Here is a 55794-nt window from a genome sequence, read left to right as displayed (position 1 = left end):
CATAGTTTAAAAGAAAGTGAGTACAACGACAGAAGAAAGGAAGTAGAATCTGCGACTTCAAAATGTAATAAACTTTCTCCAGAAGTCAAAACCTTAAGCCAAGCAGACTTCTCTCTAATTGAAAAAGCGGGGCTGACTCCTTCCGAATTTAAGAGAGCTACTCATATTCTTGGAGAAAGATCCAGAGCCCAAAACGTTATCCGCTCCTTAAAGGATAAAAATGCGGAGAAGGTTGGAGAAGAACTCTTCTCTTGCCATGAATCACTTTCGAAAAACTTCCAAGTCTCCTGCGAGGAAACAGATTTTATTGTAGAATGGTTCCGATCTGAAAATGTATTAGGAGCAAGAATGATTGGAGGAGGCTTCGGAGGTTGTGTCCTAGTTTTAGACAAAGAAGGCAGATCTTCTTCCTTATTCTCCAAATTCGAAAAAGAATATCTCCAAAAATTCGGACTAAATGCAAAGATCTATAAATTCTCTATCTCTGAAGGAGTAAGAGAAGACTCTTAAGATCGTTGAAAAACGGGATAAAATCCTTGCAGAAACGGCTAGTAATTCGATAGTCTTCGCATTCGGTAAAAATAAGCGAACCACACTATGGCAGATACTCCTTGGAACCTGGACAGTAAAGATTTCGATCATGATGCGCCCGAATTGGGTGTATTTCTAGATCAGGACAATATTCCTGAGGGTCTTCCTAAAGAAGCAGTGGTTGTGAAAATTTCTGGAGAGATTAATCTGTACTCTGCCCAGATTATGAAAGAAAGATTCTTTCATCTACTCGATCGAGGATTTATCTATCTTCTAGTGAATATGGAAAATGTGAAGTATATAGATTCTTCCGGACTTGGAGTTTTTATGGCGACACATTCCAGACTAGTTAAGAGCGGAAAAGGTGGTATCGCAGTCTTCTCCCCTTCTTCTCAAGTGAATAAAATTTTAGAACTTACCAAATTAAAAAGTTTGATCCGAGTAGGCAGCACTTCGAAAGAGGCTTGGAAACTTTTAGCACCTTGATCCGTTTCGGATGAACGATTCCCAAAAATTCAAAAAACATCTAGAGACATTACTTCATTGTAGGCTTTGTCCAGACATGGTCGGCAACCCTGTGCATGGCGGAATTTCTGGTGCAAAAATTATGAGCATAGGCCAGGCTCCAGGCATCCATGAAGAAAAATTCGGAAGACCATTCGCATACACTGCAGGCAAAACTTTATTCAAATGGTTTTCATCCATAGGGATAGAAGAAGAAGTCTACAGATCCAAAGTAAACATGGCTGCGGTTTGTAGATGTTTTCCGGGCAAAGCAAAAAGTGGAGACAGAAAACCAAATCCTTCCGAAGTAGAAAATTGTTCCAGATTCATACGCTTCGAAGTGGAATTCAATCAACCTGAACTTATCATTCCGATAGGTAAACTCGCGATCGATCAATTGGCAGAGAATAAAAAATACAAACTGGATGAGGTTATAGGTAAGAAGTTTAAGAAAAACTACTACGGTGTGGAGCTAGATTGGATTCCCCTGCCTCATCCTTCCGGGCTGAATGTTTGGAATCATTCCCCAGAAGCTAAGATACTGATCGCAAAATCCTTGGATCTAATTCGAAAACACCCTTCTATCAAAAGAGAATTTTTTTCTAAAAATTAAGATCCAAACCTGACTTTGTATTCTGGCGAAACCATTGTTTCGGACTAAAGCCGGTTTTCTTCTTAAACTCTCGGATAAAATGTGCCTGATCGTAATAACCGGCCTCTAAAGCTAATTCTGTGAGACTGGAAGAAGAATTATAAAATCTGAATATATTCCTGAAACGTACGAGACCAGCGTATTCTTTTGGACTTAAGCCAACTCTAGTCCTAAAACCTCTTTCTAAGCTGCTTTGGCTTACTCCCAAATCAAAAGCCAAACCTTTGATCCCGATTTCCCCGAGTGATGACTTGATCCTAAGGACTGCTTCTGCTACAAATTTTTCCTTTTCTTCTCTCAAGGGGAGAAGTAGCCGGAATTTTTCCAAAATACGATTACCCTCTTCCCCTTTCCAATCTGCTTCTTCGCAATCTGCAATTAGTCCGGAGATCTTCTCTTTGGAAAACAGATCTTCTAATGACAAACTTGAATCACTGATCTGATCCATTGGGACAGAAATCATTCTAGAGAGAACTAAGGGAGAAATATTAACTAAAAGTGATTTTGTATTTTTTTCAGAATGGAAAGTCCTCGGGCCTCTTAAGATCCCAGTGATCCCCGCCTTGGAAAGAGCCTTGGGTTGTTTACCCGAACCTAAAGAAATCCTTCCTGTAGTCTGGATCCCAATTACACATTCTTCTCCCGGAAGAACTGTATACGTCTCGGGAGATTCTTTTTGGCTCCAGGAAATTCGGATCAAATCAGACAAGCTGCCTGTCCTTCCAAAACCACCATTTCATTTTTTCCGGTTCAGGATTGGGAGTCGCGGAAACATATACAGCACAACGGAATACATACAGCATACATAGATCTACTCGAGCACCTTGGTATTCGCAAATTTCTTCGTATAATTTTTCAGGATCTAATTTTGCAAGTTCCGCTTTACTTCGAACTCCTAAGTTCCAGAGATCTTCTGCGATTACTTTACCTACTCCGGGAAGAGTGCGAAATTCTTTTAATACTTCGGATTTATCCGACTTCATAAAGAGATTTTATAAGAAGTCGGTCCAAAAATCAAGTGAGTTAAATCGTTTATAACAAACCAATACCGTAGTTTAAGAGAAGGTTTTTAACATTTCTTCGAATCTATTTTTGATCCGGGTCGGAACGTTCGGGATCAAAAACTTGGCCCAAATTTTAAGCTCATCTCCACCTAAAGAACTCATGATCTCTTTTTGGTGGTCCTCCAATTCTACATCTGAAAAGTATACATGTAATCTAACTTGGGTTTCCTCTTCCTCTCTTGTCATATGAGAGAAATAATCCGTTTGAAAACGAATTAGTTTTGTATAAAATTCTTCGGAAAGAATCTGGGACTGCTCAGTTTCTTCTTTGATCCTATCTAAAAGAGATTTTAGTTCTTCTATTTTTTCTTCCAGATATTTATGTTCTTTTTTGTCTCTTAGAGAAGCCTGCGAATCTTTTTCTTCTAAATATTTTAAGCTCACTGCTTCTTCGTCGCGAGCGTGGATCTCCAACATGCGAAAAACTTCTTTTCCTAATTCGAAAAGTGAGAGAACATCTTTTGAATCCGAATAATCTGTCCTGCCTGCTTCTTGCACTAATTTTGAAATTCCATAACGGATTGCTTTATGAGGGAAATCATATACTTTCTTACGGTTGTTCAACATTTCATTCTCCAGTAATGAAAAATTCTAACCGTAAACTTGGGGGAAAAATTGTATAAAATCGTCAGGATTTGATTTTTCGGGTGAAGATCCGAAAATTTGAAAAGATTGCTGCGAGGTCCTATTTTAGTTGATCACTTCTCCGAATAACCAAGAACTTCCCAACACCAGCGTTTTTCTAAAATTCTATTAGCAAATGTTACAGATTCAGGATCCGCATTTTCTTTTAGGACTTTCCATGCGGCCGAGTTCTCGTTTTTAGAAATGATCCTTGCTCCTGGAAATTCTCCCCCAAGCTCTGCTGATTTTTGGACTGCTTCTTCCCATTCCATTTCTTGGAACACAGGAATATATTCTTTGATCTCGGAAACCCATTCTAATGGAAAGGAAACCCCAAGCGGAAGAACAAGAACGATCCTATGGAGCATATTTTCTCCACGATGAGCAAGTGTACGAGAAAGATAAGATGCCGGGACCTTAGAACATTCTTCCATGATCTCAGTGATCAGTTCAGGATCAAAAGTGGATCGAGGATATAAAACAATATCAGTTACTGCAAAAGGATCTTTGGTAAATCTATAATTCAATCTATCAAAGAATTCTTTTTTAGATTTTTCTAAATTATCTCCTCTCCACCAAATAGAAACATGGCGAGCACCGGAAATGGAAAAATCTTCTATTCCGAATCTTTCTGTGAGTCCAGGTGAAAAAGAAAATGTATCTAAAACTGCTGTATCAGGATCTGATAATAGACTTCGAGGGGTTTCATCCAACCTTCTATCCAATCTATCTTCTGAGCGGAATAATGTGGAACTAAGAGCCTCAGGACTAAAATTAGGAGTTCGGATCACTCTATACGGAGGTTTAGGAAGATAAACCAAACCCTCTGACTCTGCATCTTTTCTCATTGCGGTTCCGGGAAGAATAGACAAAGGAAATACCTGGACCCATTCTCCTAGTCCATGCCCGTAAAAGAATTCTATTCCTTCCATCACATCGTCTGGAGTATCTCCAGGAAGACCTATGATCAAATCCAATAAGAGTTCAATTCCTCGATCGGCCAACATTCTTGCTGCTTCTGCAACCTTTTCAGGACTTCCAAAACGTTTTACTCGTTTTAAAGTTTCCTTATTGATGGATTGCATCCCGAGTTCTATTCGATTAAAACCTGCTAATGCAAGTTTGTCTGCAATCTTCTCTGTAATTCCTTCGGATCTCAATTCTCCGAACATAGTCATGGATCTGTCTGAGTTCACATCTATGATCGCATCTAAAAATTCTTCGAAGCCTGGTCTATGATTGAATGTAGGATCTAAGAATACTAATTCTTTGGCGCCTTTGTCTTTTAGGTTAGAGAGAAGTTTGATCGTCTCAGGTATATCCAAAGTTCTTAATACATTGCTACTCTTCGGATAAAAACAATAAGTGCATTGAGATCTACATCCCCTTACAGTTTCTAAATAAGTAGATCTTGCAGGGTCCACTGGCACAAACCCTTGCAGATAAGGAGAAGGATAACTAGTCAGTGGAAAGGAAGCATTCTCTTCTCTGGAAAACATTCCCATCTTTCCATCGAGTTCTCTAACTGCAATATTCGGTAATTTTCTAGGATCTTCTTTTTTGAGAAGAGTGTCCATGAGAGCAAAAAATGTATGCTCTGCTTCTCCGGAAACTGCTATATCATAACCTGTTTCGGAAAGAACAAATGGATTATCCGGATTTACTTCGGGTCCGCCGATGAGTATCTTAGTAGATGGAGATCTACGTTTGACTTCTTTTGCGAGGTGAAGACTTCTTTCTGTATTCCAAAGATAAAGTGAAAAGCCCAAGAACTCAGGTTCATCTTTCGCGATCCTGTCTGCAAGTTGGCTATCACCTTCTTTATCAGTGATATCAGGATCCAGAACTTCTAACTCCAGACCTTTCTTTTCCAGGCCATTCTCCCTGGCAGAAACTGCTAAACAGCCTGCAGCCAAGGGAACATTCCCTGTAGCGGCAAAGGCTGTAGGAGGTGGAACAGGCAATTGTACTAGCTTTAACTTTGCCATAAAGAAGTCTTGATTACAAAACTTTAGACTTCTCCGGTTTCTACAATCCGGAAATAGGAGAGCAAAAACTAAGCTTAACCTTCAGTCTCTGCCCTTTTAGGAGAGTGTTTTTTACAATCCTGGAGATCAGAAAACTTTTCCTTAGAGAGTTCGCATTGTACTTGGAGTAAACTTTTATTCTCCACACAACTTTTGATAATCGCTTCACTGGTTTCAGGCTTTAGCACCGATCTTAACATCAATGCCTGCACACCCTTCTCCATGGTTTCGTCGTTTGCGATCAATTTGGAAATATGGATCTGAGCATCTGAACATTCTTCCAAATTCGGTTTCGTTCTGCTACAATCTGACAAGAAAAATGTAGCACATAAAAGAAAAGCGGACGTTAACCGCCCGCTTTTCTCGAAACAGAAAGAAAGTTTTACTTTCTTACTTTTCAGTGTCATCAACTGCAGCAGCAGCTTCTACACGTTTACGAAGTTCTCTAACGTAGTTCTTGTCAGCTCCGCTAAGTTTCATTGCTTCTTCGTAAAGTTTGATTGCTTTTTCGAAGTCACCAGCTTGGAAGTAGTAAGTTCCTAGGTTTGTTTTCGCTCCCCAAGACTTTCCACCAGCTTTTTTATCTGCTTTTTCCCAGTTCTCTTTCGCTTTTTTGAAGCTAGGAGTTTCTCCAGTGATCTCTTGGTATCCGTCGTCAAGGTATCCTGCAACTTCAGGATCTTCGTCGTCTTTAAATACTTTGATATACTCGGTTTTAACTTTTGGAGAAAGTCTGTCTTTGATGTAAAGAGCAGCCTCGTCCAAAGCCTTTCCGAAAGAGTCAAGAACAGAAGGACAATCCAAGTTACCAACTCCCCCATCAACTTTTGCAGGGTTAGAAACTACAGCTTTTTTAACTTCTCCAGTTTCTACTTTGATTAGAGTAGCATCTAGAGGAATCAACATATAACGGATACCAGTTTGTTTACTGATTGGACCACTTCCCGTATCAACTTGTTTTCCAGTCGCGATAGAAGCGATTGCTCCTACACCTTTCATTGCAGCCGCGCCGTAATCTACCATCATCTCGCTTCCGCATTCAGTGTATGGTTTTTGATAACCAATATGAAGAATTGCCTCAGCACCTAATTGGTTTCCGAGTTTCACACGGCTTTTAGTAATTCCGGTAAGAGTTAGAGAAGCCTCATTGATAGAGTCAGCTCTTTTGCTTAGGTCGATCAGTTTATAGTAAGTTTCCTTGTCGAAAGCTTCGAAAACTTTAGAAGGCATTTGATCGATAAAGCTGGAACCTGCTCCGAAAACGGTTTCCCAGAGACTTTTTTGAGGTTTTTCGACTGCTAATCCTACATTGCGGATAGAGCCTAGGAATTTTTGAAGCTGGCGTCCCTCTTTTGATTTAGGAAAAACAGGGTATTCGACTTCAACTTTTTCGCCGCAGTTGGAAACCGAAAATGCAATAGCGCCTGCAAGGAGCAGAGCAGAGATTTTTTTCATTGGGTTAATACCAATCCTTTATGGATGATTTTTAGGAATAACTTCGTATTTGTTCCGGCATTTCTTTTTCTGTCAATTTATTTTAAGACAGGGTCGGTCCTCGGCAAAAAACTTGGGACCTGAGGAATGAATGACAGGTTTTGGGCGCTGAACGGATTATAAACACTTGCAAAACCTAGTTCTTTCGGCAATTTTACATTTAGGTTGCCGGACTCCGAAAAATAGGAGTCGAAAATAAAAAGAGATAGAACCGCCTTAAACTGGCAGAGGGCCTAATGAAAACCATAGAGGATATTCGAAAATCTCTGGAATCCACTTACATGGAACATGAAATAGAGGAAAAACTTCCTCTGATCCAGGAGATTAACCGTCTCAAAAAAGAGAAAAACGCAGTACTTTTAGGACATAATTATATGACTCCGGATGTTTTTCACGGAGTTTCAGACATACTTGGAGATTCACTTTATCTGAGTAAGGCAGCCGCCGAAACGGATGCAGACATTATTCTATTTAACGGGGTCCATTTTATGGCGGAGACTGCAAAGCTTATGTCTCCAGAGAAGAAAGTACTCATCGCTGACCTAAAAGCAGGCTGCTCTCTAGCGGAAAGTATTACTAGAGAAGATGTTAAAAAACTAAAAAGCCAATATCCTGGAGTTCCGGTAGTGACTTATGTCAATTGTACTGCCGAAGTGAAAGCTGAAACTGATATTTGCTGCACTTCTGCAAACGCAGTCCAGATCGTAAATTCTTTGGATAGCGATACAGTTATCTTCCTTCCTGATGAATATCTTGCTGGGAATGTGCAGAAACAAACTAATAAAAAGATCATCTCCTTTCCTGGACGTTGTATGGTACATGAGATGTACACTGCAGAAGACATTCTTTCCGTTAGAAGACAATGGCCTGGAGTCACAGTAATCTCCCACCCTGAATGTAACACAGACGTGGTAGAAGTTTCCGACTTCGCAGGATCTACTTCTCAAATGTCCAAGTATATCCGTGATTCGGGAGCTAAAGATGTATTCTTAGTTACAGAATGTTCCATGGGAGACAATCTCAGATCTGAATTCCCTGATAGACAATTTGTTTCTTCTTGCAGGACCTGCCCTCATATGAAACGAATTACATTAGAAAAAATTAAAGATGCTCTTCTATACGAGCAATTCGAGATCAAATTAGATCCTGAAATCGTAGAAAAAGGAAGAATGGCAGTCCAAAGAATGCTGGAAGTGAGTTACAAATAACTTAATGTACCGAATAGGACAAGGCCTAGACTTTCACAGACTGGAGAAAAACGAGACCCGCCCTTTAATTTTGGGCGGAGCTGTCATTGATTCTGAATACGCACTCATCGGTCATTCCGATGCAGATATCGTAATACACGCATTAGCCGATGCGATTTTAGGAGCTATGGGACTGGGAGATATAGGACAATATTTTCCCGACACAGATCCTTCTCTTAAAAACATGGATTCCAAATTGATCTTGCAAAAAACTTTAGATCTTGCAAAAGAGAAAAGTTTCAGCTTAGTAAACATCGATTGCACTTTAATCGGAGAAAGACCTAAGATTGCTCCACATAGAATTAAAATACAATCCTCACTTTCTAACCTTTTAGGACTTCCTGAAGATTGTGTTTCCGTGAAAGCAACGACTACCGAAAAAATGGGAGCCTTGGGAAGGACCGAAGGATTGGGCGCAAGTTGCGTGGTACTTTTGCAGAAAAATTAAAACCTTCTCACAAGATTGCGATCAAATGGACTGCAATTTTGTTCATATTCATTACGATATTCTTATATATTCTTAAAGATCCATATCTGGAAACCTCTGCTTATTTATTAAGGCGGGAAGTAATGGAAGAATTGCCATTAGGAAGTTCTAAACGAAAGGTGATGGATTATATCAAAAGAAAAAAATTAGATTTGGTCGGTTTTCATCAGGGACAATTTCCAGACGATCCGGAATATGTTTCGGATATTATGGTATTCACCAAAAAAGGGACAGTCCAATCCAATGCATTTCACTGGATTCCAACCGAGAGTAGTTATACTGAAGTTAATTTGGGAATGTATGTAAATCTAAAAGAATTTAGATTTTGGAAAAAACCTTTTCCACTAAAAGTGAGGTTATTCTTTTTATTTTCGAATCAAGAATTGATACAGATCAGAGTTATTAAAAAATCGTTTCCTTTTTAGTGAACCTTCTCCATTAAGATCGCGTCTTCTCCCGGGCCATAATAAGATTTCCTTCTCCCTGATTCCACAAAACCTAATTTAGTATACAACAAAATCGCAGAAGAATTCACATTAGATACTTCTAAAATAGTTCTGGGAAATAAATCGCATAGTGTTTTCAGGATGGATCCGGCTTCTCCTCTTTTACGTTTTTCAGGGAGAATTCCTATTCGTAATAATTCCGAAAAATCAATCAGGTCCATATAAAATAGGAAACCTGTATCCTCTTTGATCCAAGCAGGATGATTTTCGATATGGCTTTGGATGGAATAATTGGACCAAGAAGAATTTCCAAATACTGTTTTTTCCATTTGGATCAGAATTTGTAAATCTTCAGGTCGGACCATTCTCCAACCTTGGGGCAGATCAATTTTTTTTCCCAGATCCAATCCATTTTCTCCTTGCGTGAGTCGGGATCTTCCATACTAATTAACGGTCGCTTTGCGAAAGCAATTTTCGATCAAACTCGAGGAGAAAATTTTTATGCAAACAATCGGGAAATATGTGTATGCTGTCCCGTTCCTACTTTTTGGACTTAACCATTTTGTAGCAGGAAGCCAAATGGCTGGAATGGTTCCTGTCCCAGGCGGAGTCATTTGGATCTATGTAACAGGAGCCGCAATGATCGCAGCTTCGGTAAGCATTTTTATAAATAAAAAAACCAAACTCGCTATGATCCTACTAGCTGTACTATTAGGAATTTATATTGTTCTTCTACATTTACCAGGAGCAATCAAAGGAGATATGTCCTCCACTATCAATACCTTAAAAGATTTAGGCCTTTTAGGTGGAGCTTTAGTTATCGCTGGAATTTCCAGAGATAACGGATAATTTAAAAAGGGAGAAGGATCTATACCTTCTCCCTTCCTTCCTGATCTTTTTTCCTTCCAAAAAAATTCCATTTTCAGGATTTTCCGTGGACCATCCGTACACTTATCGGACATGGTATTTCAAATACGATTTCTTCCCGAGGTGGAATCAAATGAGGACCATATCCCTTCTCGTTCTTCTTTTTGTATTTCTGTTGTCCGATTGTAAAAACCTAAGTAAATTTTCAGGAAAGAATACAAAACCTCCAACAGTCGAGGATTTGGATGCTTGGAAACGCCGCTTAAATATGGACGAATCCGAGATCATTGAATTAGAGAAGAAGATCCGAGAAATGGCATCTAAGACCAGATCTGCGGGAGCTCTCAGTTGGAAAATCGCCCAAGGTTATATGAAGATCGGTGATTATGATCTAGCATCCAAATATTATAATAAAGCAATCCAAGAAGAAGGTTCCGGAAAAACAGAAGTGATCGGCGCCGATGTTCATTTTTTCGAATCATCTCTACCTTATTTTGATAAAGCACAACTTTTGATGCCAGTGGACCAACAGCTTCTTTTTGAAACTGCATTGTCTTATGCAAACGCCTCCAAGGACAGAGGTTGGGAACCTAAAAGAAGACAAATCGCAATCGAGATCTTCCAATCCCTTTCGAGACAAGATACAAGAGATTCCAGGTTTCCTTATCAATTAGCTCTGATCTATTTTGACTCCTCTATGGCTGATTCTTCCTGGGAAGGGATCAATGCAGGTTTCCAAGACCAAGAGAAAGCATTTACTCTTTTAGATTCTATCTTAAAAAAAGAGCCTCGTAATGTTCCTGTGTTATTTGCAAAAGGGAACTTTTTATATAGATTTGGAAAAGCTCAAGAAGCAAAAGACATCTATCTACATTTAAAAAATACGATAGAAGGTCTAAAAAAAGACGGATTTATCAAAGAAGATCTGAACGAAAATGAATCTTATAAAAATGTAATTAATAATCTCAACAAAATGGAATCCCCCGAGAATTAATACGGAGATCCATATGGATTTTCTTTCTCTTTCTTCTCCAAGTTTATATAAAATCCTATGTAGATCCAGATTTTTATCCCAGAGTTTCTCTCAATCGGAAGTTCTGGAAAAATTGAATAAAATACTTCCAAAAGATCTGAAAGAAAAAGCGGAGTTTGACTCTAAAAATTATTCTTCTTCCTTAAAGAAATTAGGAGTAGATATTGTTTCTTATTTTGATCCTGAATATCCCTCCCTTTTAAAGGAAATTTATGACCCTCCGCCAAATTTATTCTGCTTCGGCAATGTTTCTCTTTTAAAACTTTCCTACCTTGCGGTTGTGGGAACTAGAAAAGTATCACCAATCACATTATATTATTCTAAATTAATTCCAAATTTTGCGAATTCCCTTGGATTGGATGGTATTATTTCGGGCTTAGCATTAGGACTTGATAAGGCCGCAATGTTACAAGCATTAGACCAAGAAATTCCTGTGATAGGAGTAATGGGCACAGGTCCAGAAAAGGAATATCCTTACGAAAACAAGAATTTATACAAAAGAATGAAATCTTCTACAAATGGTTTAGTGATCACAGAATGCCCTCCAGGTTTCGAAGTCAGAAAATATGCGTTCCCAAAAAGAAATAGGATCATCACTGGGATTTCCCCTTCTCTTTTGGTAATGGAAGCTCCTTCTAAAAGTGGAGCATTGTCATCCGCATCTAACGCGATCTCTCAAGATAGAGATGTTTTTGTTTTTGATCATCCTCTACAAACTCAGAACCATGGTGGAAAACAATTACTCTCCGAAGGTGCAAGTCCTGTCTCGTTTGATAATTATCAAAAAGCAGGAGAAAAAATTTTTCATTTAGAGGAAATTCTCCCTTCTAACTTCGAAGAAGTTCCCGGAATGCTTGCTCAATTGGGAAAAAACAAATTGAATGGTAATTGGATCGATTTAGGAAACGGTTTTATTCGATCTGTTCAATAAATAGAAAAAGGAATCAATCTTGTCTATTTGGAATCGGTACAAGTCCAAACTATCCGAACAATCTCCAGCTTGGTCTTTAGGATTTTTCAGATTTGGATTCGGTATTCTTTTATTTTTTATCTCAGCTCGTTATCTTCAGTATGGTTGGGTGCAAAAATATTTTTTGGAGCCTGATTTTCATTTTAAACATTTCGGATTCTCTTGGGTCGGAGTAATTCCTGGACCACTATTATATTCTGTTTTTATAATCATTTGTATTGCGGCGCTTTTCATCTCTTTTGGTATATTATACCGGACCTCAATTTTAATTTATTGGTTAGGATTTTCTTATTTTAATCTCCTGGATGTTTCCACTTATCTAAATCATTACTATTTAGTTTTTCTTTTACTCTTCCTTTTATTTTGGATCCCGGCAGATCGTTGTTTTTCTTTATCACATTTTTTAGATGCATATCGGAAAGGTAGATGGAGTATTCCTAAAATTCCAAATTGGTCTTTATGGATCCTTCGATTCCAAATCGGTTGTGTATATTTTTTCGGTGGTTTAGCAAAATTAGTTCCGGACTGGTTATTCTCTGCCCAACCTCTTAGAATTTGGTTAGTTCGAAATACAGACTTTCCCGTGATCGGCGGATTTTTCTCTTATCCAATTGCAGGTTATATTTTCAGCTATGCAGGATTATTTTTTGATCTATTCGTTCCATTCTGTCTTCTGAAAAAAAATCTGAGACCTTGGGCCTACACTTTTGTTTTAATCTTTCACATTCTCACCTGGAGACTTTTTCCGATTGGAATGTTTCCTTGGATCATGATCTTTTCTGCTTTAATATTTTTTCCTGCAAGCTGGCCAATTAAAGCCAGGGGATTCTTAAAAAGAAGAGGGATTTTCCCTTACGGAGAATTTAAAAATTTATTCAAAACGGCTTGGAACAAACTTCCAGTCACATTCCGCTTTCTTTCCGCAAAAATTTTACTAATATTTTTTAGTACTTTAGAAAAACCGAATATATGGTGGAGAAGTCTCGAAACCAAGTTGAAAGATTTTGCTTCTTTTTTTGTTTCTAAATTCGGAGTCTGGGCCGCGTCCTTATATATTTTGATCCAGACACTTTTTCCTCTCAGGCATTTTTTATACCCTGGGAATCATTTATGGACCGAACAAGGTTTTAGATTTGCATGGCATATCATGCTCATTCAAAAGAATGGATTTGCCAGCTTCCAAGTAGTCAATTTACGGACTGGTGAGATCCAATACATTTTACCAGAGTCTTATTTAAACGAAGTCCAAAAAACTATGATGAGTACTCAACCGGATCTAATCTTACAATTTGCCCATTTTTTAGGGGAAAAAGAAAAGAAAAGAACAGGCGATGATATTGCAGTCTATGCAGAAGTAAGAGTTTCCCTAAATGGCAAAAAAAGCCTTCCATTCATTGATCCAAATCGAGATCTAATGAAGGTGAAGGATGATTTTTTAAATAAGGACTGGATCCTTCCAGACTTTAAATAATTTCGGTCAGTAGGGACATAAAAAACTAAATTAGTCAATTTCTTACGTTAGTCGAAATCTGTTCTAATATTGAATTCGCTCCAATTGATTACGAATTCGGAAACAATATTTGTAACTGTGTAAAATCTGAGTCAAAGAATTTAGTAAATTAACTTGAAAAAGGTACAAATATGTTCCGTCTTACGTCTCCAAATGTAATCATTCATTTACTTACTTATTTTTGATCTATATTTTAAAGCCGTTAGTCGTATTTTCCGATTTTTCAGAGTAAACATTCATAGAAGCAAATAGCAGGAAATGCTTTCGGAAGATTTCGCCTACTCAAGTGATACTTTTCGACAACTAAAACAAGTTCTGCACATTTCAATATTCCCAAGGCTTCTCCCTCGGTGAATGTAAGTATTTACTTACAAAACTAATCCGTATTATTTATTTTTTCTTGAAATAGTCGTTAGATATGTATCGTCCGATAGAATTAAGTCGATAGTAGAATCAGTAGCCACTGTCGAACTAAAAGAGATATATATGAGTTCCGGAATCAACCCCACCAAAAAATTTTACGCTGCAGTTGCGTGTTCCTTCCTTCTTTTCCAAGGATGTGTTGCCTGGCCTTTGCTAACGGGCGCTGTTGGGCTCGCGGCAGGAAAGAAAGGTGGTGGATTATTCTTTCTTCCTGGCGGAGGAACTCCTACATTAAGCAGAGTAGAGATCTCTTCTCCAAATTCAAGTTTCGCAAAAACTACGAGTATGTCCTTGGTGGCGACTGCTGCGTATTCTAACGGAACTCATAAAGATATTACTGCGGATGCTGTTTGGAGCACCAGCGATTCAAATATTATTTCTATGGCTGCTGGTGGGCAAGCTACAGGAACAGGAGTAGGATCTGCAAATATAGGTATCACCTATGAAAACAAAACTGCACAAATTTCTATTTCAGTGACATCGGCTCCTTTGAGCACAATTTCGATTTCTTGTGTTAACCAGACGGATAATTTACCTAAAGGGATCACAAGACAATGTACTTTAACAGGTAATTTTGCGGATGGTTCTAACCAAGATCTGACAAATGATCCAAATACTACATGGAATATTGGCAATTCTTCTGTAGCTACAATTGATTCTACGGGACTCGTAACTGCAGTAGATGCTGGAACTACTTCTATCCAAGCTTCTTATAATTCATTCAATGCAAGTAATTTATCCTTAACAGTTAGTTCTGCTGCTTTAGTTTCTATTGCAGTAACTCCTACTAACAAATCTTTAGCATTGGGAAAAAACCAACAGTACACTGCGACTGGAACTTACTCAGACAATTCTAACCAAGACATTACCAATTCTGTAACTTGGAATTCTTCTGATACGGCGGTGGCTACTATTAGCAATACTGCAGGGTCTAAAGGACTTTTATCCACAGAAGATATGGGAACTTCTACCATTACTGCTACTCTGAACTCGATCGGAGGAAGCACTGATGTTACAGTTACTGCTGCAGTTCTTGAAAGTATTTCTATCACGCCTCCTAACCCAAGCACTCCTAAGGGAAGAACATTAAATTTAGTCGCTACGGGTATTTTCTCAGACGGTCATAATGAAACCATCACCGATCAAGTAACCTGGTCCAGTGATGATAATTCTATAGCAACTGTGGATAACGGTTTGGGATTTGAAGGTAGAGCTTCAGGGATCGCCGTAGGAACAGTGGATATCACAGCGGAAATAGGAGGGATAGTAGAAACAGTATCCTTCTCAGTAACTGCTGCAGTGTTGGAGTCCATCCAATTGACAGCAGATGATTCCTCTATTGCAAAAGGAACAAGCACTACAATCTTGGCAACTGGAGTTTATTCTGACGGAACCTCTCAAAATATCACCGGTTCTGTTTCTTGGACTAGCTCTTCTACTTCTGTCCTTCAATTGGGAACCTTAACTGCTACTCCTAAAAAGCAGGTGAATTCTCCGAATAACGGATCACTTGGAACTTCTACAATTACTGCTACTTCTGGAAGTATCAGCGGAACTGTGGATATCACTGTCACTGCGGCAAAATTAGTTTCCATTGCAGTTACTCCTACAAATCCAAGTGTTGCAAAAGGATTAACCAAAGACTTTACTGCAACTGGAACTTACACTGATAGTTCTACTCAAAACTTGACTACATCTGTTACCTGGGCTTCTTCCGATACAAGCAAGGCCACTATTAGCAATGCTTCCGGAACAGAAGGTAAGGCAACTGCTGCAGCGATAGGAACTACAAATATTACTGCAACTTTAGGAACGATTACTTCGCCTTCTACAACGTTGACTGTAACCGCGGCGGTTTTACAATCGATTACGATCACTCCTTCTAATCCAAGTGTTGCGAAAGGAAGATCTGAAAATTTGAGTGCAACGGGAACTTACTCTGATAATTCCACTCAGGATCTTACAACTTCAGTTACTTGGTCAAGTTCCAGTAACTCTACCGTAGGTGTTAGTAATGCGAACGGGACCAAAGGAAAGGCAACAGGTGTATCTGTTGGAACAGCAACAATTACTGCCACCTCAGGATCCGTATCTAACTCCATTACGTTTACTGTAACTTCTGCTGTCTTGGATTCTATCGAGGTCAGTTTTACAAGTTCTTCCATCGCAAAAGGGACTTCTACCCTGGCAGAAGCTACAGGAACATATTCAGATGGAACCACTCAGGATATCACAGACCAAGTTGTTTGGGATAGTTCTCAGACTTCTATCATCCAACTGGGAGTGTTGACTGCTGCACCTAAGAAAACATTAACTTCTCCTAATAATGGTTCTTTAGGAACATCTAATATTTCAGCTACTTTAGGAAGTATTAGCGGAAATGCAAATTTAACTGTAACAGCAGCGACTTTAGCCTCAATCCAAGTGGATCCTACAAATCCAAGTGTTGCCAAAGGACTGACTCAGAACTTTACTGCGACTGGAACTTATACAGATGCAAGCACTCAGGATTTGACAACTTCAGTTACCTGGTCTTCTTCCAGCACAAGTAAGGCGACAATCAGTAATGCTGCAGGAAGTAAAGGTCTTGCAACTACTCTTGCAACTGGAACTACAAATATCACAGCAACATTAGGATCAGTAACTTCTCCTGCGAGTGTATTGACTGTGACTGCTGCAGCTCTTACAAGTATCACGATCGCTCCTTCTCCTACTTTAAGTATTGCGAAGGGACGCACTCAAAACTTCACCGCAACGGGACATTATACTGATAGTTCTACGTCGGATTTGACAACTCAGGTGACTTGGAGTTCTTTCGATCAAACTAAAGCAACTGTTAGTAATACTTCTGGAACTAACGGTAAATTGACTGCTCTCCAAGAAGGAAGCACTCAGATCTCTGCAAGTTATAACTCAGTAACCAGCACAGATACTGCAGTTACAGTAACGGCTGCAGTCCTGGATAGTATCTCCATCACCCCAACTAATTCAAGTTTGGCAAAAGGTTATACGACTCCATTTACTGCAAACGGAGTATATTCTGATGCTACTACATTGGATATTACTGCTCAAGTAACCTGGGCTTCTTCCAATACTTCTTCTTCTACGATCAGTAATGCGAGTGGAAATGAAGGGAAGGCGACTGCAGTTGCAGTTGGAACAAGCACTATCTCCGCGACCCTAGGTTCAGTATCTGCCTCTACTAATTTTACGGTAACAGCTGCGGTTCTAGTCTCGATCGCAGTGTCTCCTACAAATAGTAACGTGTATACAACTCAAACTAAAGATTTCACTGCGACTGGAACCTATTCCGACTCTAGCACCCAAAACTTGACAACTTCAGTTACATGGGCTTCTTCCAGCACAAGTAATGCTACAATTAGCAATGCCTCCGGAACAGAAGGTAGGGCAACAGGTATTGCAGCGGGAACTGTTACGATCTCTGCAACCAGCGGTTCAGTGAGTGGAAACACTCAGTTAACTGTAGTTTTCCTGGATACTACAGCACCGACTGTATCTAACGTGGTTTCTTTGAGCCCGACTACAGTAAGAGTAACATTCTCAGAATCTGTGGATACAACTCAGGCAACCACTGCCTCTAATTATAAATTGGCTCTGACCTCTGGGGTGACAGGTTCATGCTCGAATAATAGTAATTTCTCCTCTACTTCTAATATCACTGTTTCTTCGGTTAGTGGAAGTGGAGCGATCTATACTCTGACCCTAGCTTCTTCGCAAACCTCGGGGACAAACTACACTTTGATCGTGAATAAGAGTGGGATCCAAGACCTTTCTGCAAGTCCGAACAATTTAGGTTGCGCAAACTACGGCGACTTTGTAGGACAAGAGCAGTTGAAGGTAAGTTCTGCATCTTGTGCAAGCACTAGCACTGTGATCATCAACTTCTCCAAGCCGATCAAGTCCGGAAACAATGTGAGCAATTCCGCGGAATGTAGCAGCACAGCAGAATGTGGAAACCGCTACGCGTTTGTAGGAACCACAAGCTTAGGAAACATCAGCTCTGCCAAAATTCTGGATGGCGTGGTCTGCGGTGGAGCAACTGCTGATTCAGCAAAAGTTTGTGTGACCCATGGTTTATTACAAACTGGAGCTCAATACACTATTATAGCTGCGAATAATGTGAACGGAGACGGATTCGATAATACTTCTTGGGGTTCTATTCGTGATTCGGGAGATTCTGAAAATATCCAATCTTCGCCGAGAGATAGAGCTTCCTTCTTAGGTTGTGGAACTTCTCCTGTAAACTTTGAAGATGGCCCAATCTCAATCGATCCGAACGGTTCCACGTTCGGTTATTTAGCGGACTTTAACAGCAAGATCTATACAGGTCCGAATAATGCGGGTAACGGAGCATTACGTTTCGCTTATGATGGTTCTAACCCTGAGTCAGTTCAGTTCTCTTTTGCGAAAGATACTAACGGACAAAATTCAGATACTTCTAACGTTAGTTCTAACTCTGCGACCACCAGAGAAAATAGCATTGCAGTTCCACCTTACGTGACCTTAGGGCACTCAGGCTGTACACAAAACGATGCAACTCTTGCAAATGGTTGTGGTCCGGACAATGAAAGTGGAAGAGGAATTTTCACAACGGGTTCTTTAAGTAGCAACCCTTATATCTTCATTGCAGCAGCAAGAACAGTTCCGAGCGGATCTAACTATAATTTCGATTATATTTACTACTCGAACGATACTTCCACCAACCTGAACTATAAATATATTGATATGGGTTCCATCACAGGAACTGTAACTGCAGGTACTTCTTCCATTAGCGTTCTAAATGATAGAGTGTTCCCTGGATTTGCAAAACCAAGTAATGATGGAACTGGAACAGGCGGTGGATTAAACGCTCCTGACTTCGGATTTATCACATTCAATAGTTCCGACTCTGGCGGCACAGGAAACTGTACTGCAGGTTCCAACTGTGATGCGTACGATGGTAGCAATGGTAGAAGGATACGTATCGATTATATGCCTTACTTTGGCGGCCCTTCAAACGGCGGAAACGGGAACGTAAATAGCAGCCCGAACTGGGGATATTATATCGGTGTGGATTCTTCCATAGTATTTAAGAGCAGGATCTATGCCGCAAACGGTGGTTTGCATGCAGTGGGGCATAATGGATCGATTATCCGTTCTAATTCAGCGAATCCGACAACTGCTTGTTCCACCAAGAACACTTGCACCGATTGGACAGAAGTTGGGCCAAGAACCAATACCAAATGGCATAATAGCACTACGAACAATTGGTTCTCTCTGGAACTAGCAAAATTCTATGATCTTATCCCTGCCGACAGAGCTTTTGCTCAGTTTGCAGAATACAATGATAGATTGTATGTGACTCGGACCATTTGTGTCCAAGGAACACAAGCTAGCGGAATTCGCACAACTGCAGGAACAGTATCCGGTTGTACGGACGGAACCGACACAAACCGTAGAGCTCAATTATGGAAATGTGATCCTACTCTTACAGGAGGCAACACGGAATGTGATGCTGGCGACTGGACTGTAGTGGGAGATGATGGAAATGGTATCACTAACTTCGGAGATTCCACCAACAAAACAATTACGATGGTGGCTAAGAACGGAGCTTATCTGTACGTAGGATTCGATAACCCGAACGGTATCAGAATCTATCGCACGAATACCAGTAACCCAGGCTCCGCATCTAACGTATGGACTCAGATTGCCGGTAATGGACTTACAGATTCAAGCAATGTTCAACAGATCTTCTCCGCCGTATCCGTGAGCACTGGCGGTGTTTATTATCTCTATGTGAGTGTTGGTAAAAACAATACTCCAGTAAGAGTATACAGACAACAAAACCTATGAAAAAGAATTTAGGCCTAAGTTTCGTATTCAGCTTATTCTTTCTGATTCTTTTCTATAATTGTAGAGAAGATCAGGGACATGAACCTTTACGTTTCGAAAAAATTACCAAAGCGGAAGCCTCTGCTTTCCAAGCGCAAGTGGATGGAACAATTTTAGAAGGATCTTGGGAATATAGGTTTAGGATCAAACAAGCTGATAGAGTTACTCTTATTATAGAAGTTCTAACGGATAAGCCTGACCTGGGAGTGTCTTTGTCCAGAAAAGGGATCTTATTCGATTCTAAGATCAAATGTGGAGAAAAGATCAGTCAACTTTCTCCTTGCAAACTTGAAATCAACAATCCTGAAAAAGGAGATTATTCCTTGGTTTTAAACCATCTTTCTTCCGATCCAACGGAAGTTCTTTCTTACAGAATATTCGCCGCAGTACATGGCCCAGGTTATGCTTCGGTAATTTGGGAGGAAGAAGTTGCGCGCAGATAAAGTTCTACACATCTTCTTTATATTGCTATTAAGCTTAGGATTCGGGGAATCTTGCAGACATGCAATGGTCCGTTATCCACAAGCTCCTCCTGAAGCATGCAGGATCTATCCTACTTCCAAGGAATGTAAACGTGCTTTGGATATAAGATCTGCTCAGGCGGAACAAGGTGGAGAAGTTCATAAGGTCCAACATACCTATTACTTCTTCGGACTTTATCCAGGTAATTTGGTCTTAGACACTTCTAAGTACTGCGCAGATGGACCTAGATCGGTTCACCAATACACAAGTTTTTGGAATGGATTTTGGGAACAGTTAACTCTTGCGATCTATTCCCCTCAGACAGTGGAGATCGAATGTTACAAATAGTCAAAATTCTAATCTTAGTTTTGACCTTGGGTCTTTCTGTGGGCTGCCATACAACCACTGTGGTCCATAAGGCTGGAGAAACTCCTTATGCATTGGCAAAAGAAACTCCAGGTCCGGATAAAAAAGCAAAACAGGGAAGTACAGTTTTCGGGATCTACTCGACCACCGCGCCTATGGAAGCAAGTTGTGATAGGAACCATCCCGAAGTGATCATTAAGACTGGGTTCGTGGACCTAGTCATTCATACGCTGATCGGTCCCTTCTATACAACCAAAACCGTAGAAGTTTACTGCAAACCGTAAATTGCTGGCCAAGGTCCTAGGATCCTCCAGAATAATCGAATGCCTAACTGGGCCTTCGATTATTTAGTTTTACCCCTCGGAATTTATTTAGCCAGAATGACGGACGTAAGCATAGGCACAGTCCGAATCATTCTAATCTCCAGAGAAAGAAAGATCCTAGCAGCAATGCTTGGCTTTGTAGAAGTACTTCTCTGGCTAATCGTAATCACTCAGATCATGAGAAACTTAAGCAATGTCCTCTGTTACATTGCGTATGCAGGCGGGTTTGCTACAGGGACATTCCTAGGAATGGTGGTAGAAGAAAAACTCGCCCTAGGACATTCACTCATCCGCATTATTGTTCCTGAAAAGGGAGAGGAGATCGTCCAAAATCTGAGCCAAGCTGGCTACCGCACCACCACTCTGGAAGCACAGGGAGCCAGAGGACCGGTTAAAGTCATTCTATCCTTATTAAGAAGAAAGGATATACCCGTTGTGCTTAAAATACTCAAGAATACAGCGCCTGGGGCTTTCTATACGATAGAGAATGCTCGGAAGACAAGCGACCCGGAACTATGGAAAGATTCCGGACAGGAAGGAGAGAGTTTTGCCCGCATCCTTTGGAGAAGGCAATCCAGGATCAGGAAATGATCCTGGGTTTAGAAACTAAAAAGTCCCTTTAAGCAGGGACTTTTACTAAGATCTTCTTAATTTCCTTATGCATGAACGTTGGAAAGTTAAGACTATACTGAGGTAGTAAGAGTTTCCAATCGTCCTTACGGATGAATTTGCGGCAGTTAGAAGAGCCACATGCACATTCAAAGGTCTGGTCGAAGTTCACTACGAAGTTTCCATAGTCAATATTTAGCTCTTCTCCAACTTCTATATCCCTTTTGGCTATAATATTATCCGTTTGATCGTACCACATGTTCGGATCGCAGGAATGGTTCATAAAGTTGGAGTGATTGATAACAAATTCAGGTCCGGAAGGGCCGGTGACTAGGCCGAAGTCTACATCATAGCCGTATTTCATGAAGATTTCCTTCTCCTCTTCTGGAAGCTCATCTGCTTCCGAGACGGAGAGTACTTTCCATCCGAATTCCTCATCTTCGATCCACTCGCTATAGCTGAACAATAAAGTTCCCTTAGCGATTGGTTGAGAGGCGAAGATTCCGTTTTCCCCGAACTTGTTCGTGCGTCTTTCGATCATGCAAGATCAACCTGCTCTTCCCCATTAGGGGCAAAATTTTTATCAGTCAAGACCGAGATCGAAAAAACTTCAATTAAAAATATGAAATCCCCCCTAGCTCGGCCCGTAAAAAAGAAAGACCGGTCCTGAAGGGTCTTATTCATAATTGGAAAAAAATTTCAAACGCCTCGATCGGGAAGAAGATCCGAGATCAGTTCGTAGGTCCAGTCACCGTACGGATCCTCATCCTTCCGCTCACTCTTGAGAGACCTCCAGCCCTTCCCCTTTCTTTCCATGACTAAAGAAGAAATTTTGAATAGAGAAGTACGACCACTTGCCTCTTCCAGTCTGGAACTATCCCTTCCTATTTCTAGGAAACAAGTCAGAGGAAAAATTCTGCTCCAATTTTCCCCCAAATCTAGGATGGCCTCTTCTAGATCTTCTGAGTTTGAACCAAGAGTGAGTCGAGTAGCATCCACAAAGATGGGAAGGTCTCTCCCTGCATGGCCAAGAGTACCGGATCTGATCTCTTCACAGAAGTGAATAGCTTGAGAAAAATTTTCTGCAAAGCCCAGCACCGCTGATGAGCGATGATTGGAAATTCTGGAGATCATTCTTCCGAAACTAAGTCCATCTTCGAGACCTAAACTTCCTTTTGGAAGGATCAAGATAGGTCGAACGTCTTTGCGGACCAAACGAAACAGGTACTTAACTAATGCGAAGGATTTATTTCTAGTCGGTTGGAACAAAGTCAGGAACATGTCTTCTTCTTATGTCGAACCAAACTTATCTTTCGTTTAGTATAATTTTGAATAAAGAAGAAATTCTATGTCGCATAAACGAATGCAATTTTCGTAAAATTCAAGAATCGGAAAAACGCTTGAGTACATTATGCGGATATGTAAGTTTCGGATTGGTTTTAAAGGGGAGGTACTACGTTATGAGTGGTAAAAGATTTCTTTCTAAGAATGATCATCAAAGGATTCTTTCCACCCTTGAGGTTTCCGCCCAAGCAGCAGTAGTTCAACCAAGTATCTTAGAGATTATACGTAAGACGTTATCTAAAGCCAAAAAGATAGATCAAAACCAAGTTCCCCAAGATCTGATCACTATGAATTCCAAATTCGTACTTAAAGACCTTGGCAACGCAGAAGCATTCCAATTTACCTTAGTATATCCTGACGATTATACTGAAAACGCTCCTGCTAACGGCAAACTTTCCTTATTCTCCGAGCACGGTTCCGCAGTATTAGGCGCTAGAGTGGGAGAAGTAGTTCGTTGGGAGATCAACGGAATGGACAAATACCTAAGAGTCCAAGAACTACTCTACCAACCGGCTGCTATTTAGGATAACCGTACAATCCTCCAAGCTCTTTGGAGAGAATGTCCTTATAATCTACCTCACTAATCTGTCCGTTTCGGATATCGTAAACCCAACCGTGTATCTCCGGAAAACCATACTTAGCTAAAGCATTCTGTATCATTCCGGTCTTGTATAAGTTCACTACCTGTTCTGCGACATTCAGATGGATCAGTCTTTCTTCTCGTTTGTCTTCGGGAAGAGCATCCAATTCATCTCTATGTTTTAGATACACATCCTTAATATGAGTGATCCAGTTGTCTATGAGACCGGTAGCCTTTCCCTGCAGAGCCGCTCTAACCCCTCCGCAACCGATATGACCGCAAACGATGATATGTTTTACGTTCAATGCATCGATCGCATATTGAACCACGCTAAACAGAGACATATCATCCACAGATACCACATTGGCAATATTTCTGGTTACGAAAATTTCCCCAGGGTTTGTCTTAGTAATAACATTCACTGGAACTCTAGAGTCGCTACATCCAATGAATAATGTCTGAGGAGCCTGGCCTTCTGCATGTCTTGCAAAAAATTCAGGATCTTCTGCAGTCCTCTCCTCTACCCATTCTTGGTTATTCCTCAATAATTTTTGATAAGACTCGCTCATTTCTTTTTTCAAGGATTCGATATCATTTTCCATATTCGGTATCCCTCCTAGGATCACCGTTATCCCCTTACGGTGGGCATTATTTCTAAATTCGTGGATCAGCTCTCTAATATCCTGATCCATATGAAGTGTTCTAGTCCCGTCAATCTCTAAGGTAATCCCAGAAGGCTGGCTTTCTAAAACCGCCTTGATCTTTGCCTTATGGAAGAAGCCTAAATTTTCCCCTAAAACGATCCTTCTAAACTTACCATGACCTTCTTCCCTATAGATCGCAGTTCTATGATCTTCATACAGAACGAAAACCAAAGATACTAAGATACCACAGAATGTTCCGATCAGAACATTGGAGAAGAATGTAACAACTACAGTTGCCAGGAATGGAAGAAACTGAGAATATCCTTTTTGGAACATCAGCTTGAACATCGCAGGTTTTGCGAGTTTCAGACCGGTAAAAGTTAAGATCGCAGCAAGTGACGCCAATGGTATGGTATTCATAAATTTAGGAAAAAGTAATACACTGATCCCAATCCAAGCGCCATGAAAAATTGCGGAAAATTTTGTTTTCGCACCGGAAGAAGCGTTCACAGAACCTCTAACCACCACACTTGTGATCGGGATCCCACCCGCAAGGCCGCAAGCCATATTCCCTAAACCTTGTGCGATCAATTCCTGGGACATGGGAGTTTTACGATTCTCTTCATCCAATTTATCTACCACTTCAACAGATAGTAAAGATTCTAAAGAAGAAGCAAACGCGATCGTTAATGCCAAAGTCCACACAGGACCTTGGTCCCAATAGGAGAAGTTCGGAAAATCCAAATGAGCAAATAACTCAGAAGGATTTTTAAAAATAGGAAGAGTGACTAAGTGGTCTTGGGTTAAAGTCCCTCCAGGAAGAAGATGACCTAAAAGTAAATTCGAGCCAGTCCCAACAATGATCGCCGCTAAAGAAGCAGGGATATACTTGAATTTTTTAGCGAAATATCTATCCCAAATCCAGAAGGTTAGAAGGGAAATAATCCCGATCACTAATACGTTGCTTTGTAAATTTCGGAACGCATGCACAAGTAGCATGAGAGAGTTTGTCTCTTTTGCTTCGTGAGGATCGTGATAGGATTCGTTCACGTCTTCTTTTGTGATATCGAATTCTTCTACCCCGAATTCCTCTACATCGTAACCGATCAAGTGAGGCAACTGTTTGATTACTAAAAGTAGACCAATCGCAACAGACATTCCGATTACCGTTGCAGAAGGAAGATAGGCGGATAATGCGCCGGTTCTCAAGATCCCAAGCAGAGTTTGGATCATTCCCGCAATGAGAAGTGCGAGAAGGAATGCTTCGAAATTCCCCAGATCTTTTATACCTGAAAGAACAATCGCAGTCAAACTGGCAGTGGGCCCCGAGACACTTAAGGCGGATTTACTAAAGGTTCCTACTACGATTCCACCAATAAATCCGGAGATAATCCCTGAAAATAAGGGAGCACCAGACGCATGGGCAATCCCCAAACAAAGAGGAATAGCTACTAAAAATACTGCGATACTTGAGGAAAGATCGTAAGGAAGGTTGGAAAGAAATTGTTTTGTTTTCAAATTCAATTGATACTCGCACAGCGGGTAAATTCTACATAGAGAATCGGAACCCAGAATTGGAAACGGTTGATAAGTCCGTAACTTTTTCCGACATCAGTCGAAAGTATCTTATAGACTCCATTAAACGAGATTCGTCTCTCGTTACCAGGATTTTTTGAAAAAAATTAAAATACGAACAAGCGATCGGTAAGAATCGAAAAAATAAAAATTCCGTAAAAAAGGAAACTATGAGGAACCTCATGAGAGCAAATTTGTTCAAACTTATAAGATTAGAATCCATACTTATAATATTCGTAATATTTAGTTTTTCGAATATACTATACTCCAAAGAAAATCCAAAAACAGAAACAGCCATTTTTGCAGGAGGATGTTTCTGGTGTATGGAGGGACCTTTCGAAAAACTACCGGGTGTCATATCAGTAATCTCAGGTTATACCGGTGGAAAAGAGAAAAATCCAACGTACGAAGATGTAGGTTATGGAAGAACAGGACATAGGGAATCAGTCCTTATAACTTACGACCCTAAGAAGATAGATTATGCAAAACTTTTGGACACGTATTGGAGACAGATAGATCCAACCGATTCAGGAGGACAATTTGCAGATAGAGGGAATCAATACAGGGCAGCAATTTATTATAAGAATGAAGCACAAAGGAAATTGGCCCAGGAGTTTAAGGACAAAATAGGAGCTTCTAAAAAATTCTCCTCGCCTATTGCTGTGGAAATATTGCAAGCATCAGAATTCTATCCCGCAGAAGAATACCATCAGGATTATTATAAAAAGAACCCTTCGCATTATAAACAATACAGAAAGGGTTCCGGAAGAGAAGATTATGTGAAAGAAGTTTGGGGTGAGAAGACGCAGAGATAAAAGAGACGCGGTATTTTTGCACGCAGAGTCGCCGAGCCGCAGAGAATTTTTTAGGTGTTTTACCTCAGCGCCTTCGCGCCTCTGCGTGAGAATAAACTCAGTGGCTCTTGTAAACTCTCCGTCTTACTCTCCGAGTAAGCGGAAGAGGTAGATCGTTAGTCTCTGAAGTTTATCGCGCTCGGGACCTGGGATCTCTTTTTCCAAATCGATAGTTTTTCTATAAATCGACTTAAGATGGTTTTTCATAGTCCCAGGATGGATGCCTAAGTCTTCGCTGATACGACTCTTATCCTTACCGGAAGCAATTCCCGCACAGATCTCTGTTTCTTTTTTGGTGAGTTTAGTTTTATCTCTTAAAATCCCGATCAGAGCATCTCTGTCCATACCTTCATATTTTCTGAAAGTATCAGATGGAGATTTTGCAAAATCCGAATTATTTTTTGCATCTCCGGATTCTGAAAGTTCAGGATTAGCAAGTATAGTGCTTAAGAAGCTGGAAACTTCTCCATTACGATCTTTGATAGGAAGAACATTTTGTTTCCAATCTTTTACGAAACTATTCTTTAGGTTCGAGGTAGAGATAGAAACGGATCCTTGCAGAACTGATTCCCAAAACTCATCGTAAAAAGTTTTGGAAGCTCCCGCTCCGGATTGGAATGCTTTCGGAGTTTTTCCTATGAGTTCATTCTCTTTTAAGCCGGAAATTTTTTCGAACTGTTTATTCACCGCAAGGATTACACCTTCTTTATCGGTTAAGAACATTCCGTTTTGGGATTGTTGGAATGCTTTGTACAAAGCTTCCTTCTTTCCTGCTTCCGATTCTTTATCTTCCGTAAATACGAAGAGATAAGATTTCTCAGGCATTAGATAAGCATGTTGTTTTGTTTGGAGGAAACTTCCATCCTTCTTCATTAGATGAAGTCCTCTACCTTCAAACTCTCCCGATTTGCTTACATTAGGTAGTATAACTGTTTCGAAATATTTTTGATCCGTCTCTGAAAGAAGATCAGTAATACTCATACTCTTAGCTGACTCTATAGAGGCAATACTAAGCATGTTCCTTCCATTCTCGTTAATATGAAGGATTCTACCACTTGAGTCGCAAATTAACAAAATATCGGGCATACTTTCTTGTGTTTGAATAATTTCTTTAACGTTTTCCAAGCTTAGATCCATCCGATTCGTTTTGTTGCTAAGAAACCGCTCGATTCTTTTCGAAAGGATTTCTTTCTTATTAATAACTTAAGACATGGATTTTTAAAAAAATCCTACAATGCATTCCTAGAATACTAAGAAGATGCCTGATTGTAAAATGAAGACTTTTAACCTTCATTGGATTATGTGCACTTGATCATGGAAATTCTCGACTCTAATTGTTTCAAAAGAAAGGCAAACTAGTTGAAAGCCACTGTATCAATCCCTACAAAACTTACTAAATCGAAAGGATTACTTTCTTGCAGAATCCTCCTGCCTTGAGAGATCTTAAAGTTATGAGCGACCTGAAACTTGTAATCGGAAATAAAAACATCTCCTCCTGGTCCTTCCGCCCATGGATCCTACTCACTCAATTCGGAATTCCTTTCGAAGAGATTTCCTTAAAACTATTCACACCTGAATATGCAGCCATCATTGATAAGTATTCCCCTTCTAAAAAAGTCCCTGTCTTAAACGATGGAGAACTAAGAGTTTGGGACAGCCTTAGTATCGCGGAATATTTGGCAGAAAAATATTCGGAGAAGGGACTCTGGCCCAAGGATCAAGTCGCAAGAGCAAAAGCAAGATCCGTAACCGCAGAAATGCATTCCGGATTTACTGGCCTAAGATCCAATCTAAGCATGAATTTTCATGGCAGAAAGCCAGACTTCTCAGTTCCAGAAGATGCGAAGAAGGACATCGATCGGATACAAACTCTTTGGGAAGAATGTTTGGGCTCGTACGGCGGACCATTCTTATTCGGCCAAAACTTCTCCATTGCCGATGCATTCTATGCCCCAGTAGTTTCTAGATTTATAACGTATGGAGTAAAACTTGGGCCGAAAGCAAGTGAATATGTACAAACCATCTCCAATTTACCTTCTTACAAATCATGGGGAGAAGGAGCAAAATTAGAAATATCTTAGAGAAAAACCTTTCTGTATTTCTTCTCCAAAAACTGAGAAAGAAGAACAATTCCAAAAATGATAAAAATATGGTTTCTAGATCCGGACTCGAATATCTCGGGGCCGGACTCTATTATCTTATAAAAATAATTTTCCATTTCTTTCCAATTATTAAAACGAACTACCATCCATAAAAATACCCAAATATGAAAACTAGTTAGAATGCGAATTGGTTTCGAAATTTTTGTTTTAAAATTACCAAATGGAAACTTATATTCTAAGACAAGAACTACAAACAACACTCCTCCAAAAATCAAACTCACCCAAGAAATTTTTAGCCAAAGAAAATAGAAGGAACAGAGAATTCCTAGGCTAAGAGCGACTGGCATCTTAGAATATTGAATTAAAGAATAAAACCTCTCTTTTAAAAAAACACCTAACGTTCGATTCCATCTTAATAAATAGGCAAATACTGAATCTGCCAAAAATGGAGCCCTAAAGTTCATGGGTAAATCGTATCCGAAAAGTTTTGCAGAACCTCTGGCTATGTCAGCAAAACTTGAAAAATCTAAATAGATCACAAATGTATTTAGATAAAGACCCAATATCAGATCAGAACTAGATATTTCCTCATCTAATCTAAAAAACAATATATCGGCATATTGCCCTGTAGGGCCTGCCAATAAGATTTTTTTTAAGAATCCGTATAGAATCCAAAATAGTCCCTTCCCTATGCAGGAATAAAAAATATTCAGAGTAGGCTGAAATTCCTGCGTAAATTTTCTCCACCTAGGTATTGGACCGGCATTGGAAATGGGGAAAAAGGATCCGAAAAGGAAAAAGTCTAGGATAGAAACCTTTTCGATTTTTTCATTCTTATACAGATCAAAATGAAACTGAATGAAAGCGATCGAATAAAAGCTGATCCCAAGAGTTCTATAGTATGGAAACGAATTTTCTAAATCGATAAGTTGAAATATTAACGAATAAAAATCGCGAAAATTAAATAGAAGAACTCCAAGATTAAATAATACTGCAACCCAAAGCCCAAATTGTTTCTTCTTTCTAGTGAATAAAAGGTAGATCGAATAATTTCCAAAAAGAGAAACACATAACAAAAAAGGAAATCTATGATCAGTTATGTAATCTTGGCCCCAAAAATAGATTCCTCCGATTAATAGACAATACTTTCTTAAATTCGAATTCTTAAATAAGGATAATATCCAATATACTGCGAAGAGTATTGCCAAAAACTTCAGGTAAGCTATCGTTACGAATAACATTGCGAAAGAGAATTTTCTTAGAGTATAATTGATCAATCCTAAAAGAGTTTAGTCATTTTGTAGGACCTCCCACGAAATACAAACATAATTTTGCTTGTTTTTTGTTTAGTATTTCTTAGAATTCAAAATTATGAATTCTAAGAAAAGAGGCACAGAAGAACTTCCTCCCAGTAGATTTGACAAGACCCAAAGGGAAGTTTGGCTGGAAGATAGGATAGATCTAGGAGAGGAACCATCTCCTTCTACCCAATTTTTTTGGGAAGATTCCAAATCAGTTCTCACTCGAAATAAATCACCTGATATTCCATTCGATGCAAGTATCAATCCATATAGGGGATGCGAGCATGGATGTATTTATTGTTTCGCAAGACCAAACCATTCTTATGTGGACCTTTCACCCGGACTGGACTTCGAAACGAAAATATTCGTCAAAAAAGAACCTGCAAAACTTTTGGCGGAAGAATTAAGAAAGAAGAAGCAGGCACTTGCTCCGATCACAATAGGAACAGCCACCGATCCTTACCAACCGGGAGAAAGGATTTATAAAAACACTAGATCACTGTTAGAGGTGATGTTAGAATTTAAACAACCTGTTGCAATCATCACCAAGTCTTCTCTAATACAAAGAGATATGGACATTCTTTCCGAAATGGGAAAATTAGGAATTCTGAAAGTGTTTCTTTCGATTACCACTTTGGACAAAGAACTTTGGTCCAAATTAGAGCCTCGAGCGCCTGCTCCAGTGAGAAGAATGGAAACTCTGCGTAAACTTACCGATGTTGGAATTCCAACAGGAGTATTATTCGCTCCTGTAATCCCATTCATCAACGATTTTGAAATGGAACATCTATTGGAACAGGCAGCTTTATCAGGTGCAGAAGCAGCCGGTATGGTATTTATAAGACTTCCATTCGAAGTGGCTCCTCTATTCGAAGATTGGCTTTCCAAATATTTCCCGCTCAAAAAGGAAAAGGTCCTTAAAGTGATCTCGGAAGCAAGAGGTGGAAAATTATACAAAGCGAATTGGGGGGAAAGAATGAGAGGAGAAGGAAATTATGCTGAACTTCTCCAAAAAAGATTTTCAATCTCTATCAAAAGGTTCGGACTCACCAAAAGAAGAGAATTGAGAACGGACTTATTCGCTGTTCCCTCTCGGTATCTTCTGAAAAAGAAAAAACAGGAGGAATTCCTACCAGGGCTTTTTCCCGAATAAGGACTGTAACGAAGGCCACAATCATTACGTTCGTTCGAAATAGTAGAAAGAAAGAAGCGGATTGGATAGAAATTTCCTTCCCCATTTTTCAGACAGATCGGATATTTACCGAATGAATTGGGAACAAAACTACCATCTGGAAGACGGAACCTTTATAGGAGCCGGCGACGTATCCATCTATTATAGAGCCTATCGCGCGAAAGACGCAAACAATCCTAGAACATTAGTGGTCCATCATGGGATCGGAGAACACGGAAAAAGATACGATAACCTACTCGAAGCACTTTCCGGAAAAGGATATAATGTTTATCTAATAGATGCCCGCGGCCACGGAAAATCCGGCGGAAGCAGAGGAGTAGTCACTCATTTTAACCAATTTTTAGCGGATCTGGACAGATTGATCAGCATTGCAAAACAAAAAGAAGGAGTGAAACAAGTCACTCTGATGGGACACTCCATGGGAGCATTGATCTCATTATTTTATGCAGGAGAACCTTCTCACCAAGCAAATCTAGACAGACTTGTGCTTAGTGGATTGCCAATCGCAGTAAAAACAGATTTAGTTATGAATATCAAAAAAGGTGCAGGAAGTTTACTAGCTGGAGCATTCCCTACTCTTACTGTTCCCACTGGATTAGATGTAAACGCACTCTCCAGAGACAAATCAGTTGTAGAAGCTTACAAAAAAGATCCACTAGTTCACGGTTCCGTTGGAGCTTACTTAGGAGATTTCCTTTTGAACTCAAAAGAAAAAGCTTTAGAGAAAGCTGCAAGGATCAACTTCCCAGTTTATCTATTCCACGGAAAAGAAGATTCGATCGCACTTTCTGTTGGAACAGAAGAAGCATTCAAGGTGATTCCTTCTTCTGACAAGTCCATGAAAATTTATGATGGGCTATATCACGAAACTATGAATGAACTTCCCCAAGATAAGGCAAAAGTTTTGGGAGATTTAGTAAACTGGTTACAGACTCATTGATTCAAAGGGAGCTTCCCCTTTTTTGAATTGGGGGCATGGGCGAACATTCGGCCATGCTCTACTTCTTGGGTGGATATCCGAAACAACGTTAATGCGCTCACTTCTAATTGCATGGGCGTATATTCGTAAAACCATCGCGACATGACTCAATTCATCCTTAAAACAATATGGAAAAAATAGATCTATTTATCAATAAGGTACGTGAATTTGCTTCGAATAGAGAAGCGATAGAAGGCATTGCAGTTGCTGGCTCATTCATGTCCAAGGAACTTGATGAATATTCTGATATTGATTTTGTAATAGTCTTAAAAGATGGAATTCAATATCAGAAAAAAGAGATGATCGGTTTTGCAAATAATTTCGGAACGTTACTAGCTGCATTTACCGGGGAACATGTTGGAGAAAGAAGGCTATTAATTTGTTTATATGAGGATCCATTCCTCCACGTGGACTTTAAGTTCATTCAGCTTTCTGAATTAAATGATCGGATCGAAAATCCAGTCTTTATCTATCAAAATAACCAACAAATCCCGCTCATACTTGATTCAACAAAAGCGCAGTGGCCAAATCCAGATTTCCAATGGATAGAAGATCGATTTTGGGTTTGGATACACTACGCAGGAACAAAATTAGGAAGAGGAGAGTATTTTGAGACGATTGATTTTTTATCATTCGTTAGAAGTACTGTTTTAGGACCTCTTCTTCATCTTAAAAATAAATCTCTTCCTCGCGGAGTTCGAAAATTAGAATTCATTATCGATCCAATCGATCTTGAAAAACTGAGATCCACAATTCCAAGCTACGATTTCAAATCGATTAAAGAAAGTATATTAAATGCAGTGAATTTGTATCAAGAATTAAGATTAGCTCTTTATAATTCTGAGATTAAAAACTTATCCAAAGCTGAGAATTATGCTTTGGACTATTTAAACAATATCGTTAGTAGATAAACGCTTCAATGAATATACAGCCATGCCCCTGCCATCGCTTAGGCTATATCGCGCATGCACTACTCTTAGTTGCATAGGCGAACATACGCATAGCCTAGTCTGTCGGCATCTTCTCGAAAGTTTTTAAAGCTGGATCAATCGAATCCCAAGCTAACCCACGAACTTTATAAGTAAGAACATGAGGCGCAAATCGACCAGGCTCATCTAAACTTCCCGCATGAATTGCAATCAAATCCGGCATTGTAGCAAATCGCAAATAAACAGGAGTCCCACATTTTGGGCAGAAGGAATGAATCTTCATGTTACCACTGTCACCAGCAACTTCCCAATGAGTTGCCTCACCAGTGATTGCCATCTCAGCTTTTGCAGGAAAAGTAAGATAAGATCCATGTCCAGTGCCACTTCTCAATTGGCAGTCGCGGCATTGGCAATGATTTTGAAAGATAGGAGTATGCTCGGTTGAATAGCGGATCGCACCGCAGGCGCATCCGCCTGTATAAGGTTTAGTCATGAGCGATTCCCATTGGAAGCCGACTTTGGCTTAGCGAAAACATCAATACCCATCCCTGTTTCTAACAAAGATTTCAGACTAGAAAGAACGATCGGCCAACCTTGTTGGATACCCTTAGCCATTCCACTGCCTGCTTCGAGTTCATCGTGAGTAACTGTTAGCTTCACCATATCGTCATACGCTTCTACATTAAATGTCACTCGACTATAACTTTCAGGATCAGCTGCTTGCGAAGGACTTGTCCAAGTTATAACCAACCTTGTTGGCGGAACAACTTCTAGTACCTTACCTACAATATTGACTGTGCGATCATTAGCACGCACATGTTCCCATGTTGCTCCCGGTTTCCACTCAGAAATATTATCATGCCCCCAATATAGGCGAGTAATCTCAGGCTTCATGATTGCTTCAAACACCTTCTCCGGTGTTGAGCGTATGTAAGTCACATAAACAAAACTAGTCTTCTCTTTACTCATTATTCTCTCCTTCAAGTTCCTTCTTCAGGTCGTGCAGAAGGCTAAGCCTCTGGTGTTCGAATTTTCTCACCCATCGCTCATATACCTCGTGCAACGGCACTGGATTTATAAAATGCAACTTCTCCCTGCCTCGCCAAACAGTGCTTATTAGATTGGCTGCCTCAAGAATTCCGATATGCTGAGTGGCAGATTGCCGAGTCATGTCTAGGTTCTCACAAAGTTGCCCCAAAGTTTGGCCATTCTTCTCATACAGAAGATCCAACAGCTTTCTTCTAGTAGGATCCCCCAAAGCCTTGAAAACATTATCAGCGTCCATTCGGTGCGTTTATAAAGAAAATAACATGCAGGTAAATACCTGCATGTCAAGTATAATATGCAAAAAATTACCTGAGACTAGAAAAATAAATGGATCGACCAACGGATCAATAATGGAGCCTATACTAGCCAAATGGAGGATCTGAGAAAATGGCAGTGAAACGAATGGACAATGTCGCTATTGTTGTAGAAGACCTTCCGGCTACGATCGCTATATTTCAGGAGATAGGCTTAGAGCTCGAAGGACAGATGCGTGTCGAAGGATCCTGGGCGGACCATGTAGTTGGACTCGAAGGAATGCAAGTCGATATGGCAATGATGAAAACGCCGGATGGGCATAGTAGATTAGAGTTGTCTAAGTTTATCAAGCCGAAAGCAATAAGCAGAGAACCGAAGAATGCTCCTTCTAACACCTTAGGTTATCTTCGTGTAATGTTCGCGGTAACAGACATCAAGGATACAGTCTCTCGACTCGAAAAGCATGGAGTGAAACTTGTAGGCAAATTGGAACAGTATGAAGATAGTTATCTTCTATGTTATTTGCGAACCCCTGAAGGATTCATCATCGCATTAGCCGAGGAGTTAAAATAAATCTTTTAATATTAAACAAAATTCGCCTAATGAATAAGGTATCCGAATCAAATGGAAAATCATAGAATCTTTGCTACATCTTTCGCAAGTGTTTATCCTATGTATGTTCAAAAGGCAGAAAGAAAAGGACGAACAAAAGCAGAAGTAGATAAAATCATTTATTGGCTCACCGGATACGATTCTAAAAGTTTTCAAAAACAACTTAAAACTGAAGTGAATTTTAAAGAATTTTTTGATCAAGCACCTCATCTCAACGATAATGTTTCCTTAATCAAGGGAGTAGTCTGCGGTATTCGTGTAGAAGATATAGAAGATAAACTTATGCAGAAGATCCGTTATCTAGATAAATTGATAGATGAGTTGGCCAAAGGAAAGGCAATGGAAAAAATCTTACGCGGATCTGTTCAGTGAATCAATTTGTCTAATTTGGTAGAAGGTTTTAGCCAGTAAAACCTCCGCTCTTGCGTTGCATGGGCGAACATACACCCATGCACTTCCGACCCGGCTCTCTAGTTTATTTTGTAAGCTCTGCCAATAATTTATCGAGTGATTCGCAGAGAGGTCCCCAGGCATCAAGAGCACCTCGTTCCATCTCTCGCACTTCTGCAGAAGCAAATTTATACACATGAGTCATGAGAGTTAAATCACCTTCCGTTGTGAAAGTCCGAGACTCTACAGTAGCATCCGGATTTTCAGGACCATCCGGATTAAACGTTGCCATATCTGTCGCAAAATTCTCGTTATTTGATACTTTTTCAGGCACAATAACTTCTAAGAATTTTCCATAAATACCCATTTTGGTTCCTTTAGAATCCGCATAAACATATAGATATTTACCGCCGACCCTAAGATCATTCTCAATCGTTTCAAGAGTCCAGCCTTCGGGGCCAGTTAGCCAACGACGCATTAACTCTGGTTTAGTAAAACAATCGAATACCAATTTACGTGGTGCAGCAAAGTAACGTGTTGCCACAAGTTCAGTTTCGCCCCTAAGCTCCACCTTCAATTCTTTTAGATCTGCTTTCATTTACGATCTCCTTTGGTTTGCATGGTTTGCAATTCTTCGAGTAGCCCATCCAGAGACAGATAGCGCTTCTCCCACATGTGGCGGTATTTCTCAATCCAATCCGTAGCTTCTTTGAGTGGCGCAGTTTCAAGCCTGCGGGGACGCTCTTGGGCGCGGATCGTGGTTGAGATAAGTCCTGCTTCCTCTAAAACTTTTAAATGCCGAGAGATAGCCGGCTGGCTCATTTTAAAGGGTTTTGCAAGCTCCATAACCGTTGAATCACCTTTTGCGAGACGCATAAGTATCGCTCGGCGAGTCGGGTCAGCAAGTGCGGCGAAGGTAGAATCGAGATTTTGCATAGCAAACTTGTTATATAAGCATCTAGCTATATAATGAAATAAAGTCAATCTTTTTTGCGACTTCTTTATTAAAGAATTAGTTATAAGTGTTCCATAAGGAATTAACGGGAAGGTATGGAAAAGCTGCGATGACCCCGCAGCTGTACAATTTTGAGGAATTATTTTTTACTTTGAATGTTCTTGATTCTTACTCCGGGGCATATCGAAGGAAAGTGCCGCCGGTACTAAGAGGACGAGCTTCAAGTAGTTTGAGTTTTTTATTGGGGATTCCTTGGTGGAACAAAAGTTTTCCATTTCCTAAAAATACAGGCGCAATACATAATCTGATCTCATCAAATAAGCCTGCTTTCAATAAAGAATCGGAAAGATTACCACTACCGAACACAAACATATCTCCATCGCCTTGCTGTTTTAATTTAGGAATTTCAGCTACAGCATCTTTTACGATGATTGTATTGTTCCAGTCAGCAGTTTTAAGAGTAGATGAGCAAGCGATCTTTTGAAGGCTATTCATGAACTTAGCAACTTCTCCCTCAGCTCCTTCTTCTGCATTTTTCCAGTAATCAGCCATTCCTTTGTATGTTGTAGCACCGAAGACAAGCATGTCTGCCGATTTCAACTGAGTAAGACTTAATTCCTCGAGTTCATTGCCCCAAACAAGCCCATGAAAGCTTAAGTCCCAGTTTTTCTCACCTTCGAAATATCCATCTAGAGTGACTACATTCCACATTATTAATTTTCTCATGGCATTATCTCTATTCTATTTAAGTGTATAATTTACTAACGAGCCAAATCTTGTAATTGTTTAATCTTTTGGTCCTTCTCAGGAGACTCATAAGCTTTCAAAGAGAAAGTATTCAAATTATATTCTTTAGTAGTATAATTGTTCTCTTTGTAAGGAGCCACTAATTCTTTATCAGGCTCAGTAGTTTTCGCTGCAAGTATCCTTCTCATTCCTTCTTCTCCTTGCCCGAACCAATCCGGATCTACAGCAAGATTAACCCTATAACCTCGCAATTGGGTCATTGCATAAGGGCCTTCGTACCCACTTTCTCGGATCAATTTCCCGAAGAACAAAAATTCTACCTCTTGCCGTCCTGCATTCAATTTGCCGTCAAAACTTGCCCAGGCGATAGGATCCCCATTTCCCGCATTCATTAGATTCGCTTCTAAATGATAAGTCCCAGCCTTGAATACGTTCACTCCAGTTTTTATACTCAATGAGCCGTCTCTTGGAATATCCAAAAAGTAGCCGCTCCATTCCGCAGGTTGATAAGGAGAGGAGAAGAAGGATGACAGCACTTTACCCTGTTTCTTCTCTTTTGCATATTCAAACTCCACTTCCATAAACATGTCTCCCCAGTCTTTATAACTAGGTCTCCATTCGAATGTGAAAACATTGTCCTTAGCCTGAGCATCCCCGTCTATACCCTTGTCATTTCCGTCAGGAGGGAGCGCGACAAATTTATTGCCGTCAAATTCTTTCCAAAGTTTCACATTACGAATATTTAATGGAACTTTTTCAAAATTACTCGTATTAAAACATTCCAAAGTGATATGAATTGGCTCCTTCACACCTATTGCTGCCCATTGTAAAGGTTGTAATTTGCAGGAATAACCGTTTGGTTTCTTATCCTCTGGCTTATCCACCATCGGGATCGGAGAAAGCTGGATAAAATATGGATTCGTTAGATCTTCGTTATACTTTGTCAAAGGTCTTGAGTTAGGCGGATACTCAGACCATTCTAAATAATCTTTTAAAACTTTTTCAGGAGGAATAGATTCATCCAAACTTCCTAAAAAGTCAGGATTGCTCGATGCAGAGCCACCACCAGGTGGACTTCCTTTCGCCATCCATTCTGCTTTGGCTTTTTTCTCTTCTTCCGATAAGAACCAACCGTTCTCTTCTGCTTCATCCCTTAATAGATAGAAAACCAAGGCCGCCGCAATCGCGAGGCCAAGGTAGATAAAAATTTTTTTTTGACTCATCTCTAATTTTCAATGCCCAGTACAGGCTCACCTATATATGAAATGCGAAGCCTTTCTCAACCTTTATTTTAAGAATCTTTAAAGGAGAAATAGGCTAATCCTTTTGGACTAATTTTATTAGAACGAATTCTTTTAAGTCTTATTGTTTGGTTTGCCAATCTTCTTATTTTTCACTTACAATCTCTCGTTACAATTTTTGGAAATAAATTGTAACTAACACTGCACGCTATTGTAGCGTACGTTATAGATTAAAATTTCATAATATAATTTTTGATTTGTGAACTTTTTTACATTCTACCCGTTATGTTAAAAAAAGTCCAATCACTTGACTCCGAAAGCCACTTACCTCATACTTGTAGACCGGGAAAATCAAAAGCTAAGGTTTTGGTTTTCCCAAAAGATCGGAGAATAGAGAAGATGAAAAATTGGAAAAGTATGGTATTGGGATGTGTTTTCGCATCGTTATTTGTTGGGTCGCTTTCTGCGCAAACCTATACGGTTTTCGTTCACGGAAAGTCTGACAGCAACCATAACGGAGTGGGAACTACGGACGTGAATAATTATTGGGGAAGCGCACCGAACTCTGTGTCCGGAAGCAAAATTTTCGTTGGTTATGACGGAACTTCTGACCCAAGAAATTATGGATCGGCAAGAGCTCAGACCAATATCACTACAGGCTTGAATACATATTGCAAGGGTTCTAACTCATGCAAGATCGTATGTCATAGCGCTGGTTGTTATGCGATTGAGTATTGGTTATCTAACTTAGGTGGAACTACTTCTAGCAAAGGTTATAATGTAACTAAGGTTACTGCTTTAGCTTCTGCTTCCGGTGGATCTGAGCTTGCTTCTGCTCTGAATGGTATTACATTCGGATTCGGCGGTAACGCAATGGATAAATCCCTTATCGTTGGAACTGCTCGCGGCGCTTACAATCACAACAACACTGCAGGTATCACTGTATACCAAGTACCTGGTTATAAAGGTATGATTGGTGCATCCCTGATACTTCCGGGCGAGGACGATTACGCAGTCGCTTTCCATTCTTCCTGTGCTTACAATAAGTCGGGCGGAGTTAGTGTTTGCCAATCATCGTTGACTCAGAGCGAAGGTATCTGGCCGTTCAATTCGAACGTAACCTATACTCAGTTCCAAGGTCACACGAGAGCTCCTTCCGTAGGATCTTCCGGATTATACTTGAACCACAGTGAATTGAAAAACGAAGGCTGGAGATAATCCAATCCAAAATAGCGCGTCGAAAAACCGGCGCGCTATCGTTTATGAAAATTTTAACAGTTTTACTCCCCTTATTAATATTCCACTGCTCACAAATACAATGGAGACCCGCAAGCCTTGCGGTCGAAAGAGGCTGGTCTGAAACCGGCAAAAATATAGTTCAAACAGAAGTAATCTACGAGGAAAAGGATGCATGGAATCCTTTGAGTGGAACTACTCACAAAAAGAATTACAGAACTAAATTCAGAATTTATGAAATATCAGGACCCGGAAATGATTCAGGAGATCCTCCCATTTATTCGTATGAAGTAGGATCTTGGACATTACCTGGATCGGTTTATTTTCATTCTGCAACCAACCATCTATTTTGGATCCAAGGCACAAATGACGAATACGGTGGATCTAATCGTTCTCCTGCAGTTTGGTCTCCGAAAGGATTCCATTCTTTCGAACCTAAAAATTTCCAAAAAGAAAACCAAACTATCTTCCAATTCGTACCTTCTCCGGATGGTGGAAAGGCAGCAATCATCTTAGGAAAATTAAAACCTGATCTGGAAATAGAATCCCCTACTCTTATACTTGCAGATGTAAATGGACAATCTTCTTCTTATGATAGATCTTATTTCGAGTTTCCTTTGCCGAAATGGGAAGAAACTCCAGAATTCAAGATCCGTTGGTCTGAGAATTCGAATCTTCTATACATTCGAGTTCAAGACCAAGTTTTTAAAACGAATGAAAAATTTAAAAAGTTAGAAGAAGCAAAAGAATTTCCCGTTTGTTTTTATCCAGCTTCTAACTTCGGGGCTGTGGGGATCAGCCCTGGAGGAAAAGGTGGAGATTCCGATATCGCAAGAGATATGGAACCTCCTCCATTTAAACGTTATAAGGACAAACCCTTGGTCAAAAGTTTAAACCAGACCAAAGATTGTAGCCAATAAGTTCAGTTATTTTTTTTGGAATATTTAGCCTTTCTCATTTCTCTAATGTACTCGATCACCGCTGGCATTACTGAAATGATAATGATCGCGAGAATAACGATCTTAAAGTTCCGTTGGACAAATTCTAGATTCCCGAATTTATAACCGCCGAATAAGAAAATAGCTATCCAAACCACTCCGCCGACTATATTATACAAAATGAATTTAGTATAAGTCATACTTCCGATCCCAGCTACGAAAGGAGCAAATGTCCTTACGATCGGGATGAATCTTGCGATGATGATAGTCTTTCCGCCATACATCTCGTAAAAGCGGTGAGCCTTTTCCAAGTGCTTTTTATTTAAGAATGGTATCTTCTCTTTTGCAAGAATCTTCTCTCCTGCCAAATGACCGATCGCATAATTGACAGTGTCACCCAAGATAGCAGCAATAATAAGTAGAATAAGCAAGGTAGAAAGATCCAAACTTCCTCTCGCAGCAAATGCGCCCAAAGCGAATAGCAAGCTATCTCCAGGAAGTATAGGGGTCACAACGAGACCGGTTTCACAAAAGATGATCAAGAATAGGATCAGATAGATCCAAGTGCCGTATGCAATGATCAATGCATCTAAATGATTCTCAAGATGCAAAAAGAAGTCCAAAAGATAATTGATAGTTTCCAATTTCAGCTCCGAAAGTCAGATTCAAGGGCCTGGTGAGGAAGTCAAATGTTAGAGCGTACTTCCGGAAATAGACCTGCTTGGTCTGGGCCTTGTTTATAAATTTTTGTAGGATAATTTAAACGGATTTTTCCGGAGGAAACTCCTCTTTTATCCGGTCTGATCCTGGCATCAAATTCAACAGGGTCGCCCTGCTTTAGATTCTGCTTTCTAAAACGAAAAGAATAATAAAAATCCTGAGCATAGATAACCTTTCTGCCAGAAACCAGCAGTTTTATGTCTTTGATCAAGATCCTTGCTTTCTCCGGATTAGGGTCTATCGAAATGGATTCCACAGTCCCTCTGAATCTGGTCCTGATTTTAGGCAAATCTTGTAGATCTTCTTCCATGCCTTTCATCCGTTAGACCAATTCAAATCAAAAGAACAGTTTCGTACATTCGTTTTTCATCATCGCCCATTCCTATTCTTAAAGATCCGGAAACGTTCCCAATCCGAACACGGTCCAACTATACACAGATCCTAGGGAGATTTATATGACCAGGTTTCAATTATTAACAAAAAGTTTGAGTTTGTCTGCCCTTCTTTCCATGAGCTTGCTCGCAGGAACGGGTTGTTACACGAATATACGTCCAGGAGAAGCAGGACTCAGATATCACCCTCTATCAAGCGGACTCCAAAAGGATCTATTGATGAACGCAATTTATTTCTACGCTCCATGGAACGATGTGGTATTGTACCAAACCCAGTGGACTTCATATAAAGAAAAAGTGGACGTACTTACTAGAGACGATTTAACGATCAACGTTGTTGCCGCAGTCATTCTAAGACCAGTACCTGGAGAAATCTATAATCTTCAGATAGAGATAGGCCCGGATTATTACGAAAAAGTGGTACGTCCTCAGTTCAGGACATCTGTGCGTAACGCATTGTCAGCTTATAGTATGATCAAAATTTCTAAAGAAACACCTAAGGTATCTCAGGATATTCGCCAAGCTTTGGGAGAAAAGCTGAGAGGGAAACATGTAGAGATAGATGATGTGATCATAGATGATATAGAATATAGCCGCCCCATCCTGACTGCGATCGAAGGTAAACTTACCAAAGAGCAAGAACAGGAACAGATGAAATTCGAGATCAATATAGCTAAGAAGGACGCGGAAATCACAGTAATCCATGCAGAAGCAAAAGCTAAATCAACAGTAATTGAAGCGGAAGGAACTGCACAGGCAACTGTGATTGAAGCACAAGCAAGAGCTAAGGCTCAGAAGATGATCGCGGCTCAATTGACTAAACAATATATCCAGCTAAAAGCATTCGAAAATCCGAATACAAAACTTCTGTTTGTGCCCACTGGAAAAGATTCTCTTCCTATGATCATAAATACACCTTCGGATGGTCCTAAAGCTTTAGATCTTCCTGCTTCAGGAGATAAATAAAGAAGTAGGTTCCAGCTTCCAAAAAAATACGCGCACTGAATAAAATTGGGGAAACGGTCCTATATGGACCTTTCCCAATTTAGCGAAGCGCAACAAGAGATCATACAAGATCGATCTAGATTTTTACAAGTTATCGCCGCAGCAGGCTCCGGAAAAACCAGCACCTTAGTAGGAGTTGTCCAAAATGAACTTTCTCAAGGAACGCGCGGAGAAGAAATACTAGTCCTAAGTTTTACCCGAAAAGCAGCAGGTGAGATCAGAGAAAGAATTAAAAAGAAAACTAATATAGATTCTGTAAGAGTTCATACGTTTCATGCATTTTGTTTAAGAGCCTTGATCACATGGCATCCGGATTTTAAAAACAGAAGACCTTCCATCCTGACTGCTCCTGAAAAAAACCTATTCTTTAGAGAATGGTTCCGCAAGGAATCGGATACGATTGGTGGAATTCCGTATAGGCTATTGATCGAAACTTCTATATTACCTTCTAATTTTCCCCAAACATGGAAAGGCCCTTTACTAGAAGATTATAAAAACTTCAAACGAAAAGAAGGAAAGCTGGATCTAGATGATTTAGTCACGATGTTTTTAGATTCCTTAGAAAACGGAGAAACTTGGACTGAAATTCCAAAGAGAAGTTTAAAAAGGATCTTAGTGGATGAATTCCAAGATACAGACCCAGAGCAACTTAGATTTTTAAAATTGTTATCGGAACAATCCCGGATCTTGGTTGTCGGCGATGATAGTCAGGGTATCTACTCCTTCAGAAAGGCGGATATATTCAATTTTTTGAATTTCCCGGAAATGTTTCAACCTTGCACTCGAAAATTCCTGAACACAAATTATAGATCACTACCAAAGATCATAGATACTTCCTCCATACCTATTGCCAAAAATAAGAACAAAATCGAAAAGAAGGTAATCGCTCATCGTAAAGGAAAAGCGATAGTTTCCAGAATCAAAATAGATAAAATCCAGGAATTATTCACTTATTTGGGAGATTTGTATAAGCGAAGTGGAGGAGAATTAAGAATATTATGCCGCTCCAATCATAGGATCAGGGAATATTTGCATGCGGGAGTTCCTCCTGAACTATTACTTACGATCCATTCTGCAAAAGGTTTAGAATTTCATACTGTGCTTGTGGACTTGGCGGATGGCTGGAATCTCAGGAAAGATTCTCCAGAGCAAATAAGAGAAGAAGAACATAGAGTTTTATATGTTGGGCTTTCCAGAGCAAAAGATTGTCTCATTATCTTAGGTAAAAAGACGGATTCAGGGAGAGAAACTGCTGAAGACTTATTTTTCTCTTATTTTAAGCGAGATGTACCAATCTATAAATCTTGAATCACAGAATTATTATAAATCCTGATTTTTTTCTGCAACAAAGTGAAAACGATCCGCTCTCATCTAACAATCCGTAAATAAAACCTCCTAGTTAAGGGAACATAGGTTAAAAGATGAAAAAGAATACAGAACTGAAAGAAACTCTTGGAAGTGTAAGGGAGATTATCTCCGATAGCAGCTTCGACAATCCCACTTATCTTGGGATCGCTTATTTTATCCGGGATCTATTCTTCTTCTCGGTCACCATGTTTTTACTTTGGAATGTAAACACCTGGTATTATCTTCCTTTTCTTTGGGTATTTGCCGGTTTAAGTATCGCTTCTCTTTTCATTATTGGCCACGATGCGTGTCACGGGGCGTTATTCAAAAGTGAAAGGCTTTCTTATTGGATTGGACAGATAGCAATGCTTCCGTCGTTACATGCTTATAATCAGTGGGGTTATGGACATAATAGGGTCCACCACGGACATACGATCAAAATAAAAGGTGATTTCGTATGGCATCCAGTAACTCCAGAACAATATAAAAAATTTGGAATATTTAGAAAAGCATTCCATAGACTTTCCTGGTCAGCGTTCGGCGGAGGGATCTATTATCTTGTGGAAATTTGGCTGAAAGGAATGGTTCTTTTTACAGCTCCAATGAAAGAAGCTCTCAGAGATAAATTGCTCATGCTAATGTTTGCATTCGGTTCTGCTGGAGCGGTTTTTTATTTTGGAGGAAACACTCCTAATGGATTTGATCTTGGATTAGGAACTTGGTTTTTCCTAAAAGTGTGGCTTCTACCTTTTATTTCTTGGAATTATTTTATCGGAGTTACCGTATATGTGCACCATATTCGCCCTGAAGTTCCTTGGAAAGAAGCGGACGAATGGACTCCTTTTTACGGCCAAATGAGAGGAACCGTAAATTATCATGTGCCTAAGTTCTTAAACTTTTTCATGCATAATATTTTCATCCACTCCCCTCATCATGTTCATATGAAAATTCCTTTCTATAAATTAGGCCAGGCTTTAGAAGAGATCAAAGCACATTATAGAGCCTACGTTGTAGAAAGAAAATCCGTTTGGAAAGATTATATGGAGTCCACATCCAAATGTAAACTTATGGATCCTGAAACAGGAAGATGGATGACCTACTCGGAAGCATTCAACGATGAGGATGAGTCGGAGCCTGAATTAAAAACTGCAACAACCTAAAAATTTCAATTTTAAACGATTGGGAATTGATTTTTAAAGGAAGTCAGCAAGTCTGATTTACAGAATGAAATTTTTCCTGATCGAATTAGAATATTTAGTACCACTCGAAAAATTAGACCAAGCGGTCCCAGCTCATAGAGAATTTTTACAAACCTTATATGATGTTGGGACCTTTCTTCTTTCTGGACCTAAAGAGCCAAGAAACGGCGGAATGATTATCGCAAAATCTATCTCTCTAGAGAAGATCAGCGAGTTAATGAAAGATGATCCTTTTGCAAAATTAGGTTACGCGAATTATAAATACACAGAATTCCATCCGGTAAAACACCAGGCTTATATTAAACAATGGGTAGAAGGCTAAAGAAAAAAACCGCCTCCCGACTCCTTTCGGAGCACGGGAAGCGGGGAGCAAAGTGATTGGATGGGTGCTAGATAGTTATCAGAGCCGCGTTCGCAAGCTCGTATCCGCCTGTTTGGTCCGGATGAAAATCTTTTTTGAAGTATAAAAGAGCCGCCCTGAAAAGTTGAGGATATAAGATCCTTCCGATCTTGCGTGCAGACTTCATGTCTTGAAAGTATTTACGGAATCCCACTTTCTTATCAGTAAGTAAGAACCAATGTTGCAGGCTTAAAGCATATCCCCAGAACATGAAGGATGCTACGATGAATCCCATGATCCTAAGGAAATGACTTTTAGATACAGTTTGAAGAACGTCATACGCAACAGATTTATGCTCTATCTCTTCGCATGCATGCCAAAGAAGTAAGCTTCTCATCTCTCCGTATGCATCATCATGAAAATTATGGCGGATAGAAATTTCAGCCATACTAGCTGTATAATGTTCCAAACCTGCAGTCACTGCAAGTTTCAGTTTTTTACCAAAGAAGAACTCAAATACAGGCAAGAAGAAGCTGAAAGCAGTCCATTTATAGACCTTCTCCATAAGAGTAATCGGTCTTCCTTGGCCTTTTAAGATCTCGAGGATCTTTTCGTGTTCTTTTCCGTGTTGTACTTCTTGTCCTATAAAAGATTTCACTCTGGAGGAAAGGCCAGGATCTTTCACTTGGTCCGCAAAAGCTTTTACACTCTTAATAAAAAATCTCTCTCCTTCCGGAAACAGGATATGATATGCATTCACCGTGTGAGTCATGAATGAGTTATTTGCAATATAATGATCCGGTAAATTTTCCAGACCTTCGAAATTCATCTTACGTACAGTAGGAGAATTCGCATCTATTGATTTTAGATTTCCTTTCTTAGTTTGAGTACTCATTGTATTCTCCTCTTAAATTGTAGCTAATGCTGCATTAGCTAGATCGTAACCACCAGTTTGGTTTGGATGGAAACTAGGTTTGAAATATAAGAATGCCAATTTTCCGACTTCTACCACTACGATTCTTGCATAAGAGCCTGCGGAAATAAGATCAGAAAAATATCTTTTGAAGCCGATCTTGGGATCAGCAAAAATAAACATATGTTGTAGAGTGAATGCGTAACCCCAGAACATGATAGAAGCTACGATAAATCCAAAAGTTCTCAGAATATAACTTTTAGAAACTGTTTGAAGAACATCGTAAGCGACAGACTTATGCTCTATCTCTTCACATGCATGCCAAAGGAGTAGATTTCTCATTTCTCCTTCAGCTTGTTCATGTAGTCCGAATCTTAGAGTAACTTCGCCCAAGGAAGCAGTATAATGTTCTAAACCTGCGGTAACTGCGAGTTTTAACTTTTTACCAAAGATAAATTCTAAAACCGGCCAGAAGAATCCATACGCTGTCTTATTATAAAAATTCAGGATCTTAGAAACTGGACGTCCTTGTTTTACCAACATCTCCAGAGCTTTTTCATGCTCTTTTCCGTGTTGCACTTCCTGACCGATAAAACCTTTAATATTATTTTGTAATGCAGGATCCTTCACTTGATCCGCGAACGCTTTTACACTTTTAATAAAAAATCTTTCTCCTTCTGGAAAGATCACATGGTAAGCGTTAACCGTATGGGTCAGGAAAGAATTTCCAGCCACATAATAATCTGATAATTGGTCCAACCCTTCGAAGTCCATCTTACGAACGCTTGGAGAATTACCGTTGATTGGTTTAATAGTCCGTTCTTTCTTTTCTGCCTTCACTGACATTTCTATCTCCCCTGTTTTTTCGGGTTTCGTGAGGCTTACTATAAACCTTTTCAAACGGGTCCGCCCGCCGATCTCGGAAAACCCTTGCCGATTTCGAAATCGGCCAGAAAAAGAAGGGAATTTCTCGCGGAAAGCACTTTTTATAACAATTGTTTTGTTAAAAATCGACTAGCAAAACGGCAAATTTTAATAAGAACGGAACTTCTTCTTTTTCTAAAAATGAGCAGAGAGCTTTCTTTATGAGAAAATGGAAACTTCTTCTCTGAAGCTTTGGAGATAACAAAGGCTTTACGCTGGGCTTTAGGCCTAAATACTGACGATTACCGGGGGATTAGCTCAGCTGGTTAGAGCGCTACCTTGACATGGTAGAGGTCACTGGTTCGATCCCAGTATCTCCCAGGGTTTCATTTATACCCTTCTTCTTATAGCCCCTAAAACAAAAAAGCCTCCGAACTCGGAGGCTTTTTTGATCTTAAACAATGAAAGAATGGATCAGTCTTTCAAGAAAAGAGGAAGATTCGCAGGCATCTTAAATCCTGTCACACTTGCCAGGTCCTTTTTGATCTGATCTCTTACCATTTTGTCATGCTCTACGAGTAAGGCTTCTCTGAGAGAATATTCTCCTGCTTTTAGGTCTACTTCTCCTACTGCGATAGAAGCTCTATAACGAACCATTGGGGATTCATCTTTTAGGAATGCGCATAGGTCATAGAATTTTTGGTTAGCGATACGATTGATGTATACGATTGCGTTTAGGATCGCAACTTTAGTAAAAGGATTTTTTTCCTTATCAATCGCGGAGCTCAATTGGGAAAGTGTCTCTTTGCGGTTTAGATTTTTTAATCCGTCAGCCGCAGAAGCTCTTACATAAAAATTTGGATGGTTTAAAGCATTTACAATCGCTTCTTGGTTTTCCTTACTATAAGGAAGAAGTCCCACATTTCGGATCAGCTCTCCTGCTGCGATTACAGTATTATAACCTTCCGGAGAACTGAATGCAGGATAATCGCCTTCCTGAACGGTTGCAGAGATCTTTTTAAATTCCTCCACCATTCCTGGCCCGGCAATATCGGACTCCATTGCCCCCAATGCTTGGGCAATAGTAAATTTTAAAGTAGGGGAATTTTCCTCCGACTTAGGAACATTTGCATTTCCCTTTAAAGCCTTCAGAAGAGGACGAACGGCAAGTTTGCTGCTTACAAATTTTAGATAATCTGCAGCTTGGATTCTTTCTTCTAGGTTTCCACTCAGCAATTTTTCGACTTGGTCGTAAAACAGTTGGTCCAACTTCTCATAGATTTGTTCCTTTGCGGAAATCTGAGCAGTTAGTGTTAATATGATTCCGAGGACTAGGATTCTTACGGTCGACATGGGTTCCCCCTATGTTGTTTATCGGATTAGGTAAGGTCGATCTTAACTTTAGGAGACCGCAAATCCCTTAAAGGGACTCGGTTTCCTTGACTCTTTCCGCAATCTTGCGAATTTTCTCCGATAGATCCTCGACAGCCAATTCCTTTTCGCCGCCTTCTTCCAATTCTCGACCCACTTTTTTGAGGTCTTCCTGGATCTGTTCGCTATTTTCGCTGGCTCTTTGGGCCAAATGGGTGAGTAGGTCTTCACGGTAGCTTTTCACTTCTTCCAGACGAAGTTCTCCTAAAGCCACCATACTCTGTAGGATCCTGTCCATTTTTTCCTTGGTTAGATAGGCAAGACCAATCCCACCCAGGACCAAACGGCCAAATAATGCACTGATATCCTTCCCGGTTTCGCGAATCAGTGCGGAAAGCATGTAATTGGAAAATTCTTCGTTTCTTTGACCCAAACTTACTTTAAGAAAGGTCTGACCTAGAATTTTAGGAGTGATGTCTTGACCGCTCATATTATCGATCACTTTGATCTCTTCGCCTGCGATAATCATCTCGGCGACATCTTCTAGAGTAATCGTTTTGCTAGTTTCGGGATCGTACAACCTTCTGTTTGCGTATCTTTTCAGAACTTTCATTCTTGGTTTTGCTCGTAATCAACGCTTTCAGGACAAGCCCACAAAAGCAGTTCGCCAGAATGGCAAACTTGTTTTTCTTTCCGATTCCCCTTTCTAGTTGCGGGTTTTCCGCAATGCACCAATTCTAGGATCGGATGAAAATCCCCAAGGTCAAGGAAAAAACCCTTCCTTTGCAAAGAGATGAACTTACTATCCGATTCTTTACTTCTGCACCGACTCAGCTCGGATGAACAAGAGTTCCTGGTCGCTTTGTTAAAGTGGAAAGGGATAGATAATCTTGAATGGGTACGAAGTTCCGGGTTCCCCTCATCCACTAAAGAGGTTTTAGTTTGGAAGAAGGATGCGAGTCCTGAGGACATCCGCTCCGCTCATGATTGGTCCAGAGAAGTCTCTTTGATCGGGAGATTTGACTCGGAAGAAAAGAATTCGTTTATCAGAGCCGGAGCGACTAGGATCTATGATCTGAATTCTTTTGCGTTGGAAGAATTTCCATTCTTCAAATTTTCAAAACCTTTGCATCCTGAGATGGTGGTACTTACCCAAAGTCCGGATCTATTTTCTAAATATAGATCTCTTCTGAGAGCATGCGGCTCGAACGCACATTGGTGTAAGGATATATTAGGACTTCCTAATATGCTAAAAGAGACCAAGCCTGGAGTTTTAGTCCTGGACTCCGAATCTTTCTCTATAAGAGAACTTGTTCCTAAGATGAAAGGCCTTTTAGGAACTCCTTATTTTCCTCTCAGTTTTTGTCTGATAGACTTTAATAAAGAAAATGTGTACCAAAATTTAGCAACTGGCTTGAAGGATATAGCGAAAGCATTTTTTGAACCTAGGGACCTTCTTCTTTTTTTAAGAGATAGGTTAGCTCTTGCCTCTCCCCCTAAAGATTCATTCTTCCAGGCAATCGATTGGTCCGGAAGTCCCAGAAATATCAGAGAGTACGAGTTCCCAAATGTTCCGGATGGAATGTTAGAAAGGGCGGAAGCAGCCTATTTGTACAGGATCCGCCGTTTATTTTTATGGATAGGAGAAGGAGCTAATAGAGGGACTGAGATCTCCGCCTAAGCCCCCGCTTCTGATTGCAGCTTATCAAATACCTGCAAAAACAGATCTACTGGTTGTGCACCTGAAACTGCATACTTTTCGTTAAAAATATAAAAAGGTACACCAGTTACTCCCAGCATCTTTCCTTCATTTTCTTCAGTTTCTATCCGAGCAAGAAGAGAAGGGTCCTTACGCACTTCTTCGAGTTCAGATGCTGGAACTCCAACTTGAGTTAGACTTTCCCGGATGATTGAATCATCCGAAAGATTTTTGCCTTCCGAAAAAAACTTTTCGAAAAATACCTCAGCTAGTTCTGCCTCTTTTCCGTAATTTCTTGCCCTGCGAATGAGAGCATGTAGGAGAAAAGTATTAGGCTGATGGCCTTGCAAAATATTATAAAATTCTAATCCATCTTCCTTTGCTATATCAGAAACTCTTTGGGTCATCATTTTTACTCGGTCTAAAGACCCGAATTTTTTGACCATATGGGCTTCTCTATCTTCTCCTTGCTCAGGAAGATCGGGATTTAATTGAAAAGGTTTCCACTCTACGACAATTTTATCTTCGGGATGATTTGACTCCCAAGATTCTATTGCCTTCTCTAATCTTTTTTTACCTATATAACACCAAGGACAAACTACGTCCGAATAAATAGAGATATTAGTTTCCAATGCTTCGCCCCTTGTAATTCTTAGACTTACAAGGGGCCTAAAAATCGCATTCTTTTTTTGGTGTAAATTTGGGTTCCGATTTGGAAGAAGAAAATGTTCTTGTAATTCTTCGGAAAGTTTTTCTGCATTATCCGGCACTTTCATAGAATGCTGCGGCAGTTTTATAATGAGCAAAAATATCGCCTACGGTCTGCCAAACTTCTTCAGGACCTTTCATCTGGCTCCCATCAAAACTAACTATTCTCCTTCAGAAGAAAGTAAGAACGCCATCGCAGACGCGTCTCTTTTATTCCAAGCATTCAACAATTTACGATATTAAAGTAAAACTTCTTGTTTTATTTTCTCTTCCGAGTCTATCGAACCCCGAAAGATATATGAAAATTCAAATACATCATCTGTATAAAAATTATCTCTTAAAAATTTTCCCTGTCGACATTTTTAAACATTTATTGATCTTTCATATTATGGAGAACGAAATTTTTGAAACACAAGCAGTATAATATTCTTCTATTTTTTCTTTCATCGTTCTGTGCTACGGTCCCAAAAGGCTTCGGACATGTGTCTCGCAATGACCTAAAGGTATTTAGTAACCCTTCCGTAAAAAGTGAGGTCGTATTTTCCATCGATAAGACAAGTTCTTACGACGTACTTGTCACTAATATTAAGGACATTGATTCTACAAACGGAACTCCTTGGCTAAAGATCAGACAAAAAGATAAATCTGGATTTATCCAAGAGGAAAGTAAAAGTTCTAAATACGGGATACAGATCTTTCTACCGGCGATCCGAGAAAAATTTGGAATCGTTACAGCTACACAATTACTATTGAGAGACTATCCCGGCAGCGAAGGAAAAGTTTTAGGAAAACTAAAAGCTAGAGAAACTTTAGAGATCTTAGCAGAAAGCCAGAATAAAGTTTTAATCGATGGGAACTCCGGAACTTGGGCAAAAGTAAAGTCCAACGACGGTAAAATAGGTTTTGTTTTTACTCCTTATCTCATGAGGGGAGAAGATCCAAATATTCTTTTAGCTCAAAAAGACATGGAAATGAGAGAAGAAGGTTGGGTATACATTTCAGAAACTCCAGATAAATTGTACGATTTTAAAAACGGGAAATTGAAAGCCCAGAGTGAATCACCTGAGATTCGTTCCGGAGAATTTCTTCCAATTACTGGAAGATTGGTCCGATCAGATGGTAAAGTTTATTTCAAAGTATATAAAGCCGATGCAAGCAGACCAGGATTCGAGGATGATGTCAAGATTACTGTTATTGCAAATGGCTATCTTTCATCAAATTTAGTAAAGACAGCTAAAAGATACTCTTCACTTTATATATCGATTTACCCTCAGGACCCAATAAAGAAAAAAATCATCGAAAAGATCGATCAAAATGGGGGAAACGATATTGATGTGGAAAGCGTAAAGGTTAGCAATTTTAAACATAAGAACAAAACCTATTTTGTTACAATCCTAAGATATCTTAGCGGTTATAGCAGCTGTAACGGATTCGGTTGTGGTGAATATGATACTGTCTTTGCTTTTTCTAAAGTCGGTAATACCTTAGAAGAAATATTTACAAGCGATGGAGATCATATTTATTTTTACGAAGGCGATCTAACAATCAATATAGATCGAATTTCACCTCCGGAAGGAGAAGGACCCTCAGGAGTTAAAACTGAGACAGTATACAAATTTAACGGAAGCACTTTCGAAAGTGATTAAAGATATGCGTCTTCGTCCAGAAGTTCAGCTGCTTCTATTTCTTCCAAACCTCTATTAGGGAATGCCTGCTCATAGAATAGTGCGGCAAATAAATCGAAGTCTTCGTCTGCTGGTAGATTTTTTTTCTCCCAGTATTCATTCCTTCTTTTGATCAGAACTGAGATTGTTTCATCTTCTAAAGAAAATTCTTTTCCGCCCTTATTCATTCTGCGGATCAACCAATTCAGATTATGAATAAAAAAATTTCCTGTGAATTCAAGGGTAGAGAGAGAAGGTTCCCTTTTCATTAGATTTTCAGTATGATATAGAGGAACTCTTAAGTAATAAGGATCTTTAGTTTGTTGGTATTGTTTGAATCCACTAGAAATGGATTCGAAGAATGGCCAAGAATTCGTATAAGAAGTTCTGATGAGCTTTTCTTTTTCAGGATGAAGCCTTGCCACTTCAACAAGATCCACAAACTGATCATTCTTCAGAGCTTCTCTTAGGACAGAATCCATCGGCGAAGGTCTTGCTTCTGAATTTACAAGATAAACGTAAAGATATTTGATTTCGTAGGCAAATCTGGATTCTCTCGGGATATAATATTCGATCCAAATAGGTTCTTTATAATAATTTGCTAATTCTTCTTCGGGTAAGTCAGGAGTAACACTAAGTGATTTTAACTTCTTAACGTCGTCCGTGATTACTTTTTGGCCATGAACCCGAGTCCTGGAACGTTTTATCTGCTTAAGTTCCGACTTGTTTAAGAGTGGTTTCGGTTTGTACGAGTCCATTGGATTGATTATCGGAAATTGGAGGTGTGAAATTCAAAAACGAGAAAAAAGAGTAACAATATTTAGGACGATCAGGACCAGAAAATTCTTGCCCAGATTAACCTCAGGAACATGCCTAGAGGGCTCATAATTCCGGATTCTGCGAATCTTACCTTTCCTTCTCCATCCAGAATATAAAAACTAGGATAACCCCTGATGCCCCAGTCTCTAAGTAACATTGGATTTCCTACGATCACAGGAAAATCCACAGCTTGTTTTTCTATATAGTCCTTGAGAGCGGAGGAATTTTCTCCTTCTTCAACACTGATGAATGCAAAATGATTTTCGTCTTTTAGCGTGGATGCATACCACTTGACGAGAGGAAGATTTGTATTACAAACCCCGCACCAGGTCGCCCAAAAATATACTACTGTGGTTTTACCTTTTATATTCGCTTTTTCTCCTAAAGGAGTTCTGAATTCTTTTCCATCCAAACTCACTACAGGTTCTGTATCCAAGGCTCTAAACCAGGCGAGAAAAAAAGTCGCAGAGAGCAGAAGGGCCAATGCTCCTCCATACTGAAATCCTGCTTTTACATTTTTGTTCATGCCTTAGTTAGACCTAGACTATAACTGAAAAGGAAGACTTTGTCCGGAACCTGAATACATTATCCAAACGACGAGCAAAAGCCATAGAAATCCCGCCACAAGGACACCCCAATCCGTTAAAATCGCCCGAGTAGGATTATGGCCCATGTTCTTGATATAGATTATGTACAAAGATCTAAAAATCGCATAAACTACGATCGGGATCGTATACACCATTTTATCAGTGCCTAGATTTTCGATAGTATGAGGACTAGTAACATACATAACGTAGGTAACTAAAGTCATTGTTGCAACAATTCCCATCATCAAATCCAAAAAGTTAACAGAATATTCTTCTAGGATCTTTCTATGGCCTTTAGCTCCTTCTTCCAAGATGATAAGTTCTCCTCTTCTTTTTCCAAATCCCCAATAAAGAGCCAACATGAATGTACACAGAAGTAACCAAGAAGAAAAACTCACTCCAACTACGATAGAACCTGCGATCGCTCTCACTACGAACCCGAAAGAAATGCTCATCACGTCTAAGATGACCATATGTTTTAAGAAGCGGCTATAAACTATATTGAAGATTAGATAACCAGCAACCCAATAGAAGAACTCAGCTTGAAGTTTAAAGGATAGAACTAAAGTTATGGAAAGTAAAATTGCTGTAAGCAAAAGTGCTATAGTAGGAGAGATTGCCCCGGAAGCTAAAGGCCTATGCTTTTTTTCAGGATGAAGTGCGTCTTCTTTTCTATCTAGAAAATCGTTTAGAACGTATTGGCAACTTGCTGTGAGCGAAAATAGAAAAAACGCGTAAATGGCTCGTTCTACCGATTCCAGATCTCCTAATTTTTTCCCGAATATGATCCCAGCAAATAGGATGATATTTTTTATCCATTGGTGGGGTCTTAAAAGTTTTATATAGGAAAATAACATTCTCTCTCCAGGCACTAGTTCGCTTTAGGGGCCAGATTGATCTGAAATAGAAGACTTGCAAGGGAATTTTGGATCTAAAATGGGGGGAGATTTCTCAGGATTTGGGCGAAGGATTCCCGAGAGACAAAAACAAGAAACTAGTCAGAAAGGACTAAAATCGACATCTTCACTTTTTTATTTTAAGCTTTACGAATACTCATTGTTAGCTTATCAAATTTCCATTATGAATAGGAAAATAACATATAAGATCGTGGAAAGTAAAGACCCTTTGACACAAGATGCATTCGATCCATTAGGAGCAATAGGCTTTGAACTCATTTCAGTAGTTCATGATCTAAAGATGGATCGTTATATCTATTATTTCAAGCTAGCGGAAGCTCACCAACTTTCTTAAAAGCAGAAATTATCCTACTTGGATCTTGACTCCGTCGTCTTGGGCTCCCAAGGTCCCTAATCCGGAATGACCTGTAAATGCGATCAGAAGAGTGAATACCCCTACTCTTCCCACATACATAATACAAGGATATAAGAACTTTTCTACTCCTGTTATATAAGGAGTTAATCCTTTTGTTAATCCAACAGTTCCGAATGCTGACATGACTTCGAAAAATATTTCTTCTATTCCATGTCTATGCCCATTTGCAATCGTGATCACCAACATAAAGAATACAATGGAGATCGTGGCTAAAAAATAGATCCGAGTAGAGATCGCGATTGAGTTTTTAGAAACTTCTTCTCCCATGATAGTCACTCTTGCCTGAGGACTGATCACATTTCTAAGATACATTAATAGAATTACAAAGGTTGTGATCTTGATACCGCCCGCGGCCCCTTGAGGACCACCTCCGACGAACATC

The 55794-nt window shown here is 39.7% G+C and carries 63 protein-coding genes and 1 tRNA gene (2 of these 64 cut by a window edge); 34 read left to right on the top strand and 30 right to left on the bottom strand.

The window, feature by feature from the left end:
* The 3 genes from galK to B1C82_RS13715 form a co-directional block, all read left to right on the top strand.
* Nucleotides 1–510, top strand: partial view of a galactokinase gene (gene galK / locus B1C82_RS13725; RefSeq protein WP_086448096.1) — the 3' portion only. Its footprint begins 654 nt before the window's first position; the window shows 510 of its 1164 coding nt (coding positions 655–1164); its start codon lies beyond the left edge, outside the window; it ends in the stop codon at nucleotides 508–510.
* Nucleotides 511–597: 87 nt separating this feature from the next.
* Nucleotides 598–1017 carry an STAS domain-containing protein gene (locus B1C82_RS13720; RefSeq protein ID WP_086448095.1) on the top strand — a complete coding sequence of 140 codons (420 nt, stop codon included), beginning with the start codon at nucleotides 598–600 and terminating at the stop codon, nucleotides 1015–1017.
* 10 nt (nucleotides 1018–1027) lie between these two features.
* Nucleotides 1028–1648, top strand: a complete 621-nt coding sequence (locus tag B1C82_RS13715) for a uracil-DNA glycosylase family protein (protein ID WP_086448094.1) — start codon at nucleotides 1028–1030, stop codon at nucleotides 1646–1648.
* Here the strand turns inward: B1C82_RS13715 and B1C82_RS13710 are convergent.
* The 6 genes from B1C82_RS13710 to B1C82_RS13685 all read right to left on the bottom strand — a co-directional run bounded on the left by B1C82_RS13710 (nucleotide 1638) and on the right by B1C82_RS13685 (nucleotide 6857).
* Nucleotides 1638–2396 carry a helix-turn-helix domain-containing protein gene (locus B1C82_RS13710; protein WP_086448093.1) on the bottom strand — a complete coding sequence of 253 codons (759 nt, stop codon included), beginning with the start codon at nucleotides 2394–2396 and terminating at the stop codon, nucleotides 1638–1640. The genes B1C82_RS13715 and B1C82_RS13710 overlap by 11 nt on opposite strands.
* A complete protein-coding gene (locus B1C82_RS13705; RefSeq protein ID WP_086448092.1) occupies nucleotides 2389–2670 on the bottom strand; it encodes a helix-hairpin-helix domain-containing protein in 282 nt (93 codons plus the stop codon). The genes B1C82_RS13710 and B1C82_RS13705 overlap by 8 nt, the downstream gene beginning before the upstream one ends.
* A 72-nt stretch (nucleotides 2671–2742) precedes the next feature.
* Nucleotides 2743–3318: a hemerythrin domain-containing protein gene (locus tag B1C82_RS13700; RefSeq protein WP_086448091.1), complete on the bottom strand. Its 576-nt coding sequence runs from the start codon at nucleotides 3316–3318 to the stop codon at nucleotides 2743–2745.
* A gap of 131 nt (nucleotides 3319–3449) precedes the next feature.
* A complete protein-coding gene (locus B1C82_RS13695) occupies nucleotides 3450–5363 on the bottom strand; it encodes a B12-binding domain-containing radical SAM protein (RefSeq protein ID WP_086448090.1) in 1914 nt (637 codons plus the stop codon).
* A gap of 74 nt (nucleotides 5364–5437) precedes the next feature.
* The gene (gene lep / locus B1C82_RS13690) at nucleotides 5438–5809 is read right to left on the bottom strand and encodes a LipL41-expression chaperone Lep (RefSeq protein ID WP_086448089.1); all 372 of its coding nucleotides are present in this window, start codon (nucleotides 5807–5809) and stop codon (nucleotides 5438–5440) included.
* Nucleotides 5793–6857, bottom strand: a complete 1065-nt coding sequence (locus B1C82_RS13685) for a lipoprotein LipL41 (protein ID WP_086448088.1) — start codon at nucleotides 6855–6857, stop codon at nucleotides 5793–5795. The genes lep and B1C82_RS13685 overlap by 17 nt, the downstream gene beginning before the upstream one ends.
* Nucleotides 6858–7132: 275 nt before the next feature.
* Here B1C82_RS13685 and nadA point away from each other — a divergent pair, with 275 nt between their 5' ends.
* Genes nadA through B1C82_RS13670 form a run of 3 tightly spaced genes read left to right on the top strand, consistent with a single transcriptional unit; the run spans nucleotide 7133 to nucleotide 9055 of the window.
* Nucleotides 7133–8104: a quinolinate synthase NadA gene (nadA, locus tag B1C82_RS13680; protein WP_086448087.1), complete on the top strand. Its 972-nt coding sequence runs from the start codon at nucleotides 7133–7135 to the stop codon at nucleotides 8102–8104.
* Between the two features lie 4 nt (nucleotides 8105–8108).
* Entirely contained in the window at nucleotides 8109–8591 is a 483-nt protein-coding gene (ispF, locus tag B1C82_RS13675) for a 2-C-methyl-D-erythritol 2,4-cyclodiphosphate synthase (RefSeq protein ID WP_086448086.1), read from the top strand.
* A complete protein-coding gene (locus B1C82_RS13670) occupies nucleotides 8564–9055 on the top strand; it encodes a hypothetical protein (protein WP_086448085.1) in 492 nt (163 codons plus the stop codon). Before ispF ends, B1C82_RS13670 begins: the two co-directional genes overlap by 28 nt.
* Here B1C82_RS13670 and B1C82_RS13665 read toward each other — a convergent pair.
* Nucleotides 9052–9483, bottom strand: a complete 432-nt coding sequence (locus tag B1C82_RS13665) for a GNAT family protein (RefSeq protein WP_086448084.1) — start codon at nucleotides 9481–9483, stop codon at nucleotides 9052–9054. The genes B1C82_RS13670 and B1C82_RS13665 overlap by 4 nt on opposite strands.
* Before the next feature lie 94 nt (nucleotides 9484–9577).
* On the opposite strand from B1C82_RS13665, the gene B1C82_RS13660 reads away from it, so the two are divergent.
* The 9 genes from B1C82_RS13660 (at nucleotide 9578) to B1C82_RS13620 (ending at nucleotide 21513) form a co-directional block, all read left to right on the top strand.
* Nucleotides 9578–9925 carry a DoxX family protein gene (locus B1C82_RS13660; RefSeq protein ID WP_086448083.1) on the top strand — a complete coding sequence of 116 codons (348 nt, stop codon included), beginning with the start codon at nucleotides 9578–9580 and terminating at the stop codon, nucleotides 9923–9925.
* Between the two features lie 151 nt (nucleotides 9926–10076).
* Entirely contained in the window at nucleotides 10077–10937 is an 861-nt protein-coding gene (locus tag B1C82_RS13655) for a tetratricopeptide repeat protein (protein WP_086448082.1), read from the top strand.
* Nucleotides 10938–10950: 13 nt separating this feature from the next.
* Nucleotides 10951–11907 carry a DNA-processing protein DprA gene (locus tag B1C82_RS13650; RefSeq protein WP_086448081.1) on the top strand — a complete coding sequence of 319 codons (957 nt, stop codon included), beginning with the start codon at nucleotides 10951–10953 and terminating at the stop codon, nucleotides 11905–11907.
* 19 nt (nucleotides 11908–11926) lie between these two features.
* Nucleotides 11927–13417 carry an HTTM domain-containing protein gene (locus B1C82_RS13645; RefSeq protein WP_086448080.1) on the top strand — a complete coding sequence of 497 codons (1491 nt, stop codon included), beginning with the start codon at nucleotides 11927–11929 and terminating at the stop codon, nucleotides 13415–13417.
* Between the two features lie 525 nt (nucleotides 13418–13942).
* Nucleotides 13943–19732, top strand: a complete 5790-nt coding sequence (locus tag B1C82_RS13640; RefSeq protein ID WP_086448079.1) for a beta strand repeat-containing protein — start codon at nucleotides 13943–13945, stop codon at nucleotides 19730–19732.
* Nucleotides 19729–20214: an LIC_10463 family lipoprotein gene (locus B1C82_RS13635; RefSeq protein WP_086448078.1), complete on the top strand. Its 486-nt coding sequence runs from the start codon at nucleotides 19729–19731 to the stop codon at nucleotides 20212–20214. The genes B1C82_RS13640 and B1C82_RS13635 overlap by 4 nt, the downstream gene beginning before the upstream one ends.
* Nucleotides 20201–20581 carry a Bor/Iss family lipoprotein gene (locus B1C82_RS13630; RefSeq protein WP_086448077.1) on the top strand — a complete coding sequence of 127 codons (381 nt, stop codon included), beginning with the start codon at nucleotides 20201–20203 and terminating at the stop codon, nucleotides 20579–20581. Before B1C82_RS13635 ends, B1C82_RS13630 begins: the two co-directional genes overlap by 14 nt.
* Nucleotides 20569–20883, top strand: a complete 315-nt coding sequence (locus B1C82_RS13625; RefSeq protein WP_086448076.1) for an LIC_10461 domain-containing protein — start codon at nucleotides 20569–20571, stop codon at nucleotides 20881–20883. The genes B1C82_RS13630 and B1C82_RS13625 overlap by 13 nt, the downstream gene beginning before the upstream one ends.
* A 39-nt stretch (nucleotides 20884–20922) precedes the next feature.
* Complete coding sequence (locus B1C82_RS13620; RefSeq protein ID WP_086448075.1) at nucleotides 20923–21513, top strand: DUF2179 domain-containing protein; 591 nt, start codon at nucleotides 20923–20925, stop codon at nucleotides 21511–21513.
* Nucleotides 21514–21541: 28 nt separating this feature from the next.
* Here B1C82_RS13620 and B1C82_RS13615 read toward each other — a convergent pair whose 3' ends face one another.
* Both B1C82_RS13615 and B1C82_RS13610 read right to left on the bottom strand, forming a co-directional pair.
* Nucleotides 21542–22072: an SET domain-containing protein gene (locus B1C82_RS13615; protein ID WP_086448074.1), complete on the bottom strand. Its 531-nt coding sequence runs from the start codon at nucleotides 22070–22072 to the stop codon at nucleotides 21542–21544.
* Between the two features lie 158 nt (nucleotides 22073–22230).
* Nucleotides 22231–22812 (bottom strand): hypothetical protein, encoded by a 582-nt coding sequence (locus tag B1C82_RS13610; RefSeq protein WP_086448073.1) that lies wholly within the window; start codon nucleotides 22810–22812, stop codon nucleotides 22231–22233.
* 179 nt (nucleotides 22813–22991) lie between these two features.
* On the opposite strand from B1C82_RS13610, the gene B1C82_RS13605 reads away from it, so the two are divergent.
* Nucleotides 22992–23399 carry a GreA/GreB family elongation factor gene (locus B1C82_RS13605; protein ID WP_086448072.1) on the top strand — a complete coding sequence of 136 codons (408 nt, stop codon included), beginning with the start codon at nucleotides 22992–22994 and terminating at the stop codon, nucleotides 23397–23399.
* Here B1C82_RS13605 and B1C82_RS13600 read toward each other — a convergent pair.
* Nucleotides 23392–25623, bottom strand: a complete 2232-nt coding sequence (locus B1C82_RS13600; protein ID WP_086448071.1) for a SulP family inorganic anion transporter — start codon at nucleotides 25621–25623, stop codon at nucleotides 23392–23394. The genes B1C82_RS13605 and B1C82_RS13600 overlap by 8 nt on opposite strands.
* A gap of 233 nt (nucleotides 25624–25856) precedes the next feature.
* Here B1C82_RS13600 and msrA point away from each other — a divergent pair, with 233 nt between their 5' ends.
* Nucleotides 25857–26489, top strand: coding sequence for a peptide-methionine (S)-S-oxide reductase MsrA (gene msrA, locus B1C82_RS13595; RefSeq protein ID WP_086448070.1), 633 nt, complete (start codon nucleotides 25857–25859; stop codon nucleotides 26487–26489).
* Nucleotides 26490–26612: 123 nt separating this feature from the next.
* Here msrA and B1C82_RS13590 read toward each other — a convergent pair whose 3' ends face one another.
* Nucleotides 26613–27614 carry a PAS domain-containing protein gene (locus B1C82_RS13590; RefSeq protein ID WP_234008299.1) on the bottom strand — a complete coding sequence of 334 codons (1002 nt, stop codon included), beginning with the start codon at nucleotides 27612–27614 and terminating at the stop codon, nucleotides 26613–26615.
* 365 nt (nucleotides 27615–27979) lie between these two features.
* Here B1C82_RS13590 and B1C82_RS13585 point away from each other — a divergent pair, with 365 nt between their 5' ends.
* Nucleotides 27980–28609, top strand: a complete 630-nt coding sequence (locus B1C82_RS13585) for a glutathione S-transferase family protein (RefSeq protein ID WP_199775779.1) — start codon at nucleotides 27980–27982, stop codon at nucleotides 28607–28609.
* On the opposite strand, the gene B1C82_RS13580 is transcribed toward B1C82_RS13585, so the two are convergent.
* Nucleotides 28606–29871: an MBOAT family O-acyltransferase gene (locus B1C82_RS13580; protein ID WP_157894137.1), complete on the bottom strand. Its 1266-nt coding sequence runs from the start codon at nucleotides 29869–29871 to the stop codon at nucleotides 28606–28608. The genes B1C82_RS13585 and B1C82_RS13580 overlap by 4 nt on opposite strands.
* Nucleotides 29872–30001: 130 nt before the next feature.
* Here B1C82_RS13580 and B1C82_RS13575 point away from each other — a divergent pair, with 130 nt between their 5' ends.
* The 3 genes from B1C82_RS13575 to B1C82_RS13565 all read left to right on the top strand — a co-directional run bounded on the left by B1C82_RS13575 (nucleotide 30002) and on the right by B1C82_RS13565 (nucleotide 33013).
* Nucleotides 30002–31084, top strand: coding sequence for a PA0069 family radical SAM protein (locus B1C82_RS13575; protein ID WP_086448066.1), 1083 nt, complete (start codon nucleotides 30002–30004; stop codon nucleotides 31082–31084).
* 112 nt (nucleotides 31085–31196) lie between these two features.
* Nucleotides 31197–32063: an alpha/beta hydrolase gene (locus B1C82_RS13570; protein ID WP_086448065.1), complete on the top strand. Its 867-nt coding sequence runs from the start codon at nucleotides 31197–31199 to the stop codon at nucleotides 32061–32063.
* 167 nt (nucleotides 32064–32230) lie between these two features.
* Nucleotides 32231–33013: an aminoglycoside 6-adenylyltransferase gene (locus tag B1C82_RS13565; RefSeq protein WP_086448064.1), complete on the top strand. Its 783-nt coding sequence runs from the start codon at nucleotides 32231–32233 to the stop codon at nucleotides 33011–33013.
* A gap of 94 nt (nucleotides 33014–33107) precedes the next feature.
* Here B1C82_RS13565 and B1C82_RS13560 read toward each other — a convergent pair whose 3' ends face one another.
* Genes B1C82_RS13560 through B1C82_RS13550 form a run of 3 tightly spaced genes read right to left on the bottom strand, consistent with a single transcriptional unit; the run spans nucleotide 33108 to nucleotide 34316 of the window.
* Nucleotides 33108–33524 (bottom strand): GFA family protein, encoded by a 417-nt coding sequence (locus B1C82_RS13560; protein WP_086448063.1) that lies wholly within the window; start codon nucleotides 33522–33524, stop codon nucleotides 33108–33110.
* Nucleotides 33521–34000 (bottom strand): SRPBCC family protein, encoded by a 480-nt coding sequence (locus tag B1C82_RS13555; protein ID WP_086448062.1) that lies wholly within the window; start codon nucleotides 33998–34000, stop codon nucleotides 33521–33523. Before B1C82_RS13555 ends, B1C82_RS13560 begins: the two co-directional genes overlap by 4 nt.
* Nucleotides 33993–34316 carry an ArsR/SmtB family transcription factor gene (locus B1C82_RS13550; RefSeq protein ID WP_086448061.1) on the bottom strand — a complete coding sequence of 108 codons (324 nt, stop codon included), beginning with the start codon at nucleotides 34314–34316 and terminating at the stop codon, nucleotides 33993–33995. Before B1C82_RS13550 ends, B1C82_RS13555 begins: the two co-directional genes overlap by 8 nt.
* 149 nt (nucleotides 34317–34465) lie before the next feature.
* Between B1C82_RS13550 and B1C82_RS13545 the strand changes: the two genes are divergently transcribed.
* Both B1C82_RS13545 and B1C82_RS13540 read left to right on the top strand, forming a co-directional pair.
* Complete coding sequence (locus tag B1C82_RS13545) at nucleotides 34466–34906, top strand: VOC family protein (protein ID WP_086448060.1); 441 nt, start codon at nucleotides 34466–34468, stop codon at nucleotides 34904–34906.
* Between the two features lie 51 nt (nucleotides 34907–34957).
* The gene (locus tag B1C82_RS13540; protein ID WP_086448059.1) at nucleotides 34958–35317 is read left to right on the top strand and encodes a DUF2200 domain-containing protein; all 360 of its coding nucleotides are present in this window, start codon (nucleotides 34958–34960) and stop codon (nucleotides 35315–35317) included.
* A gap of 103 nt (nucleotides 35318–35420) precedes the next feature.
* Here the strand turns inward: B1C82_RS13540 and B1C82_RS13535 are convergent, their stop codons facing one another.
* The 4 genes from B1C82_RS13535 to B1C82_RS13520 all read right to left on the bottom strand — a co-directional run bounded on the left by B1C82_RS13535 (nucleotide 35421) and on the right by B1C82_RS13520 (nucleotide 38260).
* Nucleotides 35421–35933, bottom strand: a complete 513-nt coding sequence (locus tag B1C82_RS13535; RefSeq protein WP_086448058.1) for an SRPBCC domain-containing protein — start codon at nucleotides 35931–35933, stop codon at nucleotides 35421–35423.
* Nucleotides 35930–36271 carry an ArsR/SmtB family transcription factor gene (locus tag B1C82_RS13530; RefSeq protein WP_086448057.1) on the bottom strand — a complete coding sequence of 114 codons (342 nt, stop codon included), beginning with the start codon at nucleotides 36269–36271 and terminating at the stop codon, nucleotides 35930–35932. The genes B1C82_RS13535 and B1C82_RS13530 overlap by 4 nt, the downstream gene beginning before the upstream one ends.
* A gap of 187 nt (nucleotides 36272–36458) precedes the next feature.
* Entirely contained in the window at nucleotides 36459–37016 is a 558-nt protein-coding gene (locus tag B1C82_RS13525) for a dihydrofolate reductase family protein (protein ID WP_086448056.1), read from the bottom strand.
* Nucleotides 37017–37051: 35 nt separating this feature from the next.
* Complete coding sequence (locus tag B1C82_RS13520; protein ID WP_086448055.1) at nucleotides 37052–38260, bottom strand: DUF4785 family immunoglobulin-like domain-containing protein; 1209 nt, start codon at nucleotides 38258–38260, stop codon at nucleotides 37052–37054.
* Between the two features lie 417 nt (nucleotides 38261–38677).
* On the opposite strand from B1C82_RS13520, the gene B1C82_RS13515 reads away from it, so the two are divergent.
* Complete coding sequence (locus tag B1C82_RS13515) at nucleotides 38678–39496, top strand: hypothetical protein (RefSeq protein ID WP_086448054.1); 819 nt, start codon at nucleotides 38678–38680, stop codon at nucleotides 39494–39496.
* 44 nt (nucleotides 39497–39540) lie between these two features.
* Nucleotides 39541–40434, top strand: coding sequence for a hypothetical protein (locus B1C82_RS13510; RefSeq protein ID WP_086448053.1), 894 nt, complete (start codon nucleotides 39541–39543; stop codon nucleotides 40432–40434).
* 2 nt (nucleotides 40435–40436) lie between these two features.
* Here the strand turns inward: B1C82_RS13510 and B1C82_RS13505 are convergent, their stop codons facing one another.
* Nucleotides 40437–41096 carry a DedA family protein gene (locus B1C82_RS13505; RefSeq protein WP_086448052.1) on the bottom strand — a complete coding sequence of 220 codons (660 nt, stop codon included), beginning with the start codon at nucleotides 41094–41096 and terminating at the stop codon, nucleotides 40437–40439.
* 41 nt (nucleotides 41097–41137) lie between these two features.
* On the bottom strand, nucleotides 41138–41482 hold the full coding sequence (locus B1C82_RS13500; protein WP_086448605.1) for a hypothetical protein: 345 nt from the start codon (nucleotides 41480–41482) through the stop codon (nucleotides 41138–41140).
* Nucleotides 41483–41627: 145 nt separating this feature from the next.
* Between B1C82_RS13500 and B1C82_RS13495 the strand changes: the two genes are divergently transcribed.
* From B1C82_RS13495 to B1C82_RS13480, 4 genes are all read left to right on the top strand, one after another.
* Entirely contained in the window at nucleotides 41628–42530 is a 903-nt protein-coding gene (locus B1C82_RS13495) for a prohibitin family protein (protein WP_086448051.1), read from the top strand.
* Nucleotides 42531–42593: 63 nt separating this feature from the next.
* Nucleotides 42594–43877: a UvrD-helicase domain-containing protein gene (locus tag B1C82_RS13490; protein WP_086448050.1), complete on the top strand. Its 1284-nt coding sequence runs from the start codon at nucleotides 42594–42596 to the stop codon at nucleotides 43875–43877.
* A 113-nt stretch (nucleotides 43878–43990) separates the two neighbouring features.
* Complete coding sequence (locus tag B1C82_RS13485) at nucleotides 43991–45076, top strand: fatty acid desaturase (protein WP_086448049.1); 1086 nt, start codon at nucleotides 43991–43993, stop codon at nucleotides 45074–45076.
* 64 nt (nucleotides 45077–45140) lie between these two features.
* Entirely contained in the window at nucleotides 45141–45437 is a 297-nt protein-coding gene (locus tag B1C82_RS13480) for a YciI family protein (RefSeq protein WP_086448048.1), read from the top strand.
* Between the two features lie 67 nt (nucleotides 45438–45504).
* Here the strand turns inward: B1C82_RS13480 and B1C82_RS13475 are convergent, their stop codons facing one another.
* Both B1C82_RS13475 and B1C82_RS13470 read right to left on the bottom strand, forming a co-directional pair.
* Nucleotides 45505–46350 (bottom strand): metal-dependent hydrolase, encoded by an 846-nt coding sequence (locus B1C82_RS13475; RefSeq protein WP_086448047.1) that lies wholly within the window; start codon nucleotides 46348–46350, stop codon nucleotides 45505–45507.
* Between the two features lie 12 nt (nucleotides 46351–46362).
* Nucleotides 46363–47214 carry a metal-dependent hydrolase gene (locus tag B1C82_RS13470; protein WP_167373763.1) on the bottom strand — a complete coding sequence of 284 codons (852 nt, stop codon included), beginning with the start codon at nucleotides 47212–47214 and terminating at the stop codon, nucleotides 46363–46365.
* A 325-nt stretch (nucleotides 47215–47539) separates the two neighbouring features.
* On the opposite strand from B1C82_RS13470, the gene B1C82_RS13465 reads away from it, so the two are divergent.
* A tRNA-Val gene (locus B1C82_RS13465) sits at nucleotides 47540–47613 on the top strand.
* A 93-nt stretch (nucleotides 47614–47706) separates the two neighbouring features.
* On the opposite strand, the gene B1C82_RS13460 is transcribed toward B1C82_RS13465, so the two are convergent.
* Nucleotides 47707–48585: a HEAT repeat domain-containing protein gene (locus B1C82_RS13460; protein WP_086448045.1), complete on the bottom strand. Its 879-nt coding sequence runs from the start codon at nucleotides 48583–48585 to the stop codon at nucleotides 47707–47709.
* A gap of 67 nt (nucleotides 48586–48652) precedes the next feature.
* Nucleotides 48653–49216: a polyhydroxyalkanoate synthesis regulator DNA-binding domain-containing protein gene (locus B1C82_RS13455; protein ID WP_086448044.1), complete on the bottom strand. Its 564-nt coding sequence runs from the start codon at nucleotides 49214–49216 to the stop codon at nucleotides 48653–48655.
* A 180-nt stretch (nucleotides 49217–49396) separates the two neighbouring features.
* Between B1C82_RS13455 and B1C82_RS13445 the strand changes: the two genes are divergently transcribed.
* Nucleotides 49397–50284, top strand: coding sequence for a hypothetical protein (locus tag B1C82_RS13445; protein WP_086448042.1), 888 nt, complete (start codon nucleotides 49397–49399; stop codon nucleotides 50282–50284).
* Here B1C82_RS13445 and B1C82_RS13440 read toward each other — a convergent pair.
* A complete protein-coding gene (locus B1C82_RS13440) occupies nucleotides 50281–50934 on the bottom strand; it encodes a DsbA family oxidoreductase (RefSeq protein ID WP_086448604.1) in 654 nt (217 codons plus the stop codon). The genes B1C82_RS13445 and B1C82_RS13440 overlap by 4 nt on opposite strands.
* A 166-nt stretch (nucleotides 50935–51100) precedes the next feature.
* On the opposite strand from B1C82_RS13440, the gene B1C82_RS20585 reads away from it, so the two are divergent.
* Nucleotides 51101–51253, top strand: a complete 153-nt coding sequence (locus B1C82_RS20585; protein WP_157894136.1) for a hypothetical protein — start codon at nucleotides 51101–51103, stop codon at nucleotides 51251–51253.
* Between the two features lie 161 nt (nucleotides 51254–51414).
* Nucleotides 51415–52656 carry an SH3 domain-containing protein gene (locus B1C82_RS13435; protein ID WP_157894135.1) on the top strand — a complete coding sequence of 414 codons (1242 nt, stop codon included), beginning with the start codon at nucleotides 51415–51417 and terminating at the stop codon, nucleotides 52654–52656.
* On the opposite strand, the gene B1C82_RS13430 is transcribed toward B1C82_RS13435, so the two are convergent.
* From B1C82_RS13430 to B1C82_RS13420, 3 genes are all read right to left on the bottom strand, one after another.
* The gene (locus tag B1C82_RS13430) at nucleotides 52653–53432 is read right to left on the bottom strand and encodes a hypothetical protein (protein ID WP_086448040.1); all 780 of its coding nucleotides are present in this window, start codon (nucleotides 53430–53432) and stop codon (nucleotides 52653–52655) included. The two genes, B1C82_RS13435 and B1C82_RS13430, sit on opposite strands and share 4 nt — an antisense overlap.
* Before the next feature lie 71 nt (nucleotides 53433–53503).
* Nucleotides 53504–54019 carry a TlpA family protein disulfide reductase gene (locus tag B1C82_RS13425; RefSeq protein ID WP_086448039.1) on the bottom strand — a complete coding sequence of 172 codons (516 nt, stop codon included), beginning with the start codon at nucleotides 54017–54019 and terminating at the stop codon, nucleotides 53504–53506.
* An 18-nt stretch (nucleotides 54020–54037) separates the two neighbouring features.
* Complete coding sequence (locus tag B1C82_RS13420) at nucleotides 54038–54937, bottom strand: decaprenyl-phosphate phosphoribosyltransferase (protein ID WP_086448038.1); 900 nt, start codon at nucleotides 54935–54937, stop codon at nucleotides 54038–54040.
* 223 nt (nucleotides 54938–55160) lie between these two features.
* Between B1C82_RS13420 and B1C82_RS20580 the strand changes: the two genes are divergently transcribed.
* Nucleotides 55161–55331: a hypothetical protein gene (locus B1C82_RS20580; RefSeq protein WP_157894134.1), complete on the top strand. Its 171-nt coding sequence runs from the start codon at nucleotides 55161–55163 to the stop codon at nucleotides 55329–55331.
* A 9-nt stretch (nucleotides 55332–55340) separates the two neighbouring features.
* Here the strand turns inward: B1C82_RS20580 and B1C82_RS13410 are convergent, their stop codons facing one another.
* Nucleotides 55341–55794, bottom strand: the 3' end of a protein-coding gene (locus B1C82_RS13410) for a TrkH family potassium uptake protein (RefSeq protein WP_086448036.1). The gene runs 1115 nt beyond the window's last position; only the last 454 of its 1569 coding nucleotides appear in the window; its start codon lies beyond the right edge, outside the window; it ends in the stop codon at nucleotides 55341–55343.

Source organism: Leptospira venezuelensis, from assembly GCF_002150035.1.
GTDB lineage: Bacteria > Spirochaetota > Leptospiria > Leptospirales > Leptospiraceae > Leptospira_B > Leptospira_B venezuelensis.
Note: the sequence above shows the minus strand (reverse complement) of the source record. Positions and strands in the feature narration are given on the sequence as shown.

Bases quoted from the DNA above. Each gene is read 5' to 3' on its own strand.
- B1C82_RS13720 (WP_086448095.1), top strand. From the start codon at position 598: ATGGCAGATACTCCTTGGAACCTGGACAGTAAAGATTTCGATCATGAT.
- B1C82_RS13715 (WP_086448094.1), top strand. From the start codon at position 1,028: ATGAACGATTCCCAAAAATTCAAAAAACATCTAGAGACATTACTTCAT.
- B1C82_RS13705 (WP_086448092.1), bottom strand. From the start codon at position 2,670: ATGAAGTCGGATAAATCCGAAGTATTAAAAGAATTTCGCACTCTTCCC.
- B1C82_RS13700 (WP_086448091.1), bottom strand. From the start codon at position 3,318: ATGTTGAACAACCGTAAGAAAGTATATGATTTCCCTCATAAAGCAATC.
- B1C82_RS13695 (WP_086448090.1), bottom strand. From the start codon at position 5,363: ATGGCAAAGTTAAAGCTAGTACAATTGCCTGTTCCACCTCCTACAGCC.
- lep (WP_086448089.1), bottom strand. From the start codon at position 5,809: ATGACACTGAAAAGTAAGAAAGTAAAACTTTCTTTCTGTTTCGAGAAA.
- B1C82_RS13685 (WP_086448088.1), bottom strand. From the start codon at position 6,857: ATGAAAAAAATCTCTGCTCTGCTCCTTGCAGGCGCTATTGCATTTTCG.
- nadA (WP_086448087.1), top strand. From the start codon at position 7,133: ATGAAAACCATAGAGGATATTCGAAAATCTCTGGAATCCACTTACATG.
- ispF (WP_086448086.1), top strand. From the start codon at position 8,109: ATGTACCGAATAGGACAAGGCCTAGACTTTCACAGACTGGAGAAAAAC.
- B1C82_RS13660 (WP_086448083.1), top strand. From the start codon at position 9,578: ATGCAAACAATCGGGAAATATGTGTATGCTGTCCCGTTCCTACTTTTT.
- B1C82_RS13655 (WP_086448082.1), top strand. From the start codon at position 10,077: ATGAGGACCATATCCCTTCTCGTTCTTCTTTTTGTATTTCTGTTGTCC.
- B1C82_RS13650 (WP_086448081.1), top strand. From the start codon at position 10,951: ATGGATTTTCTTTCTCTTTCTTCTCCAAGTTTATATAAAATCCTATGT.
- B1C82_RS13640 (WP_086448079.1), top strand. From the start codon at position 13,943: ATGAGTTCCGGAATCAACCCCACCAAAAAATTTTACGCTGCAGTTGCG.
- B1C82_RS13635 (WP_086448078.1), top strand. From the start codon at position 19,729: ATGAAAAAGAATTTAGGCCTAAGTTTCGTATTCAGCTTATTCTTTCTG.
- B1C82_RS13625 (WP_086448076.1), top strand. From the start codon at position 20,569: ATGTTACAAATAGTCAAAATTCTAATCTTAGTTTTGACCTTGGGTCTT.
- B1C82_RS13620 (WP_086448075.1), top strand. From the start codon at position 20,923: ATGCCTAACTGGGCCTTCGATTATTTAGTTTTACCCCTCGGAATTTAT.
- B1C82_RS13615 (WP_086448074.1), bottom strand. From the start codon at position 22,072: ATGATCGAAAGACGCACGAACAAGTTCGGGGAAAACGGAATCTTCGCC.
- B1C82_RS13610 (WP_086448073.1), bottom strand. From the start codon at position 22,812: ATGTTCCTGACTTTGTTCCAACCGACTAGAAATAAATCCTTCGCATTA.
- B1C82_RS13605 (WP_086448072.1), top strand. From the start codon at position 22,992: ATGAGTGGTAAAAGATTTCTTTCTAAGAATGATCATCAAAGGATTCTT.
- msrA (WP_086448070.1), top strand. From the start codon at position 25,857: ATGAGAGCAAATTTGTTCAAACTTATAAGATTAGAATCCATACTTATA.
- B1C82_RS13590 (WP_234008299.1), bottom strand. From the start codon at position 27,614: ATGCCCGATATTTTGTTAATTTGCGACTCAAGTGGTAGAATCCTTCAT.
- B1C82_RS13585 (WP_199775779.1), top strand. From the start codon at position 27,980: ATGAGCGACCTGAAACTTGTAATCGGAAATAAAAACATCTCCTCCTGG.
- B1C82_RS13580 (WP_157894137.1), bottom strand. From the start codon at position 29,871: ATGTTATTCGTAACGATAGCTTACCTGAAGTTTTTGGCAATACTCTTC.
- B1C82_RS13575 (WP_086448066.1), top strand. From the start codon at position 30,002: ATGAATTCTAAGAAAAGAGGCACAGAAGAACTTCCTCCCAGTAGATTT.
- B1C82_RS13570 (WP_086448065.1), top strand. From the start codon at position 31,197: ATGAATTGGGAACAAAACTACCATCTGGAAGACGGAACCTTTATAGGA.
- B1C82_RS13565 (WP_086448064.1), top strand. From the start codon at position 32,231: ATGGAAAAAATAGATCTATTTATCAATAAGGTACGTGAATTTGCTTCG.
- B1C82_RS13560 (WP_086448063.1), bottom strand. From the start codon at position 33,524: ATGACTAAACCTTATACAGGCGGATGCGCCTGCGGTGCGATCCGCTAT.
- B1C82_RS13555 (WP_086448062.1), bottom strand. From the start codon at position 34,000: ATGAGTAAAGAGAAGACTAGTTTTGTTTATGTGACTTACATACGCTCA.
- B1C82_RS13550 (WP_086448061.1), bottom strand. From the start codon at position 34,316: ATGGACGCTGATAATGTTTTCAAGGCTTTGGGGGATCCTACTAGAAGA.
- B1C82_RS13545 (WP_086448060.1), top strand. From the start codon at position 34,466: ATGGCAGTGAAACGAATGGACAATGTCGCTATTGTTGTAGAAGACCTT.
- B1C82_RS13540 (WP_086448059.1), top strand. From the start codon at position 34,958: ATGGAAAATCATAGAATCTTTGCTACATCTTTCGCAAGTGTTTATCCT.
- B1C82_RS13535 (WP_086448058.1), bottom strand. From the start codon at position 35,933: ATGAAAGCAGATCTAAAAGAATTGAAGGTGGAGCTTAGGGGCGAAACT.
- B1C82_RS13530 (WP_086448057.1), bottom strand. From the start codon at position 36,271: ATGCAAAATCTCGATTCTACCTTCGCCGCACTTGCTGACCCGACTCGC.
- B1C82_RS13525 (WP_086448056.1), bottom strand. From the start codon at position 37,016: ATGAGAAAATTAATAATGTGGAATGTAGTCACTCTAGATGGATATTTC.
- B1C82_RS13520 (WP_086448055.1), bottom strand. From the start codon at position 38,260: ATGAGTCAAAAAAAAATTTTTATCTACCTTGGCCTCGCGATTGCGGCG.
- B1C82_RS13515 (WP_086448054.1), top strand. From the start codon at position 38,678: ATGAAAAATTGGAAAAGTATGGTATTGGGATGTGTTTTCGCATCGTTA.
- B1C82_RS13510 (WP_086448053.1), top strand. From the start codon at position 39,541: ATGAAAATTTTAACAGTTTTACTCCCCTTATTAATATTCCACTGCTCA.
- B1C82_RS13500 (WP_086448605.1), bottom strand. From the start codon at position 41,482: ATGGAAGAAGATCTACAAGATTTGCCTAAAATCAGGACCAGATTCAGA.
- B1C82_RS13495 (WP_086448051.1), top strand. From the start codon at position 41,628: ATGACCAGGTTTCAATTATTAACAAAAAGTTTGAGTTTGTCTGCCCTT.
- B1C82_RS13490 (WP_086448050.1), top strand. From the start codon at position 42,594: ATGGACCTTTCCCAATTTAGCGAAGCGCAACAAGAGATCATACAAGAT.
- B1C82_RS13485 (WP_086448049.1), top strand. From the start codon at position 43,991: ATGAAAAAGAATACAGAACTGAAAGAAACTCTTGGAAGTGTAAGGGAG.
- B1C82_RS13480 (WP_086448048.1), top strand. From the start codon at position 45,141: ATGAAATTTTTCCTGATCGAATTAGAATATTTAGTACCACTCGAAAAA.
- B1C82_RS13475 (WP_086448047.1), bottom strand. From the start codon at position 46,350: ATGAGTACTCAAACTAAGAAAGGAAATCTAAAATCAATAGATGCGAAT.
- B1C82_RS13470 (WP_167373763.1), bottom strand. From the start codon at position 47,214: ATGTCAGTGAAGGCAGAAAAGAAAGAACGGACTATTAAACCAATCAAC.
- B1C82_RS13460 (WP_086448045.1), bottom strand. From the start codon at position 48,585: ATGTCGACCGTAAGAATCCTAGTCCTCGGAATCATATTAACACTAACT.
- B1C82_RS13455 (WP_086448044.1), bottom strand. From the start codon at position 49,216: ATGAAAGTTCTGAAAAGATACGCAAACAGAAGGTTGTACGATCCCGAA.
- B1C82_RS13445 (WP_086448042.1), top strand. From the start codon at position 49,397: ATGAACTTACTATCCGATTCTTTACTTCTGCACCGACTCAGCTCGGAT.
- B1C82_RS20585 (WP_157894136.1), top strand. From the start codon at position 51,101: ATGAGCAAAAATATCGCCTACGGTCTGCCAAACTTCTTCAGGACCTTT.
- B1C82_RS13430 (WP_086448040.1), bottom strand. From the start codon at position 53,432: ATGGACTCGTACAAACCGAAACCACTCTTAAACAAGTCGGAACTTAAG.
- B1C82_RS13425 (WP_086448039.1), bottom strand. From the start codon at position 54,019: ATGAACAAAAATGTAAAAGCAGGATTTCAGTATGGAGGAGCATTGGCC.
- B1C82_RS13420 (WP_086448038.1), bottom strand. From the start codon at position 54,937: ATGTTATTTTCCTATATAAAACTTTTAAGACCCCACCAATGGATAAAA.
- B1C82_RS20580 (WP_157894134.1), top strand. From the start codon at position 55,161: ATGAATAGGAAAATAACATATAAGATCGTGGAAAGTAAAGACCCTTTG.